41 protein-coding genes, 1 rRNA gene and 4 pseudogenes (1 of these 46 running past the window's edge) are annotated in these 57,671 nt (G+C 59.7%); 36 read left to right on the top strand and 10 right to left on the bottom strand.

Translation table 11 applies throughout. From position 1 onward, the window contains the following. A protein-coding gene (gene dctP / locus BSP239C_RS06265) for a TRAP transporter substrate-binding protein DctP (RefSeq protein ID WP_101571028.1) crosses the window boundary here: on the top strand, positions 1-288 show its 3' portion. It extends 993 nt beyond the left edge of the window; the window shows 288 of its 1,281 coding nt (coding positions 994-1,281); its start codon lies beyond the left edge, outside the window; it ends in the stop codon at positions 286-288. Between the two features lie 12 nt (positions 289-300). Here dctP and BSP239C_RS21065 read toward each other — a convergent pair whose 3' ends face one another. The 3 genes from BSP239C_RS21065 to BSP239C_RS06255 all read right to left on the bottom strand — a co-directional run bounded on the left by BSP239C_RS21065 (position 301) and on the right by BSP239C_RS06255 (position 3,892). Next, a complete protein-coding gene (locus BSP239C_RS21065; protein WP_257930107.1) occupies positions 301-426 on the bottom strand; it encodes a hypothetical protein in 126 nt (41 codons plus the stop codon). 158 nt (positions 427-584) lie between these two features. Then, on the bottom strand, positions 585-1,664 hold the full coding sequence (gene mcrC / locus BSP239C_RS06260) for a 5-methylcytosine-specific restriction endonuclease system specificity protein McrC (protein WP_101571026.1): 1,080 nt from the start codon (positions 1,662-1,664) through the stop codon (positions 585-587). After that, positions 1,661-3,892, bottom strand: a complete 2,232-nt coding sequence (locus tag BSP239C_RS06255; protein ID WP_257930106.1) for an AAA family ATPase — start codon at positions 3,890-3,892, stop codon at positions 1,661-1,663. Before BSP239C_RS06255 ends, mcrC begins: the two co-directional genes overlap by 4 nt. 162 nt (positions 3,893-4,054) lie before the next feature. Between BSP239C_RS06255 and BSP239C_RS06250 the strand changes: the two genes are divergently transcribed. Then, a complete protein-coding gene (locus BSP239C_RS06250; RefSeq protein WP_101571022.1) occupies positions 4,055-6,070 on the top strand; it encodes an AarF/ABC1/UbiB kinase family protein in 2,016 nt (671 codons plus the stop codon). A 98-nt stretch (positions 6,071-6,168) separates the two neighbouring features. Next, positions 6,169-7,071, top strand: a complete 903-nt coding sequence (locus BSP239C_RS06245) for a patatin family protein (protein WP_096161289.1) — start codon at positions 6,169-6,171, stop codon at positions 7,069-7,071. 275 nt (positions 7,072-7,346) lie between these two features. On the opposite strand, the gene BSP239C_RS06240 is transcribed toward BSP239C_RS06245, so the two are convergent. Further along, positions 7,347-8,258: a MurR/RpiR family transcriptional regulator gene (locus BSP239C_RS06240; protein WP_145997414.1), complete on the bottom strand. Its 912-nt coding sequence runs from the start codon at positions 8,256-8,258 to the stop codon at positions 7,347-7,349. Positions 8,259-8,415: 157 nt separating this feature from the next. On the opposite strand from BSP239C_RS06240, the gene BSP239C_RS21060 reads away from it, so the two are divergent. The 7 genes from BSP239C_RS21060 to BSP239C_RS06205 all read left to right on the top strand — a co-directional run bounded on the left by BSP239C_RS21060 (position 8,416) and on the right by BSP239C_RS06205 (position 17,177). After that, a complete protein-coding gene (locus BSP239C_RS21060) occupies positions 8,416-10,161 on the top strand; it encodes an ABC transporter substrate-binding protein (protein ID WP_101571017.1) in 1,746 nt (581 codons plus the stop codon). A gap of 7 nt (positions 10,162-10,168) precedes the next feature. Beyond that, the gene (locus tag BSP239C_RS06230; RefSeq protein WP_257930105.1) at positions 10,169-11,113 is read left to right on the top strand and encodes an ABC transporter permease; all 945 of its coding nucleotides are present in this window, start codon (positions 10,169-10,171) and stop codon (positions 11,111-11,113) included. Then, a complete protein-coding gene (locus tag BSP239C_RS06225; RefSeq protein WP_101571013.1) occupies positions 11,113-12,108 on the top strand; it encodes an ABC transporter permease in 996 nt (331 codons plus the stop codon). The genes BSP239C_RS06230 and BSP239C_RS06225 overlap by 1 nt, the downstream gene beginning before the upstream one ends. Next, positions 12,105-12,953: an ABC transporter ATP-binding protein gene (locus BSP239C_RS06220; protein WP_101571011.1), complete on the top strand. Its 849-nt coding sequence runs from the start codon at positions 12,105-12,107 to the stop codon at positions 12,951-12,953. Before BSP239C_RS06225 ends, BSP239C_RS06220 begins: the two co-directional genes overlap by 4 nt. Further along, on the top strand, positions 12,950-13,765 hold the full coding sequence (locus BSP239C_RS06215; protein WP_235351335.1) for an ATP-binding cassette domain-containing protein: 816 nt from the start codon (positions 12,950-12,952) through the stop codon (positions 13,763-13,765). Before BSP239C_RS06220 ends, BSP239C_RS06215 begins: the two co-directional genes overlap by 4 nt. An 87-nt stretch (positions 13,766-13,852) precedes the next feature. Then, on the top strand, positions 13,853-15,376 hold the full coding sequence (locus tag BSP239C_RS06210) for a S10 family peptidase (protein ID WP_101571007.1): 1,524 nt from the start codon (positions 13,853-13,855) through the stop codon (positions 15,374-15,376). A gap of 73 nt (positions 15,377-15,449) precedes the next feature. Beyond that, positions 15,450-17,177 carry a DUF885 family protein gene (locus BSP239C_RS06205; protein WP_101571005.1) on the top strand — a complete coding sequence of 576 codons (1,728 nt, stop codon included), beginning with the start codon at positions 15,450-15,452 and terminating at the stop codon, positions 17,175-17,177. A 66-nt stretch (positions 17,178-17,243) separates the two neighbouring features. On the opposite strand, the gene BSP239C_RS06200 is transcribed toward BSP239C_RS06205, so the two are convergent. Further along, entirely contained in the window at positions 17,244-18,749 is a 1,506-nt protein-coding gene (locus tag BSP239C_RS06200) for an amidohydrolase family protein (protein ID WP_101571003.1), read from the bottom strand. 203 nt (positions 18,750-18,952) lie between these two features. Between BSP239C_RS06200 and BSP239C_RS06195 the strand changes: the two genes are divergently transcribed. Beyond that, a complete protein-coding gene (locus BSP239C_RS06195) occupies positions 18,953-21,052 on the top strand; it encodes a DUF262 domain-containing protein (RefSeq protein WP_101571001.1) in 2,100 nt (699 codons plus the stop codon). A 139-nt stretch (positions 21,053-21,191) separates the two neighbouring features. Here the strand turns inward: BSP239C_RS06195 and BSP239C_RS06190 are convergent, their stop codons facing one another. Next, on the bottom strand, positions 21,192-21,968 hold the full coding sequence (locus BSP239C_RS06190) for an IclR family transcriptional regulator (protein WP_101570998.1): 777 nt from the start codon (positions 21,966-21,968) through the stop codon (positions 21,192-21,194). Between the two features lie 76 nt (positions 21,969-22,044). Between BSP239C_RS06190 and BSP239C_RS06185 the strand changes: the two genes are divergently transcribed. The 6 genes from BSP239C_RS06185 to BSP239C_RS20925 all read left to right on the top strand — a co-directional run bounded on the left by BSP239C_RS06185 (position 22,045) and on the right by BSP239C_RS20925 (position 29,065). After that, positions 22,045-23,025 (top strand): 2-dehydro-3-deoxygalactonokinase, encoded by a 981-nt coding sequence (locus BSP239C_RS06185; RefSeq protein WP_180958936.1) that lies wholly within the window; start codon positions 22,045-22,047, stop codon positions 23,023-23,025. Then, positions 23,018-23,632, top strand: a complete 615-nt coding sequence (locus tag BSP239C_RS06180) for a 2-dehydro-3-deoxy-6-phosphogalactonate aldolase (protein WP_101570994.1) — start codon at positions 23,018-23,020, stop codon at positions 23,630-23,632. Before BSP239C_RS06185 ends, BSP239C_RS06180 begins: the two co-directional genes overlap by 8 nt. Then, on the top strand, positions 23,629-24,816 hold the full coding sequence (gene dgoD / locus BSP239C_RS06175) for a galactonate dehydratase (RefSeq protein WP_257930114.1): 1,188 nt from the start codon (positions 23,629-23,631) through the stop codon (positions 24,814-24,816). Before BSP239C_RS06180 ends, dgoD begins: the two co-directional genes overlap by 4 nt. 36 nt (positions 24,817-24,852) lie before the next feature. Further along, positions 24,853-26,187 (top strand): MFS transporter, encoded by a 1,335-nt coding sequence (locus tag BSP239C_RS06170; protein WP_101570990.1) that lies wholly within the window; start codon positions 24,853-24,855, stop codon positions 26,185-26,187. Further along, entirely contained in the window at positions 26,184-27,488 is a 1,305-nt protein-coding gene (locus tag BSP239C_RS06165) for an MFS transporter (protein ID WP_101570987.1), read from the top strand. The genes BSP239C_RS06170 and BSP239C_RS06165 overlap by 4 nt, the downstream gene beginning before the upstream one ends. 662 nt (positions 27,489-28,150) lie before the next feature. Beyond that, positions 28,151-29,065 carry a DUF2971 domain-containing protein gene (locus BSP239C_RS20925; RefSeq protein WP_219618852.1) on the top strand — a complete coding sequence of 305 codons (915 nt, stop codon included), beginning with the start codon at positions 28,151-28,153 and terminating at the stop codon, positions 29,063-29,065. A 371-nt stretch (positions 29,066-29,436) separates the two neighbouring features. Here BSP239C_RS20925 and BSP239C_RS06155 read toward each other — a convergent pair. Continuing rightward, positions 29,437-29,736: pseudogene (locus tag BSP239C_RS06155) on the bottom strand (transposase); the annotation flags it as partial. A gap of 129 nt (positions 29,737-29,865) precedes the next feature. On the opposite strand from BSP239C_RS06155, the gene BSP239C_RS20920 reads away from it, so the two are divergent. The 4 genes and pseudogenes from BSP239C_RS20920 to BSP239C_RS06145 all read left to right on the top strand — a co-directional run bounded on the left by BSP239C_RS20920 (position 29,866) and on the right by BSP239C_RS06145 (position 32,255). After that, positions 29,866-30,153 carry an uL15m family ribosomal protein gene (locus BSP239C_RS20920; protein WP_219618851.1) on the top strand — a complete coding sequence of 96 codons (288 nt, stop codon included), beginning with the start codon at positions 29,866-29,868 and terminating at the stop codon, positions 30,151-30,153. A 60-nt stretch (positions 30,154-30,213) separates the two neighbouring features. Further along, positions 30,214-30,825: pseudogene (gene istA / locus BSP239C_RS21345) on the top strand (IS21 family transposase); the annotation flags it as partial. After that, on the top strand, positions 30,826-31,488 hold the full coding sequence (locus BSP239C_RS21340; RefSeq protein ID WP_374701022.1) for a Mu transposase domain-containing protein: 663 nt from the start codon (positions 30,826-30,828) through the stop codon (positions 31,486-31,488). Beyond that, positions 31,485-32,255, top strand: a complete 771-nt coding sequence (locus BSP239C_RS06145) for an ATP-binding protein (RefSeq protein ID WP_101570983.1) — start codon at positions 31,485-31,487, stop codon at positions 32,253-32,255. The genes BSP239C_RS21340 and BSP239C_RS06145 overlap by 4 nt, the downstream gene beginning before the upstream one ends. Positions 32,256-32,345: 90 nt before the next feature. Here the strand turns inward: BSP239C_RS06145 and BSP239C_RS06140 are convergent. Continuing rightward, a pseudogene (locus BSP239C_RS06140) lies at positions 32,346-33,340 on the bottom strand (ISL3 family transposase); the annotation flags it as partial. A gap of 2,032 nt (positions 33,341-35,372) precedes the next feature. On the opposite strand from BSP239C_RS06140, the gene BSP239C_RS06125 reads away from it, so the two are divergent. Genes BSP239C_RS06125 through BSP239C_RS06110 form a run of 4 tightly spaced genes read left to right on the top strand, consistent with a single transcriptional unit; the run spans position 35,373 to position 44,279 of the window. Continuing rightward, the gene (locus BSP239C_RS06125; RefSeq protein ID WP_101571341.1) at positions 35,373-38,636 is read left to right on the top strand and encodes a helicase-related protein; all 3,264 of its coding nucleotides are present in this window, start codon (positions 35,373-35,375) and stop codon (positions 38,634-38,636) included. Between the two features lie 7 nt (positions 38,637-38,643). Then, positions 38,644-39,309, top strand: a complete 666-nt coding sequence (locus BSP239C_RS06120) for a DUF4391 domain-containing protein (RefSeq protein WP_101570976.1) — start codon at positions 38,644-38,646, stop codon at positions 39,307-39,309. 3 nt (positions 39,310-39,312) lie between these two features. After that, the gene (locus BSP239C_RS06115) at positions 39,313-41,196 is read left to right on the top strand and encodes a site-specific DNA-methyltransferase (protein WP_101570974.1); all 1,884 of its coding nucleotides are present in this window, start codon (positions 39,313-39,315) and stop codon (positions 41,194-41,196) included. 5 nt (positions 41,197-41,201) lie between these two features. Beyond that, on the top strand, positions 41,202-44,279 hold the full coding sequence (locus BSP239C_RS06110; RefSeq protein ID WP_101571339.1) for a type III restriction-modification system endonuclease: 3,078 nt from the start codon (positions 41,202-41,204) through the stop codon (positions 44,277-44,279). A 484-nt stretch (positions 44,280-44,763) separates the two neighbouring features. On the opposite strand, the pseudogene BSP239C_RS21335 reads toward BSP239C_RS06110, so the two are convergent. Further along, positions 44,764-44,892: pseudogene (locus BSP239C_RS21335) on the bottom strand (hypothetical protein); the annotation flags it as partial. A gap of 265 nt (positions 44,893-45,157) precedes the next feature. Next, a complete protein-coding gene (locus tag BSP239C_RS06105; protein WP_101570972.1) occupies positions 45,158-46,132 on the bottom strand; it encodes a quinone oxidoreductase in 975 nt (324 codons plus the stop codon). Between the two features lie 44 nt (positions 46,133-46,176). Between BSP239C_RS06105 and argC the strand changes: the two genes are divergently transcribed. The 11 genes from argC to BSP239C_RS06050 form a co-directional block, all read left to right on the top strand. Continuing rightward, the gene (gene argC / locus BSP239C_RS06100; RefSeq protein WP_101570970.1) at positions 46,177-47,286 is read left to right on the top strand and encodes an N-acetyl-gamma-glutamyl-phosphate reductase; all 1,110 of its coding nucleotides are present in this window, start codon (positions 46,177-46,179) and stop codon (positions 47,284-47,286) included. Beyond that, entirely contained in the window at positions 47,283-48,461 is a 1,179-nt protein-coding gene (argJ, locus tag BSP239C_RS06095; RefSeq protein ID WP_101570968.1) for a bifunctional glutamate N-acetyltransferase/amino-acid acetyltransferase ArgJ, read from the top strand. Before argC ends, argJ begins: the two co-directional genes overlap by 4 nt. After that, positions 48,458-49,459, top strand: coding sequence for an acetylglutamate kinase (argB, locus tag BSP239C_RS06090; protein WP_101570966.1), 1,002 nt, complete (start codon positions 48,458-48,460; stop codon positions 49,457-49,459). Before argJ ends, argB begins: the two co-directional genes overlap by 4 nt. Next, complete coding sequence (locus BSP239C_RS06085) at positions 49,452-50,669, top strand: acetylornithine transaminase (protein WP_101570964.1); 1,218 nt, start codon at positions 49,452-49,454, stop codon at positions 50,667-50,669. Before argB ends, BSP239C_RS06085 begins: the two co-directional genes overlap by 8 nt. Before the next feature lie 93 nt (positions 50,670-50,762). After that, positions 50,763-51,686 (top strand): ornithine carbamoyltransferase, encoded by a 924-nt coding sequence (gene argF, locus BSP239C_RS06080; protein ID WP_101570961.1) that lies wholly within the window; start codon positions 50,763-50,765, stop codon positions 51,684-51,686. Continuing rightward, complete coding sequence (locus tag BSP239C_RS06075; RefSeq protein ID WP_101570959.1) at positions 51,683-52,216, top strand: arginine repressor; 534 nt, start codon at positions 51,683-51,685, stop codon at positions 52,214-52,216. Before argF ends, BSP239C_RS06075 begins: the two co-directional genes overlap by 4 nt. Before the next feature lie 76 nt (positions 52,217-52,292). After that, the gene (gene argH, locus BSP239C_RS06070; RefSeq protein ID WP_101570957.1) at positions 52,293-53,714 is read left to right on the top strand and encodes an argininosuccinate lyase; all 1,422 of its coding nucleotides are present in this window, start codon (positions 52,293-52,295) and stop codon (positions 53,712-53,714) included. A 66-nt stretch (positions 53,715-53,780) separates the two neighbouring features. After that, a complete protein-coding gene (locus BSP239C_RS06065; protein ID WP_257930104.1) occupies positions 53,781-54,620 on the top strand; it encodes a GIY-YIG nuclease family protein in 840 nt (279 codons plus the stop codon). A 189-nt stretch (positions 54,621-54,809) separates the two neighbouring features. Next, the gene (gene tyrS, locus BSP239C_RS06060; protein ID WP_101570954.1) at positions 54,810-56,096 is read left to right on the top strand and encodes a tyrosine--tRNA ligase; all 1,287 of its coding nucleotides are present in this window, start codon (positions 54,810-54,812) and stop codon (positions 56,094-56,096) included. Positions 56,097-56,394: 298 nt separating this feature from the next. Further along, positions 56,395-56,796 (top strand): YccF domain-containing protein, encoded by a 402-nt coding sequence (locus BSP239C_RS06055; RefSeq protein ID WP_101570952.1) that lies wholly within the window; start codon positions 56,395-56,397, stop codon positions 56,794-56,796. Between the two features lie 543 nt (positions 56,797-57,339). Continuing rightward, a 16S ribosomal RNA gene (locus BSP239C_RS06050) occupies positions 57,340-57,671 on the top strand; the annotation flags it as partial.

The raw sequence follows: 57,671 nt of genomic DNA, 5'->3' as shown, positions 1-57,671 counted from the left end.
AAGGCCAACGACGGATCGGTTGAGCCCTTTGATGATGACGTGCAGAAGCAGATGGCGAGGTACGCCAAGACGCTGTCTGATAAGACGGCGAAGAAATCCGGCGTTCCCGACGCGCCGTCGACGTTGAAGACCGCGGGGGCCGACTGGCAGAAGAGCGTCACCGAGCTCGGTTATGCCGACAAGGGCGACTTCGCTGATCTCGATCAGTGGTACCCGGAGGATGCGAACTACGACGAGCTCGGTACGCAGCTCTTCGAGAAGGCCATGGCCGAGCACCGGCCGGAGTGAGTGTGGGAGAGCTTAGAACTGGATGCTGCGTACCTGGAAATTCAGCCTGACCTGTTCGAAGTCAATAGCTTCTTCCGCGTAGTCCATTGAGATGAGGTCTGGGAGTGAGGTCACTTTGTCACTATCGGTTTGGGTCATCATGACCTCCTCTGCATTCACGGGTACGTTATGACTCGAAGTCTATCCTGCGAGCTGTTCTGACGTACTGAGGCTGACCCGCCGCTTTCGAATCACACGCAGTTCGATTGGCGACCATGATTGAGCGCCGAGAGCTGTGCGTGTCACGCCATTCGGGTTCAGACAAGAAACTCGACGTGTACTTGTCGTGGCTCCAGCCAACCGAGCAGACCCTCCAGTCTGGAGCGTAGAGCCTCCCACGGGAGGTTGAGATCGAGGGTTTGGACGCCGATGCGATTGCCCTGGATAACGACATCGACATCGGGCTGTTCTTCGTGGATAGTCCGGGCATACAAGAGCACGCCGCTCACCGAACCGTCGCGATGCACGTCCGCGTTCCATGTGTACGTGGCAATCTGGTAGAGATTGTGCGAATGGACGGTCTGCTTGTCTCCTCGACCAGACTGGAGCGACCGACCGTAATATTTCGCATCGATGATGAGCTCTGCGTGACCATTGTTCAGCGTGATGTCAGTCTGCATGATGGGCAACTGGCCTGCTCCATCGGATTCGAGGCTGTTAAGCGCCCAGGGGATCTGGCGAGCATGAGGGGATAGTTCCGGATGGTGGATTTTGAAGTACTGAAGGATGAATCTTTCGTAGAGCCTGTTCATCGCTTCGTCGGTCATCCAGGACCTCAATTTTGAACTACCGGATTCCTGCGTCGGGAGAAGTCCTTTGACAATGAGTTCACAGATGCCGAGCAACATCCGGTAGTTTGCGTTGGCGCGGTGAATACTCAGATCGCCCCAACGAATTGTTGACGCTTTGATTTCTCTTACCGACTCAAGGTGGGGCAAAAGGTTCTTGAGAGCCTTCCGACGGAGGGCTGCCACCTCTCCTCGCCGAATGAGCAAGACGACGACCGATTTGAGGACACGATTGTGAGGAGTGTCGGGGAGGTACTCGTCGAATTGGCAGACCAGCCGACCACGCAACATTGACCGAGTGCTGGCGGTCTGAGAGACATCTATCCGTCCGCGAACCGTTGCGAGGGTATCGACTCTCGGTAGATAGTCACTGTGCAGTCCACGCTTGATCTGGGAACTCAACCCGCGGTACAACAGCTCTGCCAGGAGATCGTGGAGATGGTTGAACGCTTCGCTCTTCACCGAGATACTGTCACGACTCTGAAGTGACCGGAACGCATACGCCATCATTACGTACACATTTCGAATTCGGATCGTGGCTGCAGTCATCCGAGGACTGCCCTCAGGTTCTTAGTCCAATTCTCAACCTTTTCGGGCTCGTCGAACCAATATTCGTTGAGTAGTGGAATGAGCTCGTCGTCGATGATCGAACGCATCCACGACTCGTCGTGGTTGCCGCTGGCCGGGCGGGTCAAGTAGCTGTGCCCGATTGCAAAACCCTGACCGAGGGCAAGATCGTTGGCGATGTCTTTGTTGAGCCGAGCTACGACATCGACCAGGACATCGAATTTAGAGTCATCAACCTCAGCCTGCCACTGTGCGAAACCTGCAGTGTCAAACGCCGGATGCATGGAGAAGAAACCGAACCGTCGCCGCAATGCGTAGTCGAGAACGGCAATACTCCTATCAGCGGTGTTCATCATGCCGATGATGTGGAGGTTAGCTGGTATGGAGAACAGTTCGTCTTTGTAGAGCAGTCTGAGCTCTTGGCCCCTCTTGTCAGCTTCGATGAGCATGAGCAACTCGCCGAAAATCTTCGAGATGTTGCCGCGATTGATCTCATCGATGATGAAGAAGTATGGCCTTTTGGAATCGTCGGCCCGCGCCTCTTCGCAGAAACGGTAGAACGGCCCCTTCTCCAAACGGAACCCGCCCTCTTCGTTCGGCCTGTATCCCATCATGAAGTCTTCGTAGGAATAGCTCTGATGGAACTGGACCATTTGGGTTCTGGCCGTGTCCTTGAAGCCCATGATCGAGTAGGCGAGTCGTTTCGCTGCAAAGGTCTTTCCAACCCCGGGAGGGCCGGACAGAATTATGTTCTTCTTGCGCTTGAGGAGAGATGCAAGTCGATCGTAATCATCATCTGAGACGAACACTTCTTCAAGGAAATCATCGCGACTATATGTCGGGAGATCTCCTCTTGATGGTATTAGTCTGGGTTCGCTGTCTTCGCCGAACAAATCTTCGAGTTCCTCAACATAGCCTGACAGTTGAGTGATATCAGTGAGCGTCTTCAGCGGCCCGTTCTCTGGGTTCTCCCACTCGCCCTTATGAGTCCAAGCTACCGTGCGGACGTGACGGTAATCAGCGCGATCTGGCTCAAATTTAGCGACTGAGGTGACCTCACCTCGTCCGACAAATTGTTTCCGGCCCTTTTTGGCGTAAATAACGTCGCCGATTTCGATTTCGTTCTGAAATTGCCATAGAGCTAAGACGTCATTTGTCATCGACGCACCTGTTCCATGGATGTCGAGAGCTTTTCGAATGGAAGCGCGGTCTGGGAACTGCGCCAGATCGCCGATATCCCAGCCAAGGGCCATGATGCCTTCGGAAGAGAAAGCATCCCATTCGGAAGCTTGGCTGCCAGGGGAGAAGAGCCAATAATGGCGGGACCTTGGGGTGTCTTCGTCGGGATCGGAAGTCTCATCGGATTCTGTGTCGTTGACTGAGTCATCCCAGAGTTCCTGGACACCGTCGTACCAAAAGCCGAACTCGCCGTCGAACTCGGCAGTCAGGGCACCCCGTGCTGTCAACAAGTCTCGATCGACGGAGGCCGGATCGTTTCCTGCCGGCATACCGATCCATTCAGCTAAACCATCGCGTACCCGAATCTTCGTCGCAGTGGACGCAATCGGTTCAAAGACGTCAGGCCGGAACAGGAACTGAAATGCGTTGCGAATATCTGCTTGGTCGTCGCCACACTCCAACATGACGCGCTGGAGCGCCCAGGGATCTTGGCGCGCTTGATTCTGCGCGTCGTCTTCCAGCGAATTCCAGTAACGGACGAACGTCGACGCCCAGATTAGGTGCAGCCACATATTTCCGTTGTAACCCCGGCCCGCCCGGAAGCCAGCGGTGCCGGAAGGACGGTCGAAGGACTGCAAAAGGTTGGGAGGAAATGGATGTTCTTCATCGAGGTGGGAGAGCACCATTTCAACATGGGACTTCCGTGTTTCCGGTCGGGCCTCCAAGATGGGAATTTCTCGGAGAAATACGAGTTCTGCTGCAAGGAGAACTACTTCTCGCGGGGCGTCTGTGAGTTGGATATCGAGCTTGTTCCATTGCCCCATCGAACCGCCGAAGATCGGGTCATCTTCGATTCGTGCCCGCAGATTCTCTGCCGCTTCGGATGTCCAAATCTCGATTGAGGGATCAAGCGTAGAGCGTCGGTCTCCGAGGAGATGCGAGATAACCTCGGCGGCCTCTGAAGCCATTGCCATTTCGTCGTCAGGGCGAGAAGCCGCGATATTGGAAAGAGATTCCTGATCAGATGCCATAGGCGGATGTTATAGGTTCACAGCAGATGCTGTCCACGCAGACCAAATCCGCATTCGTCTTCGAGGTACTCAGCCTCACCACAGCCCAGATCAATTAGGCTGGACACGGCGCACACCAGCGCCGCTCTGCGTATCTGATCGAACGACAGAAGGGCTTGACGGGTGACGATCCTCTATTCCATCGGGCTGGGCGTCCTCAGCGCACTTATCGTCGGCTTCCTCGTCCGGCGAATGATGTTCACCGGCACGGGTGCAGCTCGCAACACCATCGTTTCCCTCGCCATGGGGCTCTCGATCTGGCCGATCACCCTCCAGGCGTATCGTCTTCTGGGCATCGCCGAGGACGGGCAATATCCGACCCTCGACATGAGCTTCCCGGCCATCATGGTCTTCCTCCTGCTGTTCGCTTGGTTCATCGTCATCCAGATGTTCGTGCTCCTGGCCATCGAACTGGTCCTCCCGACAGGATCGCTGACCTCGCTGCTGCGGTCGGCGCCGAAGATCCCCACCTGGTATCGCAGGCTCAATCGCCTGGCCCAGATCCAGAAGATCCTCATCCAGTTCGGGCTCTCCCGCTACCTCAAGCCCCGGATACCGACCTTGCGAGTGTCCCTGCGTGAGGTCGCGTCGACCACGCGTGACGCGCTCGCCGCTGCTGGCGTCACCTTCATCAAGCTCGGCCAGTTCATCGCCACCCGTGGTGACATGATCCCGCACGAATTCGTCGAGGAGTTCTCAACCTTGCAGGCCGGTGTGCCGCCGGTGCCGTTCAGTGAGGTCAAGGGCCAGCTCGAAGCCCAATGGGGCAGGCCCGTCGCCGAGGTGTTCGCAGAGTTCGACGAGGTCCCCTTCGCTGCCGCTTCGGTCGCGCAGGTCCACCGAGCCGTCACCTGGGACGGTCGTGTCGTCGCCGTGAAGGTACAGAGGCCGAAGATCCGCAAACAGGTCAGAGCCGACTGCGATATCGTCCTCACCCTTGCCGATCGCCTCGAACGCTCCACCGACTGGGCGAGCAGGGTGGGTATCGGAAAGCTGGCCCGCAGCTTCGTCGATTCCCTGCAGGGAGAACTCGACTACCGCGGGGAGTTGTCCCATATCGAAGCGCTGCGCACAGCCGACGAGACAGGCCGATCCACCTCGGGGACGGACTCCATGGTGCGCATCCCACGGGTGTACAAGGAGTACTCCGGTGAGTACGTCATCGTCATGGACCTCATCGAGGGTGTTCCGCTCTCGCACGCCACCGAGGTCGTCGAGAACCTTTCCGAGCTGGCCAGAAACGAGATCGCCCAGGACCTCTTCCTCATGGTCGTCCGGCAGGTGCTGGGCAAGGGCATCTTCCACGCCGACCTGCACCCGGGCAACATCGTCATCTCACCCGCAGGGAGAGCCGGACTCGTCGACTTCGGGGCCGTAGGACGCATCGACAAACGTGACCGTCGTGCGATCGCCCTGCTGCTCATGGCCTTCGACTCGCAGAACTCGCAAGCGGCTACGGCCGCGATCCTTGATCTCCTCGGAACACCGAGTGACGTCAACCTTCGTGAGCTTCAGCGCGAGATCGGTCAGATCCTCCTCAAATACGGTGACGGCCTGCCGGGCTCGACCTCGGCGGCCCTGTTCGGGGAGCTCATCGACTTCGTCGTCGACTTCGGTTTCCCCATGCCCGCATCAGTCGCCACTGCTTTCCGTGCGATCAGCACGCTCGAGGGGTCGATCACGAAGCTCAACCCCGAGCTCAACTTGCTCACTCTCGTGACGCAGAACGGACGCAGCCTTCTGCGTGAGGTCGGAGGGCTGGGAGTCGATCTGCAGGAGACGGCACTCTACGCGGCCGCCGTAGGTCCGCAGATCGCAGAGCTGCCCGGGCAGCTCTCACGCATCGCCGGCCACCTGCAGGACGGTACCCTCGACGTCGGTACGAGCGGGCTGAACATTTCGATGATCAAAGGTCTGCTCAAGTCCACGGTTGAACAGTTCATCCAAGTGATTGTGTCCACGGCGTTGATCCTCGGCGGAGTCATTCTCATGGCGGCCGACTTCGGTCCGCCGCTGGCGCCCGAGCTCAAGTTGTTCACGTACTTCGGGGCCTGGGTGCTGCTGGTTGGCAGCGTCATAGCGGCTATGGTGCTGGCACCGGCGCTGCGACAGCGGATGGTGTGGGAAGGGCTGGGGTAATCCAAGGCGGCCTGACACCGTGTGGCGGGTTTGTTCCCATAGTCGCGGAGTGACGGCGGTGCACTGCAAGCAGAATGGCACTCGCTAGGATGATCGACATGACGGACACAGACCACACGACAGGAACGGCGCGCATCAGCGACACCGCACTTATCTTCGAAGGCGGCGGTATGCGAGCGTCCCTGACAAGCGGGATGGTCGTCACGTTGCTGGGCGCCGGTCTGGACTTCGACTGGGTGGCAGGGATCAGCGCCGGAGCGTCGAATGCGGTGAACTATCTGTCCGGTGACGCACGTCGGGCGCGCAGATCATTTGTCGACTTTGCTGCAGATGAGCAATTCGGCGGTCTGCGTTACTTTGCCCGCGGGCAGGGCATGTTCAACGCGGAGTACATCTACCAGAAGGCCGGCGGTCCCGAAGAGGCCCTGCCCTTTGATTGGGCGTCTTTCCAGTCGAGTTCTGCCGACATGCGAATCGTCGCGTTTGACGCAGTGACAGGTGAGGATGTCGTGTGGTCGCGGAGGGACACACCGCACATCGAAGATCTCATGGTTCGCGTCCGTGCCTCCTCGACGATGCCGGGTCTCATGCCTCCGGTCCACTTGGACGGACACGTCTTCGTCGACGGCGCGATGGGCGAAGATGGCGGAATCGCCTTGAGCCAGGCCCAGCGCGAAGGTTTCGAGAAGTTCGTCATCGTCCTCACACAGGAGCGCTCATACCGGAAGGTGCCGCAGCGTTTTCCCGCCATCTACCGAAGCATCTTTCGTCGGTATCCGGCGGTGGGCGAGGCGCTGCTGACTCGGTGGAAGCGCTACAACGAAACGCGTGACCGCATCTTCGCTCTCGAAGCCGAGGGGAAGGCCCACGTCTTTGCACCGGAGCGTATGCCGGTCGACAACGGCACCCGGGATCTCTCGCGTCTCGCCGCAGCTCACCGCATGGGGCTCTCGCAGTCACGCCGCGAGCTGCCGGCGATGCGCGAGTTCCTCAATGTGTAACTGGGGGAGCGACCTCCGAATCCCGATTGACTTTGCATATGACGAGGCAATGCCAAGCTGAATATGATGAGGTCGGAATGGCTGCGTTGGCAGCCTCCCGCTACCCACTCTCCCTTCTCAAGCAGACCTCGACAATCGCGTCTTCGGCCGTGGCCTTGATTTCCGGCCTCACGTGTCGATGTCCATGAATGACGTTGGAAACTTGAGCCTATTCTCGGTCGAGAGACGGCCAGGTAAAGCCTGGCGCCATATGTGCGGGTTGTACGTCGGCAAAATCAGTCACTGATCACCGCTTGGGTGCGCGACCACATGGTCTGCAGTTCCTCGAGCATCGCGGCAGAATGCTGTGTGTCGACGTTCGCAATCGCACCCACGATGCTCTGGGCGACACTGACCGCGCAGGTCACTGAGGCCATCGGGCCGACGCCTTCGGACGGTACAAGGACGAGCTGATCGGCGAGTTCGGCCAGTTGCGAATGTTGGTCGGCAATGACAATCAACCGCACACCCCGTTCTTTGGCGAGTTCACACAGTGGAACGATGCTTGAACTGGTTTTCCAGATGGAAAAGGTCAGCAGGCAGTCGCCCGGCTGCAGTAAGCGAACGTCGTTGATCATGCTTGTTGTCGAACCATCACTGAGTGACACGTTATAACCCAGGCCCTGAGCATTGTGAGCCAAAACTGCGCCCGGGGCCACGTATGCGCCAGTGGCAAGTACCTTGGTCGATCGCGACGAGGTGATCATTTCGGCAATTGTTGTGATCGATGCATCAGAGAGTGACTCTGAAAGAAGACCGAGGAGCTCGAGATCTTTACGAATCGACTTCACAGCCTGACCCGTGCCGATGGTCGTGTTGCGAACAAAATGTTTGTCGGCATCCAATGACGAGAGAAATCGATTCCGAATCTCTGTCGACAACTCCGACCAACCGGTGAAATCGATGGCCTGCGCAGCTCGGACAACAGTGGCGACATTGACCCCAGCCGCCTCGGCGAGTGCTGCAGCACTGCAGTACGAAGCTCTTTCGGGATCGTCGGCAATCGCCTTGAGTACTGTCGTTGTCCCCGGGGACAGTTTGCGCTGAGACATGAGGTGCTCCAGCCATGTCGCAATGATTCCCACTATGAATCTCCTATTGCAATGAACGTTGCGATCTGATTGTATACGAGATGTGGTTGAGGTCACTTCTTCGCGGTTGGGGCGTCTGAAATTCCAATCTTATCGCTGATAACAGCGGTAATGATGGAAGCGGAGGTTGCAACAGACACTGCAGGAGTTGGGGTGCGGTCACTCGCGGACTCTGAACCACGCATCATGACGGAACAGTCGAAGGAGACTTTTCATGAACAAGCGAGCTATGTCGATGGTTGCGATCGCCGCTGCCGCCACGATGCTTGTGAGCTCCTGTGGAAATGGGAGTTCGAGCAAGGGCGGGGACGCTCAATCGGTCGTCGACGATAAGACGGGCTTTGCCTCGTACACCGGTGATCCGCAGAAGGGCGGCGTCGTCGAAGTGTTGGGTGGAGTCGATTTCTCTCATCTGGATCCTGCTATGGGCAGCGACGGCAACGTCCTCAACCTCTACAACCTCCTCTACCGCAACCTCACGCAATACAAATACGACCGAGAGTCCGGAGAACTCGAACTCGTCGGCGATCTGGCCGAAGATACGGGTACCTCAAACGAAGACGCCACCGAGTGGACCTTCAAACTCAAAGAAGGAATCACGTTCGAAGACGGATCGCCGATCACGGCGGAAGACGTGAAGTTCGGTTTCGAACATGCCTTCGACCCATCGCTTGCCATCGGCCTCGACTATCTGCAGAACTACGTCAAGGGTGCCAAGGACTACGAGGGTGTCTTCGAGGACCCTGAAGGCCTCGACTCGATCAAGGTCGTTGATGATCGGACGATCACGATCGAGACGAATAAGCCGATGGCCGACTTCCCGAATGTCGTTGCCACTGCACCGGGAGCCCCGTTCCCGAAGGACAAGGTGACCAAGGTCGACCAGATCCAGAAGGATCCGATCTCGTCGGGCCCGTACAAAGTCGACGAGTACAAGCGCGGCGAGTCGCTGACGTTGGTCCGCAACGAGAACTGGGATGCCGAGACCGACGACATTCGCCCAGCCTATCCAGACGGCTACAAGTTCACAGTCAGCCTCGATCAGAACACGATCGATCAGCGGATGATCTCCGGCCAGGGCGACGATGCCAACGCGGTCTCGGCGTCGACCAACCCGGTGGTCGCGGCCAACCTCGCGAAGATCACCCAGGATCCCAAGCTCTCTGAGCGCACAGTGCAGAGCATGCCCTCCTGCAATTACTTCATGGTCATGAACAACGCCAAGGAGCCATTGGGAGATAAGAAGGTCCGACAAGCCATCAACTGGGCTGTGGACAAGTCGAGCGTGGTCAACGCCAGCGGCGGCCCACAGCTGGCCGATGTCGCACCGAACCAGCTGCTTCCCAGCGTTCCGCAGTACGACGACACCGATCCCTACGCCACTGAGGGAAACACGGGCGATCCTGAGAAGGCCAAGGCCATGCTCAAAGAAGCAGGCGCGGAGAACCTCAAACTGACCATGGACGTACGTGCGCTGCCGATGTGGCAGGCGCAGGCCGAGGCGGTGCAGCAGTCACTGAAGAAGGTCGGCATCGAGGTCAAACTCAACGTCATCGACCAGGCGAAGTTCTACGAGGTCCTGGCCACACCGAGCCAGCAGAACGAGCTTGCGATCACCGGCTGGTGCTCCAATGGCTGGTTCTCCGGCGAACCGCTGTTGGGACCCCTGTTCGACGGTGAGCGAATCACGAAGACCGGCAACCTCAATCAGTCCCAGATCGATGATCCGAAACTGAACAAGGCCCTCGCCGAGGCGGCAGTCATGCCCGATCTCGACGACAAGACAGCGGCCTATGCCGAGATCAACGAACAGGTCCTCGAGCTCGCTCCCGTCGTGCCTCTGGTCCGCCCGCGCCCTCTGCAGCTCGTTGGCTCGAACGTCGGCGGAGCGTTCGCCAATCCGTCCAAGACCGGATACATCGACTACTCGCAGCTGGGGCTACTCAAGCCGGAAGGATAGTTCACTCGTGACTGCTTCGCTTTCGAATCAGGTCGAGGAATTCGGTCGGCCCGGCCCGGGGGAGGATTTTTCCCCCGGGCCGGGAACCTTGAAGAGGATCCTGCGCAAACCGACAGTGATTCTGTCCACCGGGTTCCTCGTCTTCATCGTCCTCCTCGCGATCTTCGCTCCGCTCATTACTCAGCTCTCCGGCTACAGCCCCTACGAATTCGACGAAGGAGCCGTGGACCCGGCGCTGGGTGGGTTGCCGCACGGCGCGTTCGGTGGCATCAGTGCCGAGCATTGGATGGGAGTCGAACCCCAGAACGGCCGTGACATCTTCGCTCGGATCGCCTACGGCGCGCGTGTCTCGATGCTCATCGGCATCGGCGCAACCGCGATCACCATGGTCATCGGCGTGGTTATGGGCGTGATCGCCGGTTTCCTCGGAGGGTTCGTCGATGCCGTGATCTCCCGGGTGATGGACTTTCTCATGGCGTTCCCGGCACTGATCTTCATGATCGCGATCCTCTCGGCCCTGCCGCAGGGGAACCGTCCTCTGCTCCTCGTCCTCGTGCTCAGCCTCTTCTCCTGGCCGGCCACGGCCCGCGTGATCCGCGGCCAGACTCTGTCACTGAAGAATCGTGAATTCGTCGAGGCGGCTCGGACATCGGGTGCCGGCTGGGTTCCGCTGGTATTCCGGGAAGTGCTTCCCAACCTTTCGGGAACGATCGTCGTCATGGCCACGCTGGCGGTGCCGACGTTCATCGCCACTGAGGCCGGGCTGTCGTTCCTCGGAGTGGGCATCACTCCACCCGATCCCTCGTGGGGGCAGATGATCGCCTCGGCGGTGACCTGGTACTCCAGCGATCCGATGTTCTTCGCCATACCGGGTATGTTCCTGTTCCTCACTGTGCTGTCGTTCACCGTGCTCGGTGACAACCTCCAGAAGATCTGGGCGGGAGGACTCTGATGGCCATCTATCTCGTCAAACGACTGTTCGTGGCACTGATCATCATGCTGCTCGTCGTGTTCTTCACCTTCGTCATCTTCTTCCAACTCTCACCGGATCCGGCCGCCAGCATCTGCGGCCAGACCTGCACCCCGGAGAGGATCGAGGCGATCCGGGACCAGCTGGGACTCAACGAACCGTTCTTCACTCAGTTCTTCACGTTCCTCGCCGCGATCTTCGTCGGCCGCGACTACGGTTCGGGTGCCTCGGTGGTCCACTGCAACGCCCCGTGCATCGGGTACTCGTTCCAGACCAACCAGGATGTCCTGCAGGGGATCGTCGATCGTCTGCCCGTCTCGGTGACCATCGCAGTCGGTGCCGCGGTCCTGTGGCTGCTCTCCGGCGTGGCTGCAGGCGTGATCAGCGCCGTGAAGGAAGGCACCTGGTGGGATAAGGGAGCGATGATGTTCGCCCTGGCCGGGATCTCCCTGCCGAACTACTTCGTGGCCTTAGTCCTGCAATACCTCCTCGTCGTGCAGCTCCAATGGTTGCCGTTTCCGACGGTGGTCCCGTTCACAGACAGCCCAGTGCAGTGGTTCCAGGCCTACCTCATGCCGTGGATGGTGCTTGCCCTCATGTACGCATCGATGTATGCGCGGCTGACCCGGACCAATGTCATCGACACCATGGGAGAGAACTTCATGCGCACAGCCCGTGCCAAAGGCCTGGGACGCAGCGCCGTCCTCATCCGGCACGGACTGCGTCCGTCACTGACCCCGATCGTCACACTCCTGGGCGTCGACTTCGCCACACTGCTGGGCGGAGCCCTTATCACAGAGACGGTCTTCGGACTCAACGGCGTCGGCCGATACGCCTACGACGCGATCGCCGTCAACGACCAGCCCGTGATCATGGGAGTCACGCTCGTGGCAGCCTTCGCCGTGATCATCGCCAACATTGTGGTCGACCTGCTCTACCGGGTGCTCGACCCCCGAGTGAGAGTGAGCACCTCATGAGCGCACACCCGTCAAGAGCTGCAGGTGATGCTCCGGTCCTGTCCGTGCGGGATCTTCGCATCGAATTTCCGCTCGGCGTCGTCGTCGACGGAAGCTCGTTTGACATCGCAAGAGGCCAGACGATGGGACTGGTCGGCGAATCAGGGTCGGGCAAGTCGATGACCTCACTGGCGATCATGGGTCTGCTGCCGAAGGAGGCGACGACAACAGGATCAGTGCGATTTCACGGCGATGAACTGCTCCACCGGTCCGATGCCTCGATGCGGCGGACCCGCGGCGACCAGATTGCGATGATCTTTCAGGATCCTCTGTCCTCGCTCAACCCCTACTACACGGTCGGTTTCCAGATCGCCGAGGCCTACCGTGCTCATAAGGGAGGTACGAAGGCAGCGGCGATGAGGAAGGCCGCCGAGGCGATGGATCGAGTGCGCATCCCCGACGCCGCCGGCCGCGTCGGACACTACCCCCATCAGTTCTCCGGGGGTATGCGTCAAAGAGTGATGATCGCGATGGCCCTCGTGTGCGAACCCGACCTCATCATCGCCGATGAACCGACCACGGCCCTCGACGTCACCGTTCAAGCCCAGATCCTCGACTTGCTCGCCGACGTGCAGGAGATGACGCAGGCGGCGATGCTGTTCATCACCCACGATCTGGCCGTCGTCAGCCAGATCTCCGACCATGTGACGGTGATGCGGTTCGGCCGGACCGTCGAACAGGGCACTGCGGAGCAGATCTTCTCGAACCCGGACAACGACTACACCAAAGCGCTGCTCGCAGCGACACCGCGCCTCGACGACGTCGTCGATCTTCCCGAGCCCATTCTCACGAAAGGGGGCAAATGAGCATGAGCGACATCGCCACGCCGCTGCTGGCAGCCAATGATCTGAGCAAGGAGTTCCGCACCGGCCGCAGAGAGACATTCACTGCGGTCGAAGGAGTCTCCTTCGACGTCCACCGGCGGCAGACACTAGGCATCGTCGGAGAGTCCGGTTCGGGAAAGTCGACCACGGCGCGGATGATCGCACGCCTCATCGATCCCACGTCCGGGTCGGTGGAGTTCCAAGGTGAGGAGATCACCCAGCGCTCCGGTGCATCCTTGCGGGACTTTCGCAGCGGGGTTCAGGTGGTATTCCAAGACCCTTACTCCTCACTCAACCCTCGTCACACCGTCGAAGAGGTGGTGTCGGCACCACTTCGCTATCAGAAGCGGACGGCCACGGGCGGCTACCGGAACATGGTCAAGGCGGCGATGGAACGAGTCGGACTCAACCCCGACCACTCCACTCGCTATCCGCGCCAGTTCTCCGGAGGGCAGGCCCAGCGCATCGGCATCGCTCGCGCCCTCATCGTCGAACCGAAGCTCGTCATCTGCGATGAGGCGGTCTCCGCTCTCGACGTGTCGGTTCAGGCACAGGTGCTCGAGCTGTTGGTCGACCTGCAGCGCGAACGCGATATCTCCTACATCTTCATCGCCCACGATCTGGCGGTCGTGCGACAGATCGCCCACAAGGTTGCCGTGATGCAGAAAGGCAGGATCGTCGAGCAAGGCCCGCGCGACGAGATCTTCGATGACCCGCAGCACGAATACACGAAGGCCCTGCTCTCCGCGGTCCCGAGCATTGATCCCCGCTGGGACGCGGGTCGGCGTACCTGACCGACACAACCACCTCGGCGCTCAGCATCGTCACCGACCACCGAATCTCCACCATCTCCACACACAGGGAAGGACCTCAACCCCATCATGCCTGATACACAGACTCAGTCACAGGCCACGAATCAGCCGGCGGACCCACCGCACCCGGTCGATGACTTCGTCACCACTGTCCATGAACTTCAGCTGCCCGCCGGTCTGCTCCGGTATCGGGCCCAGGCGGGCCGGATGGTCATCGGCTCCGAAATCGTCGAGGAAGGCGTGTTCGCGGGTCTCAAGCCCAAGGCACAGATCTTCCTCACCTCCTACACCGCCATTGCCGAGGGCACCGACGACGGTCAGGATGCTCAGCGTCCTGTCGTCTTCGTCTTCAACGGAGGCCCGGGATCGTCATCGGCCTGGATGCACATCGGTCTCTTCGGTCCACGGAGGGTGGTGGCCAACGACGTCAATGATCGCACCCCGCCGCCCTACGGTCTCGTCGACAATCTCGAGACCACTCTGGCTCACGCCGATCTGGTCTTCATCGACCCGGTGACCACGGGATACTCCCGCACCGCTGAGGGGGAGAAGCCGGAGGACTTCCACGGGTTCACTGGGGATCGCGACGTCGTCGGCGAGGCGATCCGGCTGTGGCTGACACGGAACAATCGGTGGATCTCACCGAAGTTCCTCGCCGGGGAGTCCTACGGAACCACCCGTGCAGCGGCCCTGGCCGGACACCTGGCCAAACGCCACGGGATCGCCTTCAACGGCATCCTCCTCATCTCGGCCGTCCTCGATTTCGCCACGATCGATTTCGCGGAAGGCAATGAAGCTCCCTACATCCACTACCTGCCGACGTTTGCGGCCATCGCGCACTATCACGGCAAACATCCGGGGCGCGAGCTCGAAGATGTCGTCGCAGAGGCGACGGATTTTGCCCATGGGGACTTCAGCCGAGCGCTTGCGCGCGGACACCGACTCGAGGCCGCCGAGCACTCCCGGATAGCTGCGAAGCTGGCCGAGCTCATTGGGATCGATGAGAAGTTCGTCCGGTTGGCCGACCTTCGCATCGACGAGTTCACCTTCTTCACAGAACTGCTCCGCGATCAGCGACTGCGCATCGGTCGCTTGGATTCCCGTTTCACCGCGCATCCGGGGAAGGTCGCTTCCGAAGTGCTTGGCGACGACCCTTCGTATCCGGCGATCCAGTATCCCTACACCGTGGGAATCAATCATCTGCTGCGTGCCGAACTCGGATACGAATCGGACCTCACCTACGAGGTGCTGACATCCAGAGTCCATCCATGGTCGTACAAGGAGTTCGAGAACTCCACTGTCAACACTGCCGAAGATCTCGCTTTCGCGATGCGCATGAATCCGCATCTCAAGGTCTACGTGGCGTTCGGTTATCACGACTCAGCGACGCCGTTCGCCGCCTCGGAGCACGTGCTTGCACACCTGCGCATTGCTGATGAGTCCCATGACCAGATCGTTCGTCGCTATTATCCAGCCGGCCACATGATGTATGTCGACCAGCAGGTCAGAGTCGAGCAGCTGCGCGATATCGCAGACTTCGTCGCTTGGTCGATCGGAGACGGAGCCAAGCCTGAGTCGAACCAACCCATCTGAGCCGGACACTCACGCGCACTGAGCCAGTCGGCAACGCAGCAAGACGATCATCATCGAGAACAGGAGAATCGACGTGCCCGAGAGCAATCATCGAGGCAGCTCACATGCAAGGGCTTCAGCCGAAGGCAGGAAGCTCGCCGACATCATCAACGCGGAGTGGACGTGGAGAGAGGCCGAATTCGGATCACTGTCTCAGAAGGCCTCCGTCGTCGACTTCCTGCCGGATGTCAGTGAGGCCGCGCAACTGCGTCGGCAGCAGATGTGGGAGGACACGCTCGGCAAACTCGAGTCGGTCAGTACCGAAGCTCTCACTGTGGAGGAGACTATCGACTTCGAGGTCTACCGCCAGCAGTTGGTCACCTTGGTCGAGGCGCAGAGATACCGGATGTGGGAGAGACCTGCCACGGCGGATTCCGCCTTCTGGCGCACGCTCGCCTTCGACGCCTACCGTCTTGTGCTCGAAGACGTTGGTTCGGCTCGGGCATACATCAGCTTGCTCGGCGACATTCCACGGTTCTTCGATCAGCAGATCGAGAACATGAGGGCCGGGGTGGCTCGAGGCTTTGGGCCCGCCCGAGTGTGCATGAGCGGACGAGAGGAACCGGTGCGGGTCGTCGCCGAGGCCGAGGACGTCACCGAGCTGTCGTTCTTCGGACCATTCCGTCGAATCCCGGCGGTCGTGCCCGACCAGGTTCGAACCGAACTCCACGAGGCGGCCGCGCAGGTGCTCTCGGCTGAGGTCGTGCCCGCTTACCGGAAACTTCTTGACTTCCTGACAACGGAGTATCTGCCGAATCTGCCCGAATCGATCGCCGCGGTCGACCAGCCGGGCGGCATCGAGTTCTACCGGTCCCAGATCCGGGAGTATTCGACGACGGACCTCAGCCCGCAGCAGATCTTCGACCTCGGGCAGGTCGAAGTGAGGAAGATCCGGGAGGAGATGGAGGACATCGCCGTCGAGCTCGGCTATCCCGACGACCTGCCGGGTCTGTTCGAGTTCATGCGCACGAGTCCGCAGTTCTATGCGACGACTCCTCGTCAACTGCTGTCCGAAGCCGCGTACACGTGCAAGGCCTTCGACCGGGTGGTCCATCAGTACTTCGGGCGTCTGCCGCAGCAGCGCTTCGCGATCATGGAGACACCGGCGGAGATCGCGAAGTTCGACACGTTCGGCCGGGGTGCTCCCGACCGGTACCTGCTCAACACGTACAATTTGCCGGCGCGGCCGCTGTATTCGCTGCCGGCACTGACCCTGCACGAATCTGCGCCCGGACATTCGTTCCAGATCTCGCTGGCCGAAGAACTCGAGCTCGCCGACTTCCGGCGGCGCTACATCTCGGCCTTCGGCGAGGGCTGGGGCCTCTACACCGAACGCCTCGGCGATGAGATGGGGATGTACGAGACGCCGTTCGAACGCATGGGTATGCTCTCGTTCCAGATGTGGCGGGCCGTGCGCCTCGTCGTCGATCCGGGCATGCATGCGCTGGGGTGGAGTCGGGAGCAGGCGCAGGACTTCCTGCGGGACAATACGGCGATCGCCGAACACGAGATCGTCACGGAGATCGATCGCTACATCTCCTGGCCAGGGCAGGCCACTGCCTACTACCTCGGGCAGCTGACGATTCAGCAGCTGCGGCAGGAGGCCGAGGAGACGCTGGGTGAGGGCTTCTCGATCAGGGACTTCCACGACACGGTGCTCGGGATGGGCAGCGTACCGCTCAGCGTGCTTCAGGCGCACGTGCGCGGACACATCCGCACGGTTGCTGCAGATCGGCAGACTCAGGCGGCCGCTGGCCACTGAGGACTTCGTTTCTGACAACGTCGACTCCGGTCGGATCTCAGTCCGACCGGAGTCGAGCTATGTCACTCAGTGCTGCTCCGCTCTCTCCTGGGCGACCATTGACTTCACGTCCTCGCGGAGTTCCCGGGCGTCGTAGACGATGCCGGAGCGCAGAGTGAAGTCGACTCCGCCGACGCGGTTGATGCCGGATTCTTCGGCGCGGAGGTGACCGTGGCCGTAGAGGACCTTGAAGTTGCTCAGGGGGTTGTCCTTGACGATGAGCAGGTCGGCGATCTTGCCGGGTTCGACGGAGCCGAGCTCGTCGGCGATGCCGAGAAGCGCGGCGCTGCTCAGCGTGGCGGCGCGGACGACTTCGAGGGGGTGGAACCCCGCTTCGAGGAGGAGTTCAAGTTCTTCGATGAGGCCGAATCCGAAGACCTTGTAGATGAATCCGGAGTCCGACCCGGCCGTGACTAAGCCGCCAAGGTTCTTGTAGTCATTGACGAAGGACATCCATTTGACGTAGGCGTGGCGCCAGGCGATCTCGTCCTCGCTTGTCCAGTCGCCCATGTAGGAGCCGTGTTTGTCGGCCGAGGGCTCGAAGAACTCCCACAGAGTGGGGGAGGTGAAGTCAGAGTGCCATTCGGAGGTGCGCACTCGGGCGGCGTCGCGGGACCCGATGTAGATGTTGAACGTCGGGCTCAATGCGGTTCCGAGTTCGAGGAGCTCCTCGAGTGTCTCCTGCCAGGCGCTGGTGCCGCGCTCGGCGGTCTGCAACCACAGGTGGGCGCCTTGGCTGAAGCGCTGGGGTTCGCTGTTGTGGTTGTAGTCGGTGGGCACGTGCTGGAGGGTGCGGTCGCGGAACATAGCCTCGGGGATGCCGTACCAGTGTTCGATGCTGTCCAGTCCCCACCTCGCCGAGGTGAGGGCGTTGACCTGCGCGGCTCGGCGCTGGTCGTGGTGGCAGGCGGTCCGCAGACCACGTGCTTGTGCTGCCTCGACAGCGGCACCGAACACAGTGGGGGAGGTGCCGAAGAACTTCACTCCGCTCGCTCCCCGGTCGGCGACCTCATTGACCCACGCGGTTGCCTCGTCAGCCGTGACTGGGGTAGGCCCATCGAGGGTTCCGGCACGCAGTGCGGGATAGATGTGCAGTCGCGGGGCCGCGATTTCGTTGGCTTCGGCTCGTCGGGCCTCGGAAACGGTCCAGTCGAGGCCATTGAACGCGCCGAGTTCGCGGACGGTGGTCACGCCGTGGCCGAGCCAGAGTTTATAGACATAGTCGGCGTTCGGGGCCTGCTCGGGTTTGCCGATGTGGGCATGGGAGTCGATAAGTCCCGGCAAGACGTAGGAGCCGTTGAGGTCCATGACTTCGGCGCCGTCGGCCGAGGGACGTTCGGTGAGGCTGCTCGCACCGTTCGGTTCCCAGATTCCGGTGATCCTGTCGTCTTCGATCAGGATGTCCGCTGGCCCGTATGGGGCAGCACCGGTTCCGTCGACGATCATGGCATCGCGGAGGATGAGTCTGGGGTAGGGACCCGATCCGGTGCTCCGGGTGGGGGCAGCGATCTGGCCGGTGGATCCGAGCGTCATTGGCGGTCTCCTCAGGGGTTTCGCGTATGAGCGGAGTGCTCTTCGCTGAGCTTGTTCAATACCCACTCAGGCTAGCCGAACTGTTAGAGATTTGTGCAGGTCAAATGCTTTGTAGGACGCAGACGCGGATTACTAAGCAAAAACACGGAAAATGCTCAGACCCCGGAGAATCTCGGACCGTACATTACGGTATCTTGGGCAAGATGGAGACCTTCAAACGAACACCGATGCAGTTGTTCAACCTGCCTCAACATTTCGTCATTCCCCTATTTCAGCGTCCCTACGTGTGGAAAGAAGCTGAACAGTGGGATCCGCTGTGGAGTGATATCCGGCGTGTTGCTGAGCTGCGGATTGCGGAGCCGTACCGCGAAGCAACTCACTTCTTCGGCGCTGTCGTGCTCCAGGCGCAGGAAGTACAGAGTAGACGACTGATCGCCTGGAACGTCATCGATGGCCAACAGAGACTGACTACTCTGCAGATTGTCGCTGACGCAGCGTGTGCCCTTCTGGAAGAAGCAGATTATGTGAAACTGGCGAGCCAGCTGGATGATCTGACACACAACTCAGAGAAATACGTCGATGATGGCGAAAGCCGCCTCAAACTACGGCACCTGAATCGGGACGGCGCGGCGTTCACCGAAGTGATGCTCGCCGAGCCGCCCGTCAACTACGACCAGCTCAGGCAGCGAGACTCGCAGATAGTCGCTGCTCACCGCTATTTCTCAGCAGTGATGGAACAGTGGCTCGGCTCTCCGGAATCTCCGGACTTCGCAGATAAGGCGGAAGAACTGACGAATGTTCTCTTAGATGGGTTGCAATTCGTTTCGATCGAACTGGATGCTGCAGAGAACTCTCAGGAGATCTTCGAGACCCTGAATGCGCGTGGAACTCCGCTGACGGCTGCCGACTTGATTCGAAATTTCGTGTTCCAACGCCTGGAGCTTGAGGGCGCGGACACTGATCGCGCATATCGCGAAGAGTGGCCATTCGAGTCAAAGTTCTGGATGAAAGAGGTCAGCGTCGGTCGCAATTTCGTCAGTCGCAGTTCCCTGTTCTTCAACCAGTGGCTAGTCGCCATCACTGGTGAAGAAATCAGCCCGCAAGCTACCTTCTCGCGATTCAAATCATGGATCGAACATGATTCGAGGCGACAGATGAGCGACATTCTGCCGGAACTGCAAGTTCAGGCTGCTCAATATCAAGAACTCTCAGAATCGTCAGCCCGACCCGGCGGTAGCCTCAACTCGCCTCAAATGGCCTTCTATCGAATGGCGGCCAGCGGCATTGAAGTTCTCAAGCCACTTGTGATCTGGTTGTATGCGCCCGGACGCAATGTGTCGCAACATGACATCGACCGAATCATCAGAGCGGCCGAGAGCTGGATCTACCGCAGGCAGCTTCTTCGTCTGTCAGGCAGTAATCTAGGCCGCATCGTCGCTGATGTGATAGCCGCAAACGCTGAAGCGGACGCCGAAGACTTAGCTGATCGCGTCATTGGATATTTGTCACGGCTCAACGTAACCACGGCCTACTGGCCAGGAGATGAAGAGGTCCGCAATTCGCTGACCATCGAATCAGCGTATAGGCGCTTTCCCCGCGGACGCCTGCGCATGTTTCTTGAAGCTATCGAAGACCGATACCGTGCCGAAACGGGCCAGCCGCAGATTGAGCGCAATAACTATCCGATCGAGCATATTCTTCCGCGTGCTTGGAAGGACACCTGGCCGGCAAGCACCCTGGAAGCAGAGGAGGAGCGTCAGGAGCGCGTTCATCGATTGGGGAACTTAACACTGTTGACCAATTCATTGAATTCCAAGATTTCGAACGGTCCTTGGCGTTCGAAGCGTGCCGCACTCCTGCAGCATAATACGATCACGCTGACGGGCCGGGTCGTAGGCATGACTGAAAACCTTGAATGGGACGAAAAGCTGATCGATCAGAGAACCGCTGAGTTGATCGATGAGCTGCTCAAGGTGTGGCCAGTGCCGGAAGGCCACGAGGGGCGAGTAATCGATCCGCAGACGAAGGCGGGAGACTGGGTGGAGCTCAAACATCTGATCGAGGCCGGGCTGCTGGCTGGTGGTGATGAACTCTCGGCAACACACCGTGACTTCACAAGCTCCAAGGCGAAGGTGACGGCGGATGGTGCCATCGAATTCGATGGGAAAAAGTACTACAGTCCGTCTGCCGCTGGTTATGCACTGCGTCAGAAAGCCACGAACGGCTGGTATTTCTGGGCCGTCAATGACGGTCGTCGATTGAGAGACGTTCGTGCGGAGTTTCAAAATGCCGCCACTGACTGAGGGGCCATGACCCCTCCAATCTCGCAGCTGCTTACCGAGTGGGCTTTCCCCTAATAGTTGCGGGAGCTCTCGAGTTGCGTGAGATCCTCCAGGTATGTTCCTGCGAACGCAGGAACATACCTGGAGGAGACCCGAAGTCCTACCCCTGCCGGTACCCCAGCTTCACAGAAATCTCCCGCGCTGCTGCCTTCATCACCGGCACCAGTGCCTGCATCCGTTCCTTCGGCATGTAGGGACGAGTGGCCGACAGCGAGACTCCTGCAACAATGCTTCCGCTGCCATCCCGGATGGGCGCGGCCACACACCGGATCCCAGGTTCGTTCTCCTCGAGGTCGAGTGAGGCACCGTCGTGGGTATACCCGTGCATTCGATTGACGAACGCCTCCACCGCCGAGGCGTCTGTCCCCGGATTCTCGGCTGTGAACATCCGTTCCCACCGGTCCTCCTGGCCGAGCAGCAGCGCCTTCCCCACACCGGTGCGAGTCATTGGCATGCGGTGGCCTATGCGAGATCGCATCTCAGCACCGCGCGTCCCCGGAATCTTATGGAGATAGAGCACCGACTCACCATCCTCGACGGAGAGATGAATCGTGTCCTGTGTCCGGGCCGCGAGAGCCTCGAGGCTCTCCCTGGCGACGACCGGCAATGGATCCTGGTTGAGCGCGGTGAAGCCGAACTCGATGAGAGTGGGGCCCAGACGAAACTCTCCCGGTGAACCGTGCCGCAGATAACCCATGTGCACCAGCAGCTGGATCATCCTGTGCGCACTTGATCGACCGATTCCAGTGGTGTCGACGACGGACTTCAACGTGGTGGACCCGTGGGCGACGGCGCTGACGATCTGCAACCCTCTGGCCAATGTCTGAGTGCCCTGGGGAATCGCATCGCTGACAACGATTCCAGAATCTTCGTTCATTGCCCCAGTATGTCACCTATCCCACATATAGGGACACTGGTGGCGCATGGTGGAACGCCTGCCCATAGTGGCTCTTATGGCAAAACTGGCACCACCCGAGGCCCCGCAGATGATCGGCCTCGATTGGGGAACGAGCTCACTGCGAGCCTTCCTCATCGGCAACGACGGAGGCGTGCTCGCTGAACGCAACGGATCAGACGGAATCATGGCCGTCGGTCCGGACACCGGCGACCTCAAAGGCGACTTTTCCCGGCTCGCTCACGCCGCCATCGGTGACTGGCTCAGAGATCACGGCCACCTCCCTCTCCTCGCCTGCGGAATGATCGGTTCGACCCAGGGAGTCGCCGAGGCTGGATACCTCGACCTGCCCACCGAACTTTCTGCCCTGGGTAGGCATCTGACGTCGGTCGAACTGTCCATAGGCGAACTCCACATCGTCCCCGGGCTGCAGAAGACATCGACCGAGACGACTGCCCCCGATGTCATCCGTGGAGAGGAGACCCAACTGCTCGGTCTGCTCGATGCAGAACAGGCCGATGCGACCACGGTGATCCTTCCCGGAACGCACACCAAATGGGTCAAGTGCCAGGGCCACCGCGTGACTGACTTCTCCACCTCGATGAGCGGAGAGATGTTCGGTCTGCTGAGCACCTCGTCGATTCTCAGCCGTCTGGCCGAACCCACCGATGACTTCCACCCCGACGCCTTCGACTGGGGACTGAGTGTCGGGGCTGACGATCCCGCCGCGCTCACCTCCTCGATCTTCTCCGCACGCACCTGGGCCCTCGACGGACGACTACACGCCGAGGAAATCAACGACTACCTCTCGGGAATGCTTATCGGCGCCGAGGTGGCCGCCCAACTCACGACAACAGCCGACTCTGCCACCCCCTTCATCGTCTGCGGAACCGCGGACCTCACGATGCGATACTCACACGCCCTCCACCAACACGGGCGACAGACGACAGAAGCGGATCCGCGCGCCGCTGCCACTGGACTCTTCCGCATCGCCGAACGATCCGGCGTCGTGCCGACCAAGGAGAACACCAATGACTGACACCGTTCCCACCGGCCTCATCGCCATCCTCCGCGGGGTTCGCTCTGACGAGGTTCTCGACCTCGCCGAGGGCATCGTCGCCGCCGGGTTCTCCGCCATCGAAGTTCCGCTCAACTCACCGGACCCTTTGGCTTCGATCGCCGCGTTAGTCGAGAGGTTCGGCGACGCGTTGGAGATCGGAGCGGGCACGGTGCTCACTGCCGATCAGGTTCGCGAGTGTGAGCAGGCCGGTGCTCGCATCATCGTCGCACCCGACACCGATACCGACGTCATCAAGACCGCGCTCGGGATGGGGCTCACCCCGTACCCGGGAGCCGCGACCCCGACCGAGGCGTTCGCTGCCATCAAGGCAGGCGCCACCAAGGTCAAACTCTTCCCATCCTCGGCGGTCGGGATCAGCGGGATGAAGGCGTGGAACGAGGTTCTTCCTGCCGGCACCGAACTCTTTCCCGTCGGGGGAGTGGGAGCCGTCAACGCCGCCGAATGGCGCAACGCCGGTGCTGCCGGCCTGGGTCTCGGTTCCTCCCTCTATCGCCGAGGCGACCGTCCCGAAGACGTACATAACCGGGCACAGGCCATCGCCTCGGCGTGGGCCCAGGCCCACTGAACCCAACGACATACACCAGACGAAAGGCCAGACCAATGAAGATCACGTCGATGACGACGTACATCGTGCCGCCGAGGTGGCTGTTCCTCAAGATCGAGACGGATGAAGGGATCGTCGGCTGGGGCGAGCCGATCATCGAAGGCAAGGCCGCCACGGTTGCCGCAGCGGTCGATGAACTCTCCGATCTGCTCATCGGCAAGGACCCCGCGAATATCGAGGACCTGTGGACGATCATGTACCGCGGTGGCTTCTATCGCGGTGGGCCGATCCTCATGAGTGCGATCTCAGGCATCGATCAGGCACTGTGGGACATCAAGGGCAAGGCGCTCGGCCAGCCAGTGCACCAGCTGCTCGGCGGGAAGGTCCGAGATCGGATCCGCACCTACTCGTGGATCGGAGGCGACAGGCCCGGTGACACCGCGGCAGCGGCACTGGAGACGAAGAACCGCGGCTTCACCGCCGTGAAGATGAACGCGACAGAGGAGCTGCAGTTCATCGACTCCTACACCAAGGTCGATCACGTCATCGAAAACGTGCAGGCTGTACGGGAAGCCACCGGCGACGATTTCGGCATCGGCATCGACTTCCATGGTCGCGTGCACAAGCCGATGGCCAAGGTTCTCATCAAGGAACTCGAACCCTATCGACTCCTCTTCATCGAAGAACCGGTGCTCTCCGAACACTTCTGCTCGTTGCGTGACGTCATGGCCAATACGCCGACGCCGATTGCTCTGGGGGAGCGACTGTTCTCCCGCTGGGACTTCCGCGAGGTGATCGCCTCCGGTGCCGTCGACATCATCCAGCCCGATGTCTCACACGCGGGCGGCATCACCGAGACTCGGAAGATCGCGATGATGGCCGAAGCCTACGATGTCGCGCTCGCGCTGCACTGCCCTCTGGGGCCGATCGCGCTCGCCTCCTGCCTGCAGGTCGATGCTGGCAGCTACAACGCGTTCATCCAGGAACAGAGCCTGGGCATCCACTACAACACGAGCAACGACCTGCTCGACTACGTCACCGACCCCACGGTGTTCAACTACGACGACGGCATGATCGACATCCCTTCCGGGCCCGGGCTGGGCATTGAGGTCAATGAGGAGTACGTCATCGAACGTGCAGCTGAAGGACACCGGTGGCGCAACCCCATCTGGCGTCACACCGACGGTTCCTTCGCTGAATGGTGAGCAGGCGGATTCGGTAAGAGAGAAGGACGTTCAAGGATGAACTCACAGACTGCAGTGACAAAGCAACGTCGTGTTGCCTCGCCGGGGCGAGCCCGATGGTGGATTCTCGGCTGGCTGCTGGCAGCCATGATGATCAACTACATGGACCGATCGTCCCTGTCCATCGCCGCCCCGCATATGATCGACGAACTGGGGCTGACCGCTGCCGACATCGGCTTGCTGGGTACGGCGTTTTCCCTGACGTATGCGTTCTTCCAGCTGCCCGGCGGATGGCTGACCGACCGCCTTGGTGCAAAGCCGGTCTACGTCATTGCACTGGGCTTCTGGTCGCTGGCGACCTCGCTCATGGCATTTGGCCACCACATGTGGCACTTCATGATCTCGCGCGTCCTGCTCGGCATCTTCGAAGCACCGGTCTCACCTACCTCGGCGAAGATCGTCTCCGAATGGTTCCCGCCAAGGGAACGTGGAGCGGCAGTCGGAGTCTACGACTCGGGAAGCAAATGGGGCCCGGCGGTGGCGCCACCGATCCTCACCTTCCTTATCCTCGGGTTCGGGTGGCGTGCCATGTTCGTCATCCTCGGTGTGCTCGGAATCATCGTGGCCATCGGCTTCTGGGTCTTCTATCGGTCCCCGGAACACGACCGCAGGGTCTCAGCGGCTGAACTCGAACACATCCGGGCGAGAGAGGAAGACAACAACGCTCCGACAGGCCACATCCCTTGGCTGCGTCTCTTCACCAAGCCACAGACCTGGGCGATGGTGCTGGGATTCGTCGCTGTGGTGTGGACCCTCAACATCTTCGTGACTTTCCTCCCACTGATGCTCAATGACATCTATTCTGTCGCTGATGAAGCATTGGGTTGGTACACGGCAATTCCCTTCGCTGTCGGCGGCATCGGCGGAATCCTCGGCGGATGGTTCACTACGAAGTACTCGAGGATGCGGTCTCATCTGGCGCCTCTTGCCTGCAAGCGGCGGATTGCTGCAGTCTACGGCGGGGCGCTCGCCGTCTGTTCGATTCTCGTCGGAGTCACCACCGGCCACTTCGCTTTGCAACTGGCGGCGATGAGCCTGGCTCTGTTCTTCTGCGGTGCACTGAGCGCCGTGGGCTGGTCGATTCCCGCTGATGTCGTGACCGGAAGTCGTGTCGCATCGCTGGGGTCCATCCAGAACTTCGGCGGCTACTTCGCCGGCTCGCTCTCGCCCTGGCTCACCGGGGTGTTGGTGACGACAACGGGGTCCTACCTCATTCCATTCGTCCTCGGCGCCGTTGTTGCGGTGATCGCGGGGATCGCTTATCTGCTCCTGCTGCGTGCCCCGATTCGGGTTGCCGGCACTGCCTCAGAGATCGGAGACACCAGCTCATGACGAAAATCGCTGAGCACACGGCCACGCGGCCGACACGGATGCGCTACATCATCGCACTCCTGCTCTTCATCACCGTCGTCATCAACTACATGGACCGGGCTAACCTGTCCATTGCGATGCCGGCGCTTTCCCAGGAGTTCGATCTCACCACGGGCCAGCAGGGACTTCTGCTCTCGGCATTCGGGTGGACTTACGCCGCGATGCAGTTGCCGGGCGGGTGGCTCGTGGACCGGGTGAGGCCGCGGGTGCTCTATGCCTCCTGCCTCGTGCTGTGGTCCCTGGCCACGCTGTTCATGGGTATGTCTGGCGGGTTCGTCGCTCTTATCATCCTCCGGCTCTTGGTCGGCGGGTTCGAAGCTCCGGCATACCCGATCAACAACAAGGTGGCCACAGCGTGGTTCCCGGAGCGTGAGCGCGGTCGAGTCATCGCCTTCTACACCTCGGGGCAGTTCATTGGCCTGGCTCTGCTCACCCCTGTGCTGTCCTGGCTGCAGACAGTGCTCACCTGGCACTGGGTGTTCATCCTCACTGGTGTCGTCGGCGTCATCTGGGCTTCGATCTGGTGGTTCGTCTATCGCGAGCCGCGTGACAAGTCGGGAGTCAACCAGGCTGAGGTCGACCTCATCGCCTCCGGTGGGGGACTGGTCGACGTCGAATCCGGTGCGACGAAGGAGACCAAGCCGAAGCTCAAGTGGTCCGACGTGAAGGTGGTGCTCTCTAGACGGAAGCTGTGGGGCATCTACCTCGGCCAGTTCTGTCTGACGTCGACCCTGTGGTTCTTCCTCACCTGGTTCCCCACCTACCTCGTTGATTACCGCGGGATGGATTACATCGAGTCGGGCTTCATGGCGTCACTTCCGTTCATCGCCGCCCTGGTCGGGGTACTGCTTTCCGGGTGGGTCTCTGACCTCATGGTCAAGAAGGGACTGACACTCGGCACTGCCCGCAAGCTGCCGATCATCATAGGCCTGGCTTTGACGGTGTTCATGCTCGGCGCGAACTATACGGATTCGACTGCGTTGGTGATCGTGTTCATGTCGATCGCATTCTTCGGCAACGGCTTCGCCTCGATCACCTGGTCGCTGGTGTCCGCATTGGCGCCGGAGCGGCTGCTCGGTCTGACCGGAGGCATGTTCAACTTCATCGGCAACCTCTCCTCGATCGCCACTCCGATCGTCATCGGCTTCCTCGTCACCGACATCGACTTCGCCCCAGCGTTTGTCTACATGGCTGCGATCACCATCGTGGGTGTGCTGTCGTACGTGTTCCTCGTTGGGAAGGTTGAGCGGGTGGAGGAATGAGTGGCAATTCGCCGCTTCTGCGGATGCGACGATTTCTCGCTCGTGTGAATTCGTTGTTCGCCTGCAAATAGCTGGTGAGAGTCCCAGGTGGCTTAGGGACCGCTGGAGTCGTTAAGTCATCGAAGTGTTGGTGAACCTCAATCCGTGAAGCACGTTCACCAGCACACCCTTTCGCTCGGGTTTGGGAACTTGGAGCGCGAATTCTCGAGGGGAGATCAGTACTCGTACCTCGGCACGCCTCTCTGCGGTGCCGATTCGCCTGTACCAATGACAGTAGTGCCCTGCGGCAAAGAAGATCAGTGGTGATTCCCGCTAAGAGCACAGGAGCCTTCCTTCGTCCGGGAGGTGGCTTGAGCCTCGAAAGTGGGTTGGGCCCCGACCTGATAGGGGGTGTGCGTTCAGCTGACTACCTTCGTGAGGGATCCTGAAATCGCCCAGCCTCTTTGCCGCACGGAGGAGTCTCGTTCGATTGTGCTTATGATCTGTGGGTGGTCCTCAGCCAGACTGGACTCGATACGAGATGCCATCTTCGACTATACGAGGGTACGCAATCGGCGCGCTAGGCTTACACAGCTACGTTGCGTCCTATTGACATCCCGACGCGCTAACGGCATGCCGACACGGTTATGATCAGGTCTATCGACCTAGCGATTGGAACAGAATTGTCCGAACCAGAAGTACCGCGCCACGTCTTTCATTACACACAGCCGAGCGGGTTAATGGGTATCGCCGAGAGTCGCAGTTTTCGGGCAACTGAAGCTTCCGGGCTAAACGATCGCGACGAACTAATTTACGGCTGGACGATCCTTCCCGAACTAGTCCGCCGACAAGGCTATGCTGATCTTGCGAGCGAACTCGAGGCGGCTCGAGATGACGGCGAACGCCGTGACGTATTCGTCACTTGCGCCTCTGAGCTTGCGGACGACGCAGGACAGTGGGATCGCTACGCAAACGGAGGAAGAGGGTATTCCCTAAGCATCAATACTTACTTCAAATGGTGCATTCGGGTCAATAGGGCCCACCCTGGGCCCAGAAGTGACTTTTTCAATTTTTGGAAAGTTAAGCCCTGGAACCGAGTCCTTTACACAGAAGACGACATCCTCGGAGAGCTTAGTTCTTGGATACCGCGCACGGCGGCCAAGTATGAAGAGGACGAGGTACGAGCTAAATCCGCAGGAAGTGCTGACGACCATCACGAGTATCTATTCGATCAGCGAATGAACTTGCTCGCATCAGCCGACGACCTAATACATAGGATCAAACGGGAAGGATTTAGCGGGGAACGTGAATTTCGGCTGATAGCAGTAACCAACGATCTGGACGCAATCAAGTATCGAGAAAGTAGATACGGACTCGTTAGGTATGTAGATATCGTGAATTCCGCGAAGTCGTCGATCGACGATCGGATTTTATTCGATTCCGAGCACCCTCGAGAACTGCAAGTTGGTGCACCGCCGATTAGCGGAGTTCGAATTGGCCCTGCCTTTGACCCGGAAGGAGATAAAACGCTCGCTAATTATTTGGCCCGGAACGACATTCGAGCCAAGGTAAATACATCGGCAGTTTCTCTCAGGTGAATTTTCTCTGCTAAGGTGACGTGATACCCACCGAGAACTAGGTTTACCTCAACGATATGCCGTCCATGGGCACAGGCGTATCGTGCTCATCCTCTATTGTGTGGGCAGCCCAGGGTGGCCTTTTGGCTGGGTCGAGGCCTTTGGCTCCCCGTTCGAATTGTTTCCCTCGGTGAATAAGAAGCGGGTACTCATAGCAACCCAACTTCGCGCCGGAAAGTAGGTGAAGGAAATCCGGTGGTAGCTACTTAGAAGTGATGCCACACGCCAATTTTTAATCCTCAAAGTCAGTGGAACGTTTTATTTGTTCGGCACTTTGTTTTGACAACATGGCACCAGGGTTTTGTGATTGTGTGGGATGGAAAAATGGCTCTTCATAAATAGGGCTGTAGGAGCCTGCCCATTCCTCCGGCATGGAGGAGTGACCGGATAAGATAGTTGCCCCGGTTACGGAATCCCAGCGCGATACCCCGCAGATGCTCCAGCCTGCCGTTGATCGCTTCCGTGGGCCCGTTCGACGTTCCCGGGTGATCGAAATACGCCAGAATATCGCTACGACGGCTTTGAAACGTCGTTCGTAGACTCCGCAACCCCTTCAACTCGTCCGGGATCGTGTCGGCCAGCTTGTCGATGAGCCCGGCCATGATCGTTTTGCCTTTCTTCGGGGCGGCCTGTACGGAAGTGCCTTTCGGTAGCACCTGTGTAACGAAGTGGTAGCAGCTATGTAAGTACCCGGTAGCGGTAGGGCAAGATTGCTTTCACCCACGACAGCGAAGTCGTGATCAGTGAAAGGAATCCTGCTCATGGCCGACTACCGGCACATTCTCTCCCTGATCGTTCAGGGTTACTCCTACCGACAGATCGAAGCGATGGCTAGCTGTTCTCACCGCGCGATCGCGAAGGCCCGCACCGTCGTCAAGGACCAGTCGCTGACGACAACGGACCAAGTCGATGCCCTCACCGTCGCCGACCTCGACCGGTTCTTCACCGACGGCCGCAAAAGCGTCGATGGCGACTTCGTCCCGATCGATGTCGATGCCGTCATCACCGCCCGGATCGGACGAAAGAAGCCACCGTTGAAAGTGTTGTGAGCCCGCTACCTCAACACTCCGGCACCCACTCCGTCGACGCGGCACTACAGGTATGAACGGTTCTGCCAGATCATCGCCGAACACGTCCGCACCCACGACCTCACCAGCCCGATCACGCACACCCCGGGTCACACGATGCAAGTCGATTGGGCCGGCACCCCGATGTGGATCACCGACCCGATCACCCGCGCGCTCACGAAGGTTTCGATCTTCGTCGCCACACTGCCGTATTCGGGAATGATCTTTGCCTACGGGTGCCTGGATGAGAAACTCTCTGCCTGGTGCGATGCTCACAGGCGTGCCTTCGAATACTTCGGCGGCGTGGCTCAGGTCATCATCCCCGACAACGCCTCAACAGCGTCGAATCAGATCAGCAAGTATGACAAGACCCGCGACGTCAACGCCTCGTATGCCGGGTTCCTCGAGCACTACAACACGGCAGCCGTTCCGACCCGTGCCTATAAGCCGAAAGAGAAAGCGAACGTCGAATCCGGCGTCAAGATCGTCACGAACTGGGTCATCCACTACCTCGCCGACCAGCTCTTTGCTGATATCGATGACCTCAACGACGCAGTCGCCAGCCGGGTGGAGTGGATCAACGATCGCACTCCCTTCCGCAGCCAATCCAGGTCCCGGCGTGACTGGTTTTCCGACGATGAAGCTGGTGACCTCATCAGCCTGCCCGACCAGCCCTGGCAGGACGTGAGCTGGAAGAAGGCGAAGGTCTCCCGGGACTGGCATATCCAGATCGAGACCATCAAGTACTCGGTGCCCGCCACCTTCGTCGGGACCACCGTGGATGTGCGCATCGTTGGCACCAGGCTCGACGTCCTCGCCGGTGGCGACATCGTCGCTAGCCACCGAGTGGGTAGGAAGAAGCATTCATATGTCACCGATGCCGATCATGCGCCAGCCTCTCAAGGCCAAACCACTGGGCTGTGGACTCGCGGCTACTTCCTCCGCCAAGCCGCGAAAGCAGGGCCGAACACGGTTGAAGCGCTCACCCGGCTGCTGGATACCAAGAAGATCGAAGCCCAAGGATTCAGAGCCTGCATGAACATCCTGTCTCTGGGCAAGGGCGATAACCGGCCCCTGCTGGAGCAAGCCTGCCAAACACTGTGTGCCGATGAGCACCGGCCGATCAGCTACACCGCGGTCAAGCACCAGCTGACTGCTATTCGCGCCCAAGCCAAGCAACGACCTGCAGTCACACCGCCACCATCACCGGCCCCAGCCGCGGCTGTGTCCAGGGATACCAGCCGGGCTCACCTGACTGGTGTTGATCAATTCCGCCTCACGGCGCTAACGAACGATGAGAAAGGATCCGACCAATGACCGATCACCTGACCACTGATGACATGGCGACTTTCACCCAGTTGCGGATGACCGCGTTCGGGCAGGCCGTGATCGATATCGCCAACGATTCCGCCTACGACGACTGGACGTTCTCTGCCAAAATCCACCATGCTCTCGACATCGAGCTTGCCGCCCGGGCAGAACGCCGCGTCCACAAACTCCTCAAGGCCTCTCACACACCGAACCCCGCAGCCTGTGTCGAAGACGTCCGCTACCTGCCTGATCGGACGCTGACTCGCGACGTCGTCGATCGGCTCGCTTCATGTGCCTGGATCGACAATGCGACGAACGTGATCATCCTCGGCAAAACCAGCGTCGGCAAGTCCTATCTGGCCCAGGCCCTGGTCAACGCTGCCTGCCGAAAGGACTACACCGTCGCGTACTGGCGGCTGGACGATCTGGGGAATCGGTTGGCGGTCTACCAGCCGTCTGACCCCGGAGGATTGAAGTTCCTCGACAGGCTGCGTCACTGCGATGTCCTCGTCCTCGACGACTTCCTCACCACTCCGATCACGATGGACACGACCGCCAAGATCCTCAACATCCTTGCGAGCAGAGAAGGCCGCGGAGCCACGATCGTCACGTCCCAGTTCGACCCGGAAGACTGGTACAAATCACTCCACGACGCCGTCATCGCCGAGTCGATCCTCAGCCGACTGGTATCTGTCAGCGAGATCGTCCAACTCGATGGCCCGAACATGCGCAAGACAACTCGACAACAACCCGAAGCCGATAGTCCGGCGTGATCGTAGACTGGGAGCGCGGGGCGCCAGAGTGCTGCTACCGGATCCCCGCGCTCCTGCTACCATTTCGTTCCACGTCCGCTACCGGAAGGCCCTTCTATACACGGCCGCGTAGGCCTTGATCGTGTCTTGGTAGAACTGCCAACACGCCACCAACGCAGCATGATTATCGGCGACGAAGAGTCGAGTCGGTGTTTCTGCTTCTCAGATAGCAGCCCAACTCGGGTACGGATCGTTTTCCGAATCCCGTACAAGTCATCACCAGACTGGCCCCGACGACCATGGAGCTCGGTCTGGAGGCATCTCCTTGTCTCATCGAGCTTCGTTCCAACGAGAGCAACAACATGGAACGGAACCATGACCGTGACCGCGTCCGGGACTAGTTCGGTCGCGGCTTTCTTGTACCCGGTGAAGGCATCCATAGCGACGTGGGCGATTTCGGTCCGGAAATCATCGGGCTGATTGTTGAGCCAATCATAGAACACGTCGGCCGAACGGCCGGGAACGATGCCGATCAACCGTGCTGGCCTGTTGGTGAGGTCGACGATGACGGTGACCCACCGGTCGAGACCGCGATGGAACCAGCAATGTTCATCGACGCCGATCGTGGTGACCCCATCAAGCCTGGTCGCAGCGGCAAGCAGCAACGTCCGGCCGAAATCAAGCACTGCCGAGCAGACTGTGTTCCACGACGTTGCAAGGTTCCTCGCGATGGCGTGGATGCTCATCTTGTCGATCACGACGGATTTCAAAGCTCAAAGACGTGCGCGCCGAGAAAGCTTCGAGCGGCCCACACACGCTTTCGACGGTGATTGCGACCACCGCCGGTCGCAGCTGGGGCACGCGTGCGTGCGGATGCGGATGGCCAGGGTCACGGCTGTAAGCCCGATCGGGGGATGGGCGAGCCGGCGGATCCGTGTGGATCGGACTCGAGCTGGCTGCTGGCATTCGAGACAATCGACGTTGCCGTCGGTGATCAAGCACAACGCGGTCAAGTGCCTACCTGTGTGGTGTTGGGCGATCGCGGTGAGCCCGAGCTCATCCAGGCGGGGTGCGGTGTCGAGGCAGTGCGGGATAAAGTTGTGCATCAGGGACCTTGGATCGTGATGGAGTCTTGAACACCTACATCATTGCACCCAGGGTCCCGTTATCGTTCGAGGTTGCCTCAGCTCTTGAGCACCGCCCTATTTATGAAGAGCCGGAAAAATTGGCGTCATGTACGATTCACTTGTACTCTGAATGTGGATTCCGGAAATGTGAATATCAGCGTACTCGAACCATTATAGAGAAATGGGGATCCGCAAGTGTTGAAGTACGTGCAGGAGTTTATGTACTACGAGTTTGCCGTCCATACCCCACAATGAATTTCTCTTGCAGGGGGCCAACCCATCACAACTTGCTGAAATGCGAGAACGGTCTATAAGTTAGCAGTTTGTCCGGCAGCACGTGAGACCAGCGTTCGGCCGATTTCATCCAGGACGACGACGTCGGGGTGAAATACAAATGGAACCTCAGATGCTTCGCCTATCACGTTTTGACGGCGGCGTGTTGCGTGGCGCAATTGTTTTGGTGCAGGCGCACCTCCAGCCCGGACGGGACCTCAGCTCCGATCATGTTCACGTATTTGAGGAAATTTCTGTGGTGGCGCTTGGACAGACACGAGCCGTTCAGCCTTATCGTCGCCACGTCCAAGGCTGCGGACAGCCTCGCCGCGGTGTTTTAGTAGCGAGTAATCGTTGCCAGGAGTCCATAGTTAAAGGCAACGATGACTGGGTCCGGATCCAGAGTCTAGATTGAGGACTTCTCATCGTCACGGAGCCCGGTCGCTTGCTCTGGCAAGTCCAGGCAGAGGCCGACTGCGTCGTTTAGTTTTCCGCGAGCTGCGGGTTGTTGGATAGTTTGAACGTCACGCCAAATGCGGCCGTCAGGCCGCGTGCGGCTCGGATACGTTGCACCTGTGCCGACTATACCCCGGACCGGCCGGTTCTCATCCGCGCCAACCAGTGCGTGTGCCCATCGTGCGTCGAATTCCGTGTCCCCCACGATTTCATTGATTTTCGATTGCGAAATTGAAGGTGTTGGGTCCGGGCCAATCTGACCGCTCCCAGCTTTGCGAGGTTCGGCTGGGCGAACTGGGCCTGGTAGGAAAGCACCGTCACCGGTGTCACTCCTACAGTGTGGGTGAGAAATGTTCATTGGCCGGCCCTTCTGCAACCATCGGCAGCACCTGGGCCCTTTGCGCCTCGCAGGGGGCGGAAATCTACGACTTAAGCAGCACTTCCACCTTCGCCCTGCTCGTCGGTGACTACCTAAGCTGAAGAACGATGCACCTTGCCTCAAGGATGCCCACCGAACCACTATCCATTTTGGAGACACAACGTTAGTGCAGTTTGGACATTCCCCGTTGGCCCCGAGGTACCAACAAAAGCCATGAAGTTCGTGAGGCCAATGCTCACTTCTCGGCACGCCCCGGGAGAGGCGGGCAGACAATGTTGGCAATTAAAGCAATGTTTGTCCTTAGCCCCGGGGCTCGGGGAGGCTTGTGTCACCTGGCGGGCGACGTGCGACTCCGGAATCCTCGTCGAGGTATCCCTTCTCAAGGTCGAAAGCTGCCGCTTCCCTAGCTGCACCGCGTCCTCTTCGAAATCTGTGACGTAAGCAGATATGATGACGTCGTTGAACGTGATCCCGGGGCGATCGCTCGCAATACTGCGGTGGGAGTGGTGCCGAACGAAGGCGATGGCTAAATGGTAGAGCGTGGCCGGGAAATGACACTTTCTCACTGAAAATTCACCGGCCCCGACCGACTTCGACAAGCCACACCCGATCGATCCCGGTAAAAGCAGCGCTCAGGGCGGTAACATCGTTAGTAGTTGGATTAAAAAGTGACGACGATTGAGTGGGGTGTCCTGTGTCCGCGTCCCGGTTGTATGCTGACGACATCGATGCTGGTCCCGGCATTGCCAGAGAGTCTTGTGGCATCAGGGTCGCTCACAGATTTATGCCAACTCATAAGATGGGCAGAGTGTGGATGTTCCAGCCCAGCGAGATCGAAGGCTATTCCCGTAGCGAGGCAGTTGTGACTCAGAGCGGGGACGACGAAGAAAGTGAGTGACTAGCTTGCGGATCATCAACAACGTCACCGACCTCCTCGGTGATGATCTCAAAGCGGAGATCACAACTGGCTCAAAGGTACGTATCGCCGCCTCGACATTTTCGATCTTCGCGTTCGAGGCGCTGCGGAAAGAGCTGGGGCAGGTCTCTGAACTCGAGTTCATTTTCACTTCACCATCGTTCATGACTGAGAAGGCGACGGACAAGCTCCGAAAGGAGCGTCGCGAGTTCTTCATACCGTACTGGGGTGCGGAGTCGACTCTAGCGGGGTCGGAGTTTGAGATCCGATTGCGAAACAAGTTGACCCAAGGCGCGATAGCACGTGAGTGTGCGGAGTGGGTGCGTGGCAAGGTCACATTCCGGTCGAATGCGACCGGTAGTCCGATGCAGCAGTTCGCCGTAGTTGATGACAGGGTAGCGTACTTGCCACTACAGGGGTTTACTACAGCCGACCTCGGTTATGAGCGTGGAAACGCGGTCTCGAACATAGTGCACCGAGTGGACGATGCGCCCATGACGGCCCAGTACATGCAACTTTTCGACCAGATTTGGGCGAACTCTGCACAACTCGAGGATGTCACTCAGAGCGTCCATGATCACATATCCAGCGTGTACGCGGAGAACCCACCCGCTCGTATCTACTTCCTTATACTTTATAATCTGTTCTCAGAGTTCCTCGACGATATTAGCGAGGACGTGCTGCCGAACGACCGCACTGGATACCAAGACACCAAAGTGTGGCAGAGCCTGTACAACTTCCAGCACGACGCTGCGACCGGGATCATCAACAAGCTGGAGACCTACAACGGTTGCATCCTTGCCGACTCAGTCGGCCTCGGTAAGACATTCACGGCCTTGGCTGTGATCAAATACTACGAACTGCGCAATAAGTCCGTGCTCGTACTGTGCCCGAAAAAGCTCGCCGAGAACTGGACGAACTACAACGCCAATCTCACGACAAACATCTTCGCCGCAGATCGGTTCAGCTACGACGTCCTTGCCCACACGGATTTGTCCCGAACTAAAGGCGAATCCCTTGGATTGCGCCTGGATCGAATCAACTGGGGCAATTACGACCTCGTTGTGATTGATGAGTCCCACAATTTCCGTAACGCCGACTATGCGCAGGAGAAAGAATCGCGCTACCAGCGGCTGATGCGGCAAGTCATCCGCGAGGGCGTTAACACGAAGGTATTGATGCTCTCGGCTACCCCGGTGAACAACCGCTTCAACGATTTGAAGAACCAACTCCAGCTCGCGTACGAGGGCGAGTCGGAAAACCTCGCACAGCACCTGAACCTCTCCACGACGGTTGAGAAGGTTTTCTCCGATGCTCAACGGGTGTTTAACGAGTGGTCCAAACTCGACTCGGCGCAGCGCACAACCGATCGCATCCTACAGATGCTCGACTTCGATTTCTTCGAGCTGTTGGACTCGGTCACCATCGCACGATCCCGTAAGCACATACAGGCGTTCTATGACACGACCGAGATCGGAGCGTTCCCGGAGCGGCTCGATCCACTGTCGATCCACCAGTCACTCACCGACCTCCCGAAAGCACCCAGCTTCAACGACATCTTTGAGCGGCTCCAATCCCTCACTCTCGCGGTATATGCACCGCTGGAGTATGTGTTCGCGAGCCGACGTGCAAAGTACGAAGAGCGGTACAACGTCACTGTCGGCACCGCCCGCGCCAACTTGGGACAGGCTGGTCGTGAGCAAGGGCTGAAGAAGCTTATGACTGTGAACCTTCTCAAACGGCTGGAAAGTTCGGTCGAGGCTTTTCGGCTGACGCTGACGAAGATTGAAGAATCCGTGGCCCACTCCCTTGGCCGTATTAGCAGCCACACCGGATTCTTGGCAGACATCGCGCCGGACCTCGCCGGGCTCGACTTCGATATTGACGAAGAGGACGACGCGAACATCGAAGCGATCGCAGTCGGCGAGAAGATCAAGATCGACCTCCACGACCTTGACATCGAGTCATGGCAGCGGGACCTGTGGAGCGACCGTGAGACGCTGCGGGCACTTCTCGATGAAATGCACAAGATTACGCCCGAACACGACCTGAAGCTCCGCAAGCTCAAAGAGTTGATCCAGCACAAAGCGCAGCATCCGATCAATCCTGGAAACCGCAAGGTGTTGGTGTTCTCTGCTTTCGCAGATACCGCCAACTACCTCTACCGTGAACTCGCTTCAAGCCTCTCTCTAGCGGGATTGGAAGCAGCTGTCATCACGGGCGGCAGCCACGGCGCGAAGACCACACTTGGCACCGGCTACGACTTCCAGCAGGTCATGGCGTTGTTCTCGCCACAGTCGAAGCAGCGTCACCTGACGATGCCGAATGAGGCCCAGGAACTGGACGTTCTGATAGGGACTGACGTCATCAGTGAAGGCCAGAACTTGCAGGACTGCGACTACGTGATCAATTACGATATCCACTGGAACCCTGTACGGATCATCCAGCGGTTCGGGCGTATTGACAGGATCGGCTCCCAGAACAGTTGCATCCAACTCGTCAACTTCTGGCCCGACATTTCGTTGGATGAGTACATCAACCTCAAAGTGCGTGTTGAGTCCAGGATGGTAATTGCCGACCTCGCCGGGACGGCCGATGACAACGTTCTCACACTTGAAGACTCCGACGCCGCCTTCCGTAAGGAACAGCTCCGTAAACTACAAGATGAAGTCATCGAGCTGGAAGATGTCCGTACCGGTGTCTCTATCACCGACCTCGGACTCAATGATTTCCGGATGGACCTCCTCGGCTACATCAAGGAATATGGTGACCTCGCGGCCGTGCCCAAGGGGCTACACGGCGTTATCCCCGCGGACCCGGACACGGGACTCGTGCCCGGGGCGATCTTCGCCCTCCGCAACGTCAACGCCGACGAGCAGATGAACCGCGGTAACCGCCTCCATCCGCACTACCTCGTCTATCTCGATGATCAGGGCGAGGTGGTCGCAGACCACACCGAGGCCAAGCATCTCCTCGACCTGCTGCGCGCCGGGTGCCGGCCGCGTGAGGAACCCGTGCCGGCGGTCGTGAGGACCTTCAACTCCGCCACGGCTGAAGGCGCGAGGATGGATACGTACTCGGAGCTTCTAACCGACGCGATCCATTCAATTATCAATGTTGCAGAAGAGCGCGACATCGACAGCCTTTTCACCGGTGGGCGTACCACCGCGCTCACCCGGACCATCGCTGGCCTGGACAACTTCGAGCTGACAGCGTTCATTGCGATCGTCGATTCGAATCAGGTTGAGTGAGCAACGTATGGCCGACCTTCTATACAAATGGCCTGTCGCGGCCAAGTTCGAACGACGCGTCCCCAAAGAGAAATTCTACGAGAAAGCCAATGTGAGTAAGGCCGTGCGCGACCGTTTCGTCTCAGATGTGCAGCGAATCACGTGGGCGTACAAGCTCGCGGAATCCACCATCAACCTGTCCGGAAATGACGCTGTTCCCGAGGTGCAGGTCTTCCGGCTCGACGTCAAGAAGGACGATCTTTCGGACCTAGTGTTGACTGCGATCGACAAGGCTATCCAGTACCCGATCATCTTCGAGATCGCACGCACACTCGATGCTGAGCCACAGGTGCGGTTGGTCGCGGCACACAAGCGGCTCGGGGCAGGGACTCCGAAGCTCAGCTCCTACTACACAACCGGCTGGCAAGCCGCAGGTGCAGAGCGGCACCCACTCCCAGTAGCCGTCTCGCTACCTGCCCTCTACGGGGCACTCTTGGAGCCACTGATCCCAGTGACGTTGCGGCCCGACGAGGAGATGTCGGAGGTAGCCGACAGACTGAGCGCCGTGCGAATGCTCGAGCGTGAGATCGCCGTTCTGGAACGGAGACTCCGCACCGAGCCACAGCTCAATCGCAAGATTGATCTGCGCCGAATACTCAAGACGAAGCAAACACAACTGAAACAGCAGAGGTAATCCGTGAACAAGCTCCGAATGACGTCGCCCGATTTGACCGATGCCAATATTGACAAGCTCGCCGAGCTGTTTCCAACCGTCGTTACTGAGAGCATCGACGACGACGGTAACAGCAAGATGGCCATCGACTTCGACCTCCTGCGGCAAGAACTCTCAGACCACGTCGTCGAAGGGCCGCAGGAGCGTTACCGGCTCGACTGGCCAGGCAAGCGAGCCGCAGCCTTCGCTGCGAACGCACCCATCGCCAAGACGCTCCGTCCCGTGAGAGAAGCTTCGGTCAACTTTGACACGACGAAGAACCTCTTCATCGAGGGTGACAACCTCGACGCTCTGAAGCTAATCCAGGAGTCCTATCTCGGCAAGATCAAGCTGATCTACATCGATCCGCCGTACAACACGGGTGGCGACCGGTTCGTGTACCCGGATGACTATGCGCAGGATAACGACAGCTATCTCGCAGCATCTGGTCAGACGGACGAACTCGGTAATAGGTTGGTGGCGAACATTGAGTCAAACGGACGCTTCCACACGGATTGGCTCACCATGATGTACCCGCGTTTGAAGCTCGCGCGCAACCTTCTCACGGACGACGGTGTAGTTTTTGTCTCGATTGACGACAACGAATCGGCGGCTCTGAAGCAGATGCTTGACGAAATCTTTGGGGCTTCGAACTTCTTGGCCACCGTCATCTGGGAGAAAGTCTATTCGCCTATGAATAGTGCGACCCAATTCGCATCGGTGCATGATTATGTTCACGTATATGCAAGAAATGGTGCCGACTGGGCTTCGAACTTGCTTCCGAGGACGGAGGAGCAGGACAAAGCCTATAAGAATCCGGACAATGATCCTCGGGGCCGCTGGAAGTCGACCGATGCAACTGCGGCCTCAGGCCACGCAACAGCGAGCCAGTTCTATAAACTAGTTACCCCCGCCGGGCATAGTTTCAGTCCTCCGCCCGGTCGAGCCTGGCTCTATACGAAGGACCGATATGAGGAGATGGTCGCCGACGGACGTGTCTGGTTCGGGAAAAATGGCTCGAATCGTCCGGCAATTAAGCGATTCCTGTCAGAAGTGAAGCAAGGTCGCGTGGCTGAGACCTTCTGGCCGTACTCTGAGGTCGGCCACAACCAAGAAGCAAAAAAAGAATTGATCGCCCGCATGCACTCCGACTCCTCGGATCTGGTCTTTTCGACCCCCAAACCTACTCGGCTCGTGCGGCGCATGCTTCAGTTGGCAACCTCAGTTGAGTCCGAGGATATTGTTCTCGACTTCTTTGCGGGCTCTGCCACCACCGGCGACGCTGTAATGCAACAAAATGCCGAGGATGGAGGGAACCGTCGCTTCATCCTGGTGCAATTGAACGAACCGGTTGCCCCAGCATCAGAGCAGTTTGCAACACTCGCGGACTTCTCCGTTGAGCGCCTTCGTCGCGCTGGCAGGGAAATCGTCGACGATCCCACCTTGGATGCCGAGCATATCGACGTAGGATTTCGGAGCCTGAGAGTTGACACCACCAACAAGCTCGACGTTCTCCGCACGCCCGATGGAACAGATCAAGAGACGTTGTCGGTTTTGGAAGACAGCATTAAGAGCGATCGCACCGGCGAAGACCTGCTCTTCCAGATTCTCCTCGACTGGGGGCTCGAGGTGACGATGTTCGTGTCAGTTGAGAAGGTCGAAGGGCATGAGGTCTTCGTGGTCGAGGACGAAGCACTCGTCGCGTGTTTTGATGACGATGTGAGCCCAGAGTTGGTGCGCGCGCTCGCGAAGCGTGAGCCGCTTCGGGCGGTGTTCCTTGACTCCGGATTCGCTTCGGATGCTGAACGAATTAATGCGGAGCAGGTCTTCCGCGAGATTTCGCCGTCCACTGACGTGAAGGCGATCTGACCGTGATGAAACTTCAGTTTAAGGTTCAGCAATACCAGACCGACGCCGTAGACTCGGTGGTCGTAGTTTTCGACGGACAGCCTAAGCAAGATGGGGTTTCCTACCGGATTGACCCGGGTCAAGCAAGACTCACTGTCACGCCTGCGCTGTTCGAGACGAACGACAACCCCGATTCGGGATTACGGAACGCCGAAATCGCTCTCGTTGGTCCGCAGCTCCTGGAGAACGTCCAGAGAATCCAGCGTTCCCGCAATCTCCCTCTCTCGGCCGCGTTGATTGATAGCAAGGCGGCTCCGGGCGCACCGAATCTCGATGTCGAGATGGAGACCGGTACAGGCAAGACCTATGTCTACATCAAGACGATCATGGAGCTGCACAAGCGGTACGGCTGGTCGAAGTACATTGTCGTCGTGCCGTCTGTCGCGATTCGCGAGGGAGTGAAGAAGACGTTCGACGTGACCGCTGAGCACTTCCAGCAGCAGTACGGTACCAAGCCGCGATCGTTCGTGTACAATTCCTCCCAGTTACATGAACTGGAGCGGTTCAGCTCCGACGCTGGGGTGCAGGTGATGATCATCAACATCCAAGCCTTCAATGCAACGGGCAAGGACAACCGGCGTATCTACGACGTTCTTGACGATTTCCAGTCGCGGAAGCCGATCGACGTGATCGCGGCTAATCGTCCGGTTGTGATTATCGACGAGCCGCAGAAGATAGGTGCCCCCAAGTCGCTTGCTGCTCTGTCGCGGTTCAACGGGCTGATGATGCTCCGCTACTCGGCGACGCACAAGGCCGAGCACACTAAGGTGCACCGTCTCGATGCCCTGGACGCCTACAACGAGAAGCTTGTGAAGAAGATCGCTGTGCGCGGAATTACTGTCAAGGGTTTGGCCGGCACGACGGCCTACCTCTACTTGGACTACATCGAGATCGCCAACGGAGCGAAGCCACGCGCTCGGGTTGAGATCGAGGTACAAACTCAGTCAGGAATCAAGCGGCAAGTGAAACGCCTCGACGCCGGCGTGAATCTGCACGATGTGTCGAACGGGATCGAGGCCTACAAAGGACTCTTCCTTACCGAAGTTGATGCCAACCGCGACGTGATCGAGCTAAGCAACGGCGATGTTGTCGTTGCGGGTCAACTAGCTGACCGCGACGTGACTGAGGACACGAAGCGTCGTATCCAGATTCGAGAAGTCATCCGCGCGCATCTGGACAAGGAACGTGAGCTGTTCAGTCAGGGCATCAAGACGCTGTCCCTGTTCTTCATCGACGAGGTCGGCAAATACCGGGATTACGACCGCGAGGACACGCTAGGCGACTACGCTCGCGTCTTCGAGGAAGAATACGTCGCGATTCGGGCAGATGTGCTCGGCGAGTTGGCTATCGACGAAGCCACCGAGAAGTACCAGGCATACCTCCGTCGCGACGAGGTTTGGCAGGTGCACGAGGGTTACTTCTCGATCGACAAAAAAACTAGGCAACAGATTGACGGCAAGGTCTCGGGCCGAGGCGAAGACAAGGGGCAGTCCACGGACACAAGTGCGTACGACCTGATACTTAAGGACAAGGAACGTCTACTGTCGTTTACAGAGCCTGTCCGCTTCATCTTTTCGCACTCGGCACTACGCGAAGGATGGGACAACCCGAACGTATTCGTGATGGGGATGCTCAAGAAGAGCGACAACATGGTGTCCCGCCGTCAGGAGATCGGCCGTGGTCTGCGATTGGCGGTTGATCAACAAGGTGAACGAATGGACAACGAGATCACCGTGCACGACATCAATGAGCTGACGGTTGTCACTGATGAGTCCTACACTGAGTTCGTAACTGGTCTGCAGAAGGAGATCTCCGAGTCCCTTGCAGCGCGTCCTCGGAAGGCGAGCATCAAGTATTTCACCGGCAAAACGATCCGGACTCCTGATGGCGAGTCCGTTGTCGAAGAAGCCGTCGCACAGGCACTCTACAAGTACCTAATCCGCAACGATTATCTCAACGACGATGACACGATTTCCGACGCATACAAACTGGCGAGGGAATCCGGAGAGCTCACAGGTCCCACTTCGGAAGTACTCCGTCCGGTGATCGACTTCATTTGGCCTCTCGTTGACGCGCTCTATATCGAGGTGCCAGACCTCGTGGACGGCCGCAAGCCCAAGAAAATTCCGCTCAACGCGGCAAACTTTGCCAAGAAGGAGTTTCAAGCCTTGTGGGGAAAGATCAATCATAAGGCGGTCTACCAGGTTGAGTTCGACTCCGATGAGCTGATCCGAAAGGCTATTGCGAATCTCGACACGCACCTGCATGTCGATTCGATGCAGTACGTTGTTCAGACCGGTCGACAACGCGATCAGCTGGAGTCCGATGAGCTCAACAGCGGTTCCGGCTTTGACGTGTCGAGTACTCAGACTTATACAGAATCGGTCAGCGTGGGCTCGCAGGTGAAGTATGACCTTCTCGGCGAGATCGCGGAGAAGACAAAACTCACCCGCCGCACCGCCGCGGTGATTTTACACGGGGTGCAGCCAGGTACGTTCGCGAAGTTTCGTCGCAATCCTGAACAGTTCATCACGGAGGCTGCGCGGTTGATCAATGAACAGAAGGCGACTGTGATTGTCGAGCACCTGACCTATGACGCGTTGGACGACCGATTCGAATCCGCCATCTTCACGGAGAACCAAACAAAGCAAGACCTCACCCACGCTGGCAACAAGCTCTCGAAGCACATCTACGACTACGTCGTCACCGATTCCAAGATCGAGCAATCGTTCGTCACCGAGCTGGATGCCAGCAAGGAGGTCGCGGTTTATGCTAAATTGCCACGCGGGTTCTTCATTCCGACACCCGTCGGTGACTACAATCCCGACTGGGCAATCGCCTTCATCGAAAACAGTGTCAGGCACGTCTATTTCGTCGCCGAGACGAAGGGTTCGCTATCAACGCTTCAGCTTAAGGGAGTTGAAAACGCCAAGATTGAGTGTGCCCGTAAGTTTTTCGCGTCACTGAACAAGAAGAACGGCCAGGACGTTACCTACGATGTCGTCACCGACTACTCCGAGTTGATGCAGCTAGTCGCGGGATAGTGGCGATGACAAACGAATTGTATTGTTTCGTCATTTCCGGGTCGCGCCCAAAGTGCTGAGGGAGTAGTAACCCGATGGAAGGACGCTCAGCATTTTAGAGAGCAAGGAGCAGCGTCGTACGTTCGCGCCCTAGTACCGGCGTGACGCCGCGACTTTGGTCTTTGGTGCCGGTTGCTTGATCGCGTCAATGGCCAGCGAGATTTGTATCGAGAAACTAGTCCCTGGGTACCTGGGGCAAAGGCGAGAAGCAGTGCTGACAAGGCCAAGGGGTATCGACGGGGCCGGTAGGTGAGGGCGCGCCGGCAGAGTTACCCCGATTGCGGCGACTTCGAACTCAAACAAGACGACGAGTTCCTGGGAAGATTGACTTTTCCCAGAAACTCGAATCCGTGCTTCACAAATTCGCGTTCTCGGCCACGACCCTCTGATGCTCAGCGGCGGATACGGTCTCCTGCCGCCCGGTGTCGAAACTCTCTGAGATCTCTTAGCGGTGCTTCTTGAACCAGTTGCCCAGAGTCGTCGCCTTCACGCCAACGCTCGACGAGACGTGAGTGATCGGCATATCAGCGGTGAGAAAAAACTTGACGGGTCCGTCCTTAAACATCTGGGTGTACTTCTTCTTGGTGGTGGTCTTGCTTGTGAGTGCTCCTTAAGATCTGTCCCACGTAACCTTCCGGCCACATCTTGAAACCACCCAGAGATCTGCACTCGAGTACTCGTATCAGTCAAACCAAGTTTTGCGTCAGCTTCGGCATCGAACCCCGGGGCGAGTTTGACATTCTTGTGATGCTGTCCCAGTCGGATGCAAGTTTCAAGCTGAACCCAGATTTGGACGTTAAATCTAGGTACTGCTGGCAGATCAAATTAAACAGTTAGGATTACACCGTCAGCACAACCTTCCCGGTCGTCTCCCGTCCCTCAAGCGCACGATGGGCATCCGCAGCCTCCGCCAACGCAAACGTCGCACCCACCCGGAAGTTCAGCCAACCGTGCTCGATGCCGTTAAACAGCATGGATGAGCGCTTCGCCAGCTCCTCTGACGACCGCACGAACCAAGCCAGCGACGGCCGTGACAGGAAGATTCCGCCCGATGCGTTGAGCCCCTGGATATCGAACGGCGGCACCTGACCCGAGGCTCCACCGAAGAGCACCATCGAGCCGAGTGGCTTCAGCGAAGCGAGCGAAGCATCGAAGGTGGTCTTGCCGACTCCGTCGTAAGCGACCTCGACGCCTTCGCCGTCGGTGAGTTCCCTGACCTTCGCGGTGACGTCGACGCCCCCGCCGTAGAGGAACACCTCATCGGCTCCGGCCTTGCGCGCCAGCTCAGCCTTCTCCTCGGTGCTCACGGTCGAGATGACGTTGCCGCCCAGGTGCTTGATGATCTGGGTGAGCAGCAGTCCGACCCCGCCGGCACCGGCATGGACAAGCGCAGTATGGCCGGGCTTGATCTCATGCGAGCTCGTGGCCAGGTACTGAGCGGTCAGGCCCTGCAGCGGCATTGCGGCGGCAACTTCGGTGCTCACACCCTCGGGCACGCGCAGCAGGTTATCGGTCTTGACGACGACCTGGGTCGCGTACGACCCCGGGCCCTCGTGCCAGGCGACGCGATCGCCAGAGGAGAAGCTCTCGACACCTTCGCCCACCTCGGCGATGTGACCGGTGCCCTCAGACCCGACGATGTGCGGGTAGCTCATCGGGTACGTGCCCGAACGGCGGTAGGTGTCGATGAAGTTCACGCCCGCGGCCGCGACGTTGACGAGAACCTCACCAGGACCGGGCTGAGGGGTATCGACCTCATTGAACTCGAGAACCTCGGGTCCACCTGCTCGCATCGCCTGAATAGCCTGGGTCATCACGCCTCCTGCATATAATTTAATGTGCTGGTATAGTTATACATATGAATGATCTTACGGTTGCCGTCTCCGGTGCTACCGGATATGCCGGGGGAGAGGTCCTCCGGCTGCTGAGCACTCACCCCCACTTGAACGTCACCACGGTGTGCGGACATTCCACCGCGGGTGAGAAGCTCGGCCGACATCAACCCCATCTTCCCCGATTCTCTGATCTTGTGATCCAAGAGTCCACCGCCGAGGTGCTCGCCGGCCACGATGTCGTCATCCTTGCGCTCCCGCACGGTCAGTCCGGACAGATCGCCTCCGAACTCGAATCCACGAGCCCCGACACCCTCATCGTCGATCTCGCCGCCGACCATCGCCTCATCAGCGCATCCGCGTGGGAGAAGTTCTACGGCTCGGAACACCAGGGCACCTGGACCTACGGTCTGCCCGAACTGCTGACCGCCGACGGCACCAAACAGCGCGAGGCCCTGAAGTCCACGAATCGCATCGCCGTGCCCGGCTGCAATGTCACCGCCGTGAGCCTCGGACTCGCACCGCTCATCCAAGCGGGACTTGCCGCTCCCGCCGGACTCAACGCAGTCCTCGCCAACGGTGTTTCCGGTGCAGGCAAGGCACTCAAACCGCATCTCACCGCCGCCGAAGTCCTCGGCAACGCGTCGCCGTACGGCACAGGTGGCACCCACCGCCACGTGCCCGAGATCGAACAGAACCTCAACGGCGTCATCGGCGCCGACGCCGCTGACGGCCCCACCCGCATCTCCTTCACCCCGACACTCGTGCCGATGGCCCGGGGGATTCTCGCGACCATTACGGCCGACTTCGGGGATCGCATTTGGAAGGGAAAGCACGAGGAGATCACAGCGGAAGCAAGGGTGGAGCAGATTCGCCAAACTTTCGATGATGCTTATGCCGACGAACCCTTCGTCCGAGTCCTGCCCGACGGCCAGTGGCCACAGACCGCTGCCACCACCGGATCGAACGTTGCGCAGATCCAGTTCACCGTCGACGAACGGGCCTCAACAATCCTCGTCGTCGTGGCACTGGACAACCTGGTCCGCGGCACGGCTGGACAAGCCATCCAATCCATCCACCTGGCCCTCGGTCTCGACGAGACCACCGCCCTTCCCCTCGAAGGAGTCGCCCCATGAGCGTCACCGCCCCACTCGGCTTCACCGCCGCCGGACTCACCGCAGGACTCAAACCCTCTGGCACCAAAGACCTCTCCCTGGTCATCAACAACGGACCCGACACCGCCGTCGCCGCCGTCTACACCTCGAACCGGTGCAAAGCCAACCCCGTCCTGTGGTCGCAGAAAGCCTCGGCCAACGGGCAAGCTCGCGCCGTGGTCCTCAACTCCGGGGGAGCGAACTGCTACACCGGTGACTTCGGCTACGAGACCACCACGCTGACCGCGCAGACCACCGCCGGACTCCTCACCGACGCCGGCATCGATACCCAGGCAGAGGACGTGCTCGTCTGCTCGACCGGACTCATCGGTGTCGGCGGACAGGACTTCCGCGACTCGATCGTGAACAACCTCGCCCCACTCGTCGCCGCGGCCTATACCAGCGTCGAAGCCGGACAGTCCGCTGCCGAGGCGATCATGACCACCGACACCGTCGCGAAGACCGCCAGCCGCACCGGTTCCAGCGGGTTCACGATCGGCGGGATGGCCAAGGGTGCTGGCATGCTCGCACCCGGACTCGCCACGATGCTCGTCGTCATCACCACAGATGCTGGTCTCGACCAGACCGTGCTCGACCAGGCTCTGCGTGCCTCGACAAGTCAGAGCTTCGACCGCCTCGACACCGACGGCTGCATGTCGACGAACGACACCGTCATCCTCATGTCCTCCGGCGCCCACGATGCCGCCGTCGACGTGGACGAGTTCACCACCTTACTGCGCGAACTCTGCCTCGACCTCATGCACCAACTTCACGTCGATGCCGAAGGCGCTCACCACGACATCGCGATCACCACTCAGGGTGCGGCCAGTGAGGCCGAGGCTGTCGAGGTCTCCCGCTCCGTGTCCCGTTCGGCCCTGTTCAAGGCAGCGATCTTCGGTCAGGACCCGAACTGGGGACGCGTCGTCGCCCAGGTGGGTACCACCTCGGCGAGCTTCGACCCCACGGCCATCGACGTGATCATCAACGGCACCGAGGTGTGCCGGGCCTCTGGTCCCTATGAGGACCCGGAGAAGGTCACATTCGACCGCAACGTCGACGTCGTCATCGACCTCCACGCAGGAGATCACACCGCCACGGTCTGGACCTCGGACCTCACCCACGATTACGTCGAAGAGAACAGCGCCTACTCCACATGAGCAACCCACACGACATGTCCACGAAGTCCACGGCCGCCCGGCTTGCCGCCGCCCAGGTCAAGGCCGAAGCCCTGACCGAGGCGCTGCCGTGGATCAAGACCTTCGCCGGTGCCACGATCGTCATCAAGTACGGCGGCAACGCGATGATCTCCCCGGAGCTCCAGCAGTCCTTCGCCGATGACATCGCGTTCCTGCGCTTCGCGGGCATCCGACCTGTCGTCGTCCACGGCGGCGGACCCCAGATCACGAAGATGCTGGCTCGCTTGGGTATTGAAAGCGAGTTTAAGGCCGGCCAGAGGGTCACGAGTGAGGAAGCCGCCGAGGTCATCCGCATGGTCCTCTCCGGCCAGGTCAACCGCGACATCGTCTCCCGCATCAACCAGAACGGCAATGCCGCCATCGGGCTCTCCGGTGAGGACGCAGACCTTCTGCTGGCGCACAAGACCCACGCCGAGGTGGACGGTGAGGTCATCGACCTCGGTCGGGTTGGTGAGATCGCCGAGGTCAACACCACCGTGCTCACCGAGCTCCTCGACGCCGGGCGGGTGCCCGTCATCTGCTCGATCGCCTCGGAGATCGACGGTGAGGCCGGCAAGCCCCTGAACATCAACGCCGATCTCGCCGCCTCGGCGGTGGCGAAGGCACTCAGGGCCGACAAACTGATCATGCTCACCGATGTGCCCGGCCTCTACGCCAACTGGCCCGATACCTCGAGCCTGATCTCACGCATCGGCCCGAAGAAGCTGCGTGAACTGCTGCCCAGCCTCGACGCGGGAATGATCCCGAAGATGACCGCGGCCCTCGAGGCCATCGAGCATGGGGTCCAACAGGCCCACATCATCGACGGCCGGATGGCACACTCACTCCTCCTCGAGGTCTTTACCTCCGAGGGCATCGGCACCATGGTCGAAGACGCCGTCGTCGAACCCGCACCACTGGGGGATGGACACAAGGGCGAGGGACACGAGACAAGCACGGAGGAGACGAACGATGAATGAGACAAACACTGTGACAGACCAGGCCCAGACCTGGCGCGACGACTTCTCCCGCGTCCTCTCACCGGTCTTCGGCTCACCCCAGCTCGACCTCGTCCGCGGAGCGGGCGTGCACGCGTGGGACGCCTCGGGCAAGGAATACCTCGACCTGCTGGCCGGCATCGCCGTCAACGCACTCGGTCACTGCCACCCCGCCTGGGTCAAGGCCATCACTGAGCAGGCGTCGACCCTGGGCCACATTTCGAACTTCTTCACCTCCCCACCGCAGATCGCGCTCGCGTCCAAACTTCACGAGGTCCTCGACCTGCCCAGCGGTTCGGCCGTGTTCTTCTCAAACTCCGGTGCTGAAGCCAACGAGGCCGCCTTCAAGATGGCCCGCCGCGCTGGGGGTGGATCACGCCCGATCATCATCGCCATCGAAGGTGCCTTCCACGGCCGGACCATGGGCGCACTCGCACTGACGGCCAAGGCCGCCTACCGCGAGCCCTTCGCACCCGGAGTACCCGGCGTCGTCCATATTCCCTACGGGGACGTCGACGCGCTCGCCGCTGCCATCAACGACACCACTGCCGCCGTCTTCATAGAACCCATCCAGGGCGAGGTCGGAGTCCGGCAACACCCGGCCGGATACCTCACCAAGGTCCGTGAACTCACCCGCGAGGCCGGGGCCCTTCTCGTTCTCGACGAGGTCCAGTCCGGTGTGGCGCGGACCGGTTCGTGGTTCGCCCACCAGGACCCGGAGATCGGCGAAGGCGTCTTCCCCGACATCATCACCTCGGCGAAGGGGCTGGGCGGAGGCATGCCGATCGGGGCCACCATCACCGTGGGCGATGCCAACACCAAACTCCTTGAAGCCGGACAGCACGGGACCACCTTCGGCGGGAACCCGATCGCCTGCGCGGCGGGACTGGCCGTGCTCGAGACCATCGAGACCGAGAACCTGCTCGCCCACACCCGCGACACTGGGGCCTGGCTGAGCGAACAGCTGCTGGGCATCGAGGGAATCGAGAAGGTCACCGGCACCGGACTGCTACTGGGCCTCGAATTGGCCGAGGGCCTCGATGAAAAGGCGATCGCCGCCCGCGCGCTTGAGGCCGGGTTCATCATCAACCCCGTCGCACCCGGACGCCTGCGCCTGGCACCACCGCTGATCATCACGAAAGACGATCTCGCACCGTTCCTTCAGGCCCTGCCCGGACTGCTGCACGGCTGAACACGTTCGCCGCCCACACAGCGGCCACCTCGGCGACCGGGCTATCGACCTTCACCGCCCGTTTGCCCCACACAGACTGACAAAGGACACACCATGACACGGCATTTCCTCAAGGACACCGACCTCACCCCGGCCGAACAAGCACAAGTCCTCGATCTCGCGCTCGAACTCAAAGCCGCCCCGTACTCGCGCACCCCGTTGGCCGGACCACAGACCGCAGCCGTCATCTTCGACAAAACTTCAACGAGGACCCGGGTGTCCTTCGCCGCCGGAATCGCCGCGCTTGGCGGACAGCCGCTCATCATCAACCCCGGCGAGGCGCAGCTGGGACACAAGGAATCCATCGCCGACACCGCCCAGGTGATGTCGCGCATGGTCTCGGCGATCGTCTGGCGCACCTACGCCCAAGCTGGCCTGGAAGAGATGGCACAGAACTCCAGCGTCCCGGTCATCAACTCACTGTCCGATGACTACCATCCCTGCCAGATCCTGGCCGACCTGCTCACGATCCGCGAACACCGCGGCGACGTCGCCGGTCAGACCATGACCTACTACGGCGATGGGGCCAACAACATGGCCAACTCCTACGTCCTCGGCGGAGTCAACGCCGGCATGCACGTGCGCATCGCCGCCCCCGCCGACTACCAACCGGCCGCCGAGATCATCGCTGAGGCGAACGAACTCGCGCAGACCACCGGCGGATCCGTCACGGTCACCGACGACCCCGTGGCTGCCGCCCAGGGCGCCGATGTCCTTGTCACCGACACCTGGGTGTCCATGGGCCAGGATTCGACCGGGCGCGATGACGAAGCCTCACCCTTCGTGAAGTACCAAGTCTCACAAGAGCTCATGAACCTCGGCAACGACCCGATCTTCCTCCACTGCCTGCCCGCCTACCGGGGCAAAGAGGTCACGGCCGAGGTCATCGACGGTCCCGCCTCGGTGGTCTTCGATGAAGCCGAGAACAGACTCCACGCACAGAAGGCACTCATGACATTCCTGCTGGAGAAGCGATGAGCGAGAACCCCACATCACCGACGAACTCGGCACCGCTGACCAAGACTGCGCGGCAGCAGAAGATCATCGATCTCATCACCCGCAAGTCCGTGCATTCCCAGATCGACCTGGCCGAGAACCTGGCAACGATGGGCATCACCGTCACCCAGGCGACACTCTCACGCGACCTCGCCGAGGTGGGGGCCGTGAAGATCCGGTCCACCGCCGGATCCGTCTACGCCGTCCCCGGTGAGGGTGGGGATCGGTCCCTGCAGCAATCGACCGGCGACAGCCTCGATGCCAAGCTGCCCCGGTTGCTCGAAGAACTCCTCGTCTCCGCGGCCGCACAGAAGGACATGGTCGTACTGCGCACACCGCCCGGCGCCGCCCAGTACTTGGCTTCGGCCATCGACCGCTCCTCGATGACCGGGATCTTCGGCACCATCGCCGGCGATGACACTGTTCTCGTCATTGCCGACTCCACAGTCGGGGGACAAGCCTTGGCGGAGACGTTCCTCGAATACGCGGCTGGCGGCCTCGGCGAGGGATAAAGCCTGAGACAATGACAACGAACGATGACGAAAAGACCGGTGACGTGAAAGCGACAACGGTGGGGAAGGACCTTTTGTGAGCGAACGACTGAGCCTATGGGGCGGACGATTCTCGGACGGCCCGGCCGATGCACTGGCCGCGCTGAGCAAGTCGACAGACTTCGACTGGCGCCTGGCCCACTACGACATCGCCGGTTCGAAGGCCCACGCAAAGGTGCTGCACCGCTCGGGTCTGCTCGACGATGACGAGCTGCAGGGCATGACCGAGGCGCTTGACGAACTCGGCCGCCGCGTCGAAACCGGCGAATACGTTGCCGCCGAATCCGACGAGGACGTCCACTCCTCACTCGAACGCGGACTCATCGAGATCGCCGGACCCGAGCTGGGCGGAAAACTGCGTGCCGGCCGGTCCCGCAACGACCAGATCGCGACCCTGGGGCGCATGTACCTGCGCGATCACGCTCGTGACCTGGCCAGTCTGGTCCTCGACGCCGTCGACGTCCTCATCGCCCAGGCTGAAGAGCACCCCGAAGCGCCGATGCCCGGTCGCACCCACCTGCAGCACGCACAGCCTGTGCTACTGGCCCACCACCTCCTGGCCCACGCCTGGCCGTTGCTGCGTGATGTCGCCCGGTTCGTCGACTTCGATGAGCGCGCCGGCATCTCAGCCTACGGTTCGGGTGCCCTGGCCGGATCATCGCTGGGCCTCGACCCTCAGGCAGTGGCCGCGGATCTCGGCTTCAATGACTCGGCAGAGAACTCGATTGATGGCACAGCGGGTCGCGACGTCTTCGCCGAATACCTGTTCATCACCACGATGATCGGCATCAACCTCTCCCGGATGAGCGAAGAGGTCATCGCCTGGGCGACCAAGGAGTTCTCCTTCGTCACCCTCCACGACTCCTACTCGACCGGGTCCTCGATCATGCCGCAGAAGAAGAACCCCGACGTCGCCGAGCTGACCCGTGGCAAGTCCGGTCGCCTCATCGGTGACCTCACCGGCCTGCTCTCCACGCTCAAGGCGCTTCCGCTGGCCTACAACCGTGACCTGCAGGAAGACAAAGAGCCGGTCTTCGACGCTACCGAGACCCTCGAACTTCTGCTCCCGGCCTTCACCGGCATGGTTGCCACGCTGAAGTTCAACACCGAACGCATGGCTTACCTGGCACCGCGGGGATTCGCCTTGGCCACAGACATCGCCGAATGGCTCGTCCGCAAGGGCGTGCCCTTCCGCATCGCCCACGAACTCTCCGGGGAATGCGTGCAGCTGGCCGAGTCGAAGGATGCCGAGCTGTGGGATCTCACAGACGAAGAGTTCGCCGGCATCTCCGAACACCTGGCGCCAGACGTCCGCGAAGTGCTCACCACTCTCGGGTCGATCGACTCCCGCAGTTCCAAGGGCGGAACCGCCCGGTCCGCCGTGGACCAGCAGCTGGCCAACGCCAAGGCCGAGGTTGCAAAGCTGCGCGAGTTCGCCGATTCGGCTCGGAGCGTGTGATACCGATCATCGTTCGCTGGATGGCTGAACGCGTGTCAGCAAGGCCCAAGTGAAAGGATCGAGTCTTTGGAAAGCTCAATATCTGGAGAACTGAAACTTGGACACTTGTTCGCCGCGGCCGGGATCAGCCCGAGCGACGTTCTTGTCATCCGTCACACCTACAATGCGGATGGACTGGCAACTGAAGCCGACCTGACGGACGACAGCATCCTGGCTTATACCCGACGGCAATCTCACGGAAACAAAATTGGATCTCAACCACCCGCCCTATGGCTGAGCTTCATAGCTGAAGGCGGACTTCGCTCGCGATTCCTCACTGCCCACGACAACTTTGGTGAGCTTCCGGAAGAGAGCGACGCTCAACGCCGGTACTTCGACCTCCGCATCTCACGCGCTCTTGAAAACTTTCGGAGAAGGCTGACGATTGAATGGTCTCGTGACCCGGTCAACTGGGCGAAGCGAGGCCAACTGGCCGAGTCCTTCAAGGTTCTTGAAATTGCGGATCCACAACGTGAGGCGTTTCCTGGCTTCGACAACTTGATCGTCGACTATTCGACTTTGGGGTTAGTCATTGAAGATGCCAGATACAGGGATTGGCGGACTGCCTTGGAATCCGTGCAGGGGATCTACCTCATCACTGATCGAAACTCCGGTCGTCAGTACGTCGGCAAGGCAGACGGCCGAGAGAGAATCCTTGGTCGGTGGCGCAGTTATTGGAAATCTGGGCACGGAGGGAATGTAGCGCTTCGCGAACTTTCCGAGGTCGGTATGGCCACCTCTGCTAGTTTTCAATTCAGTCTGCTCCGAGTTTTCGGCCCGGAGGTTCCAGAAGATCAGATCAATGCGGCAGAATCACACTTCAAATCGGCGCTCCTCTCCCGACAGTTCGGTTTCAACAAGAACTGAGTTTGTCAGCATTCTGGAAGGCTGACGCCGGGCAAGCGTATTGGGCAAAGACGGAGTACCCAGGGCGTGTGGCCGTTTCCGGCACGCTCGTGCCTGCCAGTAGAATTGAGACAGCAGGCGAACGATCGGCTGTGCACATTCTCGAATGACCGTACTCATAGACGGTTACTCGGACTCGAAAGGACAATAGTGACCGACATCTTCAGTGAACTCAAGGCCCGTGGCCTCGTCTCGGTTTCGACCGACGAAGCCGCCCTGCAGAAGGCTCTCAATGAGGAATCGCTGACCTATTATGTCGGTTTCGATCCCACCGCACCCAGCCTGCACATGGGCAACCTGGTCCAGCTCATCACCGCCGCGCGTCTGCAGAAGGCAGGACACAACCCCCTGGCCCTCGTCGGCGGAGCAACCGGGCTCATCGGTGACCCCCGTATGTCGGGAGAGCGCACGCTCAACCCGCGCGAGGTCGTCGAGGAATGGTTGGAAAAGATCCGGGCACAGGTCGAGAAGTTCCTCGACTTCAGCGGTCCGAATGCCGCGCAGGTCGTCAACAACTACGAGTGGACATCCGAGATGTCGGCCATCGATTTTCTCCGCGACATCGGCAAGCACTTCCCGATGAACCGAATGCTGGCCAAGGAATCGGTCTCGGCTCGCCTCAACAGCGAAGCAGGAATCTCCTTCACGGAGTTCTCGTACCAGGTGCTGCAGGGCAACGACTACCTCGAACTCCACCGCCGCTACGGCTGCTCCCTGCAGACCGGTGGTTCCGACCAGTGGGGCAACCTGACTTCGGGTGTCGACCTCATCCGCCGCGTCGAACAGCACAGTGTCCATGCCCTGGCCACACCGCTGATCACCAAGGCCGACGGCACCAAGTTCGGCAAGACCGAGTCCGGCACCGTGTGGTTGGACGAGAGCCTGACCAGCCCATACGCGTTCAGCCAGTTCTGGCTCAACGCCGATGACCGCGATGTCGTGAAGTACCTCAAGGTGTTCTCCTTCCGTTCGCTCGAGGAGATTGAGCAGATCGAGGCCGAGTTCACCGCGGCTCCACACACTCGCCTGGCCCAAAAGGTGCTGGCCGAGGATGTGACGACTCTGGTCCACGGCAAGGAGAAATACGAGCAGGCGATCGCTGCGGCTTCTGCCCTGTTCGGTGGGGGAGAGCTGGCCAGTCTCGATGCCTCCACCCTGGGGGCTGCGACATCCGAACTTCCTCGCGGCGATGTCAGCTCGGCCCAGTTGGCCGAGGGTGTACCCGTGGCCGACGCGTTCGTGACCGCCGGCATCGTGAAGTCCAAGGGCGAGGCACGTCGAGCCATCAAGGACGGCGGTGCCTACGTCAACAACGTCAAGGTCACCGGTGACGACCAGACCCTGACCCCCGCCGAGGTGCTCCCCACCGAAGGCGGAGGAGTGATCCTCCTGCGTCGGGGAAAGAAGACCCTGGGGGCTGTTGACATCATCAGCTGAGCACCATGATTGCCGACGACACCGTGTCCTTGATCGATTCGAGGGCACGGTGTCGTCGTATTCACCATCGACACGGTGAAAGCACCGGAGACGACGGCGAGCTGCAATGGACAAGCGAACGACTTGTGATCGTCGATGACAAGCCATTCACTTGTATCGGTACTCGGGCTGGCGGGTTGAGACTTCGGGACTTCGAAGCTCTGGGGGATGTCATTCGTGAGATATCTGGACAGCCTCATGGCGTCAACCGGCGTTGTGACCGAGACTGATATCAGTACTACGTCGAAACGAGGAGAACATGCGCACGCTGCTCAACATCATCTGGTTCATCTTCAGCGGACTGTGGCTGGCACTCGGCTACTACCTCGCCGGTATCATCTGCTGCATCCTCATCGTCACCATCCCCTGGGGAATCGCCTCCTTCCGGATCGGCAACTATGCCCTCTGGCCCTTCGGCCGTGAGGTCATCGAAACGAGGCCGGCAGGTATCGCAACGACGCTGGGCAACATCATCTGGGTGATCGTCGCCGGCATCTGGCTGGCCATCGGGCACGTGGTGACCTCGATCCCGCTCTTCGTCTCGATCATCGGCATTCCGCTGGGATGGGCGAACATCAAACTCATCCCCGTGTCTCTCATGCCCCTGGGCAAGGAGATCGTCGACAGCAACTCCCTCATGCCCGGATACCGCGGAGCCTGACCGTCCGCGCACTGTTTTGAGGGGCTCGCACAGCCCTCGATCCCCGGTATTCCGGGGCCCGAGGCTGTCGCAACTGTCCTGGTGACGGGCGTCACGTCGAGTTTTCCGGTTTCGAGTTGCACGCACCGGCTGGCCTGGTCTAGAGTTGTATCTCGTTGCCCCGCAGAAAACGAGTTCTTCGAGAACAGTTTTCACCCGGTATGACCAGCACAAACACAGTTTGAGTTCGGTACATGACAGGTTGCGGATGGCAACAACAATCGAAACTGACACCCCCGGTGTACGCCGCCATTTTGTGATGGTGTGTGGTGACGGGTGAGTGTGTGTGGTTTGAGAATCCAATAGCGTATTTGTTTGAACAGATAGTGATGCCAGAAACATTATTTTTCTGGTAAGACAATCACATGTTCACACACAAGTCACGGCCCCCTCGCCGGGGTGGTGACGCCAGCGTGTGTGAACATGATTTTTTTAAGCTGACCGCGGTCACCCCGTGACCGTAGTGTTGGCTGTCTTGCTGGGATTCATTCGTAACATAATTTTTTTATGGAGAGTTTGATCCTGGCTCAGGACGAACGCTGGCTGCGTGCTTAACACATGCAAGTCGAACGCTGAAGCCCGCAGCTTGCTCTGGGTGGATGAGTGGCGAACGGGTGAGTAACACGTGAGTAACCTGCCCCCGACTTCGGGATAAGCCCGGGAAACTGGGTCTAATACCGGATATGACAACCGAAGGCATCTTTGGTTGTGGAAAGTTTTTTCGGTTGGGGATGGGCTCGCGGCCTATCAGTTTGTTGGTGAGGTAATGGCTCACCAAGACGACGACGGGTAGCCGGCCTGAGAGGGCGACCGGCCACACTGGGACTGAGACACGG

Source organism: Brevibacterium sp. 239c, assembly GCF_900169365.1.
Taxonomy (GTDB): Bacteria; Actinomycetota; Actinomycetes; order Actinomycetales; family Brevibacteriaceae; genus Brevibacterium.
This window is presented reverse-complemented; position numbering and strand designations above follow the sequence as displayed.

Bases quoted from the DNA above. Each gene is read 5' to 3' on its own strand.
- BSP239C_RS21065 (WP_257930107.1), bottom strand. From the start codon at position 426: ATGACCCAAACCGATAGTGACAAAGTGACCTCACTCCCAGACCTCATC.
- mcrC (WP_101571026.1), bottom strand. From the start codon at position 1,664: ATGACTGCAGCCACGATCCGAATTCGAAATGTGTACGTAATGATGGCG.
- BSP239C_RS06255 (WP_257930106.1), bottom strand. From the start codon at position 3,892: ATGGCATCTGATCAGGAATCTCTTTCCAATATCGCGGCTTCTCGCCCT.
- BSP239C_RS06245 (WP_096161289.1), top strand. From the start codon at position 6,169: ATGACGGACACAGACCACACGACAGGAACGGCGCGCATCAGCGACACC.
- BSP239C_RS21060 (WP_101571017.1), top strand. From the start codon at position 8,416: ATGAACAAGCGAGCTATGTCGATGGTTGCGATCGCCGCTGCCGCCACG.
- BSP239C_RS06225 (WP_101571013.1), top strand. From the start codon at position 11,113: ATGGCCATCTATCTCGTCAAACGACTGTTCGTGGCACTGATCATCATG.
- BSP239C_RS06220 (WP_101571011.1), top strand. From the start codon at position 12,105: ATGAGCGCACACCCGTCAAGAGCTGCAGGTGATGCTCCGGTCCTGTCC.
- BSP239C_RS06215 (WP_235351335.1), top strand. From the start codon at position 12,950: ATGAGCATGAGCGACATCGCCACGCCGCTGCTGGCAGCCAATGATCTG.
- BSP239C_RS06210 (WP_101571007.1), top strand. From the start codon at position 13,853: ATGCCTGATACACAGACTCAGTCACAGGCCACGAATCAGCCGGCGGAC.
- BSP239C_RS06200 (WP_101571003.1), bottom strand. From the start codon at position 18,749: ATGACGCTCGGATCCACCGGCCAGATCGCTGCCCCCACCCGGAGCACC.
- BSP239C_RS06195 (WP_101571001.1), top strand. From the start codon at position 18,953: ATGGAGACCTTCAAACGAACACCGATGCAGTTGTTCAACCTGCCTCAA.
- BSP239C_RS06190 (WP_101570998.1), bottom strand. From the start codon at position 21,968: ATGAACGAAGATTCTGGAATCGTTGTCAGCGATGCGATTCCCCAGGGC.
- BSP239C_RS06185 (WP_180958936.1), top strand. From the start codon at position 22,045: ATGGCAAAACTGGCACCACCCGAGGCCCCGCAGATGATCGGCCTCGAT.
- BSP239C_RS06180 (WP_101570994.1), top strand. From the start codon at position 23,018: ATGACTGACACCGTTCCCACCGGCCTCATCGCCATCCTCCGCGGGGTT.
- BSP239C_RS06170 (WP_101570990.1), top strand. From the start codon at position 24,853: ATGAACTCACAGACTGCAGTGACAAAGCAACGTCGTGTTGCCTCGCCG.
- BSP239C_RS06165 (WP_101570987.1), top strand. From the start codon at position 26,184: ATGACGAAAATCGCTGAGCACACGGCCACGCGGCCGACACGGATGCGC.
- BSP239C_RS20920 (WP_219618851.1), top strand. From the start codon at position 29,866: ATGGCCGACTACCGGCACATTCTCTCCCTGATCGTTCAGGGTTACTCC.
- BSP239C_RS06145 (WP_101570983.1), top strand. From the start codon at position 31,485: ATGACCGATCACCTGACCACTGATGACATGGCGACTTTCACCCAGTTG.
- BSP239C_RS06120 (WP_101570976.1), top strand. From the start codon at position 38,644: ATGGCCGACCTTCTATACAAATGGCCTGTCGCGGCCAAGTTCGAACGA.
- BSP239C_RS06110 (WP_101571339.1), top strand. From the start codon at position 41,202: ATGAAACTTCAGTTTAAGGTTCAGCAATACCAGACCGACGCCGTAGAC.
- BSP239C_RS06105 (WP_101570972.1), bottom strand. From the start codon at position 46,132: ATGACCCAGGCTATTCAGGCGATGCGAGCAGGTGGACCCGAGGTTCTC.
- argC (WP_101570970.1), top strand. From the start codon at position 46,177: ATGAATGATCTTACGGTTGCCGTCTCCGGTGCTACCGGATATGCCGGG.
- argJ (WP_101570968.1), top strand. From the start codon at position 47,283: ATGAGCGTCACCGCCCCACTCGGCTTCACCGCCGCCGGACTCACCGCA.
- argB (WP_101570966.1), top strand. From the start codon at position 48,458: ATGAGCAACCCACACGACATGTCCACGAAGTCCACGGCCGCCCGGCTT.
- BSP239C_RS06085 (WP_101570964.1), top strand. From the start codon at position 49,452: ATGAATGAGACAAACACTGTGACAGACCAGGCCCAGACCTGGCGCGAC.
- argF (WP_101570961.1), top strand. From the start codon at position 50,763: ATGACACGGCATTTCCTCAAGGACACCGACCTCACCCCGGCCGAACAA.
- BSP239C_RS06075 (WP_101570959.1), top strand. From the start codon at position 51,683: ATGAGCGAGAACCCCACATCACCGACGAACTCGGCACCGCTGACCAAG.
- BSP239C_RS06055 (WP_101570952.1), top strand. From the start codon at position 56,395: ATGCGCACGCTGCTCAACATCATCTGGTTCATCTTCAGCGGACTGTGG.